Here is a 57255-nt window from a genome sequence, read left to right as displayed (position 1 = left end):
CACGGAAACAATGACCATGGCCACCACGATGTAGATGCCCACGGCCTCCGGCTTCAACAGCCCCATGAGCCGTTTGGCGGAGGGCCAGAAATGCTGGGCCTTCTTCGCGGGCATGCCGCCGAACATGTCGCCGTCGGCTTCCGACGGCTTGTACTCCTCCTCGATGAAGTCGTCGTCCTCCAGCTCCGCCGCGGCATCCGCGGCCGGCTGGGCCGGGACGGATGGATTGCCCAGGCGTGCGCCCTTCTTGTCGGCGGTCATGCCACTTCCTCCACGCTCAGCTGGGACTCAACAATTTCCTGGTAGGTTGGCGACGTTTCCAGCAGTTCATCGTGCGTGCCACGGTCCACGATCCTGCCGTTGTCCAGGACCAGGATCTGGTCCGCCTCAATGATGGTGGAGATCCGCTGCGCCACGATGATCACGGTGGCGTCGGCGGTGGTGCGCTTGAGGGCCGCGCGCAGCCGGGCGTCGGTTGCGACGTCCAGAGCCGAGAATGAATCGTCAAAGAGGTAGACCTTGGGCTTGGTCACCAAAGCCCGGGCGATGCACAGTCGCTGGCGCTGGCCGCCGGAAACGTTGGTGCCGCCCTGGGCGATGCGGGACGCGAGGCCGTTTTTCTTGTCCCGGACGAATCCGTCGCCCTGGGCCACGTGGAGGGCATCCCAGAGTTCGTCATCGGTTGCCTCGGTTTTGCCGAAGCGCAGGTTGTGTTCGATGGTTCCGGAGAACAGGTAGGGGCGCTGCGGCACGAGGGCCACGCGCCTGGTGATCTCGGCACGGTCCAGCTTGCTGACGGAAACGCCGTCGAGCAGCACCTCGCCTTCGGCGACGTCGTACAGACGGGGCAGCAGCGACAGCAGGGAGGATTTTCCTGCGCCGGTGGAGCCGATGATCGCCACGGTCTCCCCCGGGCGGGCGGTGAAGCTGATGTTGCTCAGCACGGGAGCTTCCGCCCCGGGGTAGGCGAACGTGACGTTCCGGTACTCGACGACCCCTTCCAGTGCCGCAGGCACTTCCGGGTGGGCGGGGTCATGGATGGAGGGTTCGACGTCGAGCACCTCGCCGATGCGGTCCGCGCACACTGACGCGCGGGGAATCATCATGGCCATGAACGTGCCCATCATGACGGCCATGAGGATCTGGAGCAGGTATTGCAGGAAGGCGGTCAGGGCGCCGACCTGCATGTCGCCGGAGTCCACCCGCTGGCCGCCGAACCAGAGGACGGCTGCCGTGGAGAGGTGGAGGATCATGCCGATGGCCGGGAACATGAGGACGAACAGGGCGCCAATCTTCAGGGACACGTCCGTCAGTTCCTTGTTGGCCTCGCCGAAACGCTCGGTCTCGTAGGGCTCGCGGACGAAGGCCCGGACGACGCGGATGCCGATGATCTGTTCGCGCAGAACCGCGTTGATGCGGTCGATCTTCTTTTGCATGGACCGGAACAGCGGCATCAGGCGGACCACGAGGTAGCCGACCACCACGATGAGCACCGGTACCGAGACCCAGACCAGCCAGGACAGGTTGATGTCCTCCCGAAGGGCCATGATGATGCCCCCGATGCACATGATCGGGGTGGCGACCATGAAGTTCAGGCCCATGAGGACCAGCATCTGCACCTGCTGGACGTCATTGGTGCCGCGGGTGATCAGCGTGGGTGCACCGAACGTGTTGACATCCTTGGCGGAGAAGCTGGTTACCTTGCGGAATACGCCGCGGCGGAGGTCGCGCCCCACAGCCATGGCCGTCTTGGAACCGAAGTACACGCCTGCGATGGCGGTGCCCACCTGGATGAACGCCACCACGAGCATGATGCCGCCCGTCCGCCAGATGAAGTCGGTATCGCCGCGAGCCACGCCTTCGTCGATGATCTGGGCATTAAGGCTGGGCAGGTAGAGGGCCGCGATGGTGGACGCCAATTGAAACGCAATAACGGCCAAAATGTACGGCATATACGGTTTGGAGTAGCGCCGTATGAGGGTGACGAGCATGCTCACGGATCCTTTGGGAGAGAGCGCGAATTGGTAAGAGAAGTAGTAGCAGCCAGGTCTGACATCCTAAGCCTTCCCACTCTACGAAATCCGTTGCCCGTGCGAAACATCGGCGGGCGAAGATCATCCCCACGGAGTACGACCCATACTCCCGGGAAAGCGCGAACGAACACTTCAGGGCCCCGAGCAGCGCGAACGAACAGTTAAGCCCCCGGGCGCCAGGGCCTCAAGTGTTCGTTCGCACTAAGTGGGGCGGCGAGGCGGGCACCAGCGAGGCGGGCAGCGGCGCTGGGGCGGCGAGGCGGGCAGCGGGCTGCCGGTCAGTTACCCGCGGAGGTGAGTTCCGCCGTCGGGCTTTCCTGCCTTGCTCCATGCGACTGTTCCCTAACCCGCGCTGCGTCACCGGATCCGGCCGGACCCTGCGTGGCATCAGACGGGCGGGCAGCAGGCTGGATGTCCACCGTCCGGCGCAGCGGGCGTTCCGTGATGAGGAGGACGGCGATAAGCGCCACCACGGCAGTGGCGCCCGCGATCAGGAAGATCTCTGCAGTTGCGTCGCCGTAGGCTGCCCGCATGATGTCCCGCACGGGGGCAGGCATGTCGGCGAGGTCGAGGGTCGCCCCTGTGGAACCGCCGCCGGCCGGGATGCCCGCCGCCGCGAAGCCCTGGGCCGCGAGTTCCTTGACCCGGTTTCCGAGGATTGCGCCGAGGACCGAGACGCCGATCGCGCCGCCCACCGACCGGAAGAAGGCCACGGACGCGCTCGCCGTGCCGATGTCGCGGGCGCTGACAGTGTTCTGGACGGCCAAAACGAGGTTCTGCATCAGCATGCCCAGCCCCAGGCCGAGGATCGCCGTGAAGATGCCGGCCTGCCACAGTTCCGTGGTGTGATCCATGGTGCCGCCGAGGCCCAGTCCGCCGATGAGCAGAATGGAGCCCGCAACGAGGTAGCGCTTCCATTTGCCCGTACGGCTGACGAGGAGCCCTGAGACCACCGAACCGATCAGGTTTCCGGCGATCATGGGCAGCGTCAGCAGGCCGGCTTCTGTTGGCGTGGCGCCGCGGGCTACCTGGAAATACTGGCCGAGGAAGGTGGAGGAGCCGAACATGGCCACTCCCACAGCCACGGACGCGATGATGGCCAGCGCGGTGGTGCGCTCGGTGATGATCTTCAGCGGAATGATGGGCTGAGCCACCTTGGACTCCACTAACACCAGCAGCGCCAGCAGAAGCACACCGCCGCCGACCATCAGGCCGGACTGCCAGGACCACCAGTCGTAGTAGTCGGGGTTGCCGGCAAAGGAGACCCAGATCAGCAGGAGGCTGACACCGGACGTGAGCAGAATGGAGCCGAGCCAGTCGATCTTCGCGGGACGCCTGATGTGCGGGATTTTCAGGGTGATCTGCAGCAGGATCAGAGCGACGACGGCGAGCGGCACGCAGACGAAGAACGTCCAACGCCAGCCGAGCGGGCTGTCGACGATGAACCCGCCGAGCAGCGGGCCTCCGGCCGTGCCGACGGCCATGACGGCGCCCATGTAGCCGGAATACTTGCCGCGGTCGCGCGGGGGAATCATGGACCCGATGATTGCCTGCGCCAGCGCGGTCAGTCCGCCCATGGCCACGCCCTGGATGACGCGGGCGGTCAGCAGCAGGGGGATGGTGGCGGACAGCCCGGCCATGACCGAGCCGGCCACGAAAATCACGATGCTCAGCTGGACCAGGATCTTCTTGCTGAAGAGGTCGGCGAGCTTGCCCCAGATGGGAGTGGTGGCCGCGTTGGCCAGCAGCGCCGCGGTGATGACCCAGGCGAAGTCGGTCTGCGTGCCCTTGAGCTCGGACATGATGGTCGGCAGCGCGTTGGCCACGATGGTGCTGCTGAGGATGGCGGTGAAAAACGCTGCCAGGAGGCCGGTGAGGGCTTCCATGATCTGGCGATGGGTCATCGCCGCGGGCGGCGCGGATGTCTGGATCGACACTGAATCTCCTAAGAATCGGGGTTCATGGTGGTGAGTCCGGCCGCCTTTGCCCGGGCGGAATCCCGGAGGGATCCCGCGAGATTGCGGAGAACTTTCGCCGCCTCCTCGGCGTCCCGCTGGCTCCATTCCTGCAGATATCCCTGCAGGGTGGCCGTGCGGTGCTCCTCGATTTCGACGAGCCTGGCCCGCCCCGCGTCGGTGAGGGCAACGAGCTGGGCCCGTCCGTCTTCGGGGTCAGGCCGGCGGTGGACAAGGCCCAGTTCCTCGAGTTCGGCGATGTGCCGGCTGAGAACAGGTGCGCTGACGCCCAGCCGCGCGGCCAGATGCGTGGCGCGGGACTCCTTCTCCCCCACGAACCGAAGAACGCCTTGCAGCGCCACCCCGGTGTCCATGCCTCGCGCATTGGCGACCGCAACGCACCGGACCGCCCGCTGGAGGTCGAAAATCTGGTGCACGAGTTCTGCCGCGGTGCTTGGCTCGACTGCCATGCTCGATTGCTCCTAATCGCTTGCCTTAGGCAACTATATCCCTAAATGGTTGCTGTAGGAAACTAACCAGGCGGCCTGAGGTTAAACGCCAAGCGCGAACTGGCAGCTAATGCCCTCAAATTCGTACTGAGGTGGCATTACCTGCCAGTTCGCGCTTGGCGGTTTCCAACCATCGTCGCAACAGGCTTGATTCGAAGGTAAGAGTATCTCTGCTCCGGTCTCCAACATGCGAATGTCGAGGGCCGCGTTCTTGGTTCCGGAGCACCGAACGCGCCTCTTCGGGTTCACGGTTCACGACAGACGCCCGGAATTTTTCACGGAAATACCGGTTCGGTTACAAAGTGTTCGAACGCACAGAAATGCTTTCTACATTCGATGGAAAAAGGGTAGCCTCCGTGGAAACACATCCAGTGTTTCTACGAGCAATATTGGGGAAGGCTCAGCATCCACGTGAACAAGACCATTCGTACCAGAGCAGGGCTGGCAGCCACCGTTGCCGCCCTGTGCGCCTCCACCTTCAGCGCACCTGCCCAGGCAGCAGACTTGCCGCATACCAGCTGGAACTTCTCCATTGACTCAACAGCCAATGTGGTTGCCTACGATCAGAGCGGCACCCTCTGGTCCTATGCCTGGATGACTCCGGGCGTGACGCCGCAACGGCGCGCTATTGGGCCGGCTGGAGCCCCGATCCCGAAGGCCTTTTTCGTGACCAACTGGAACTCTGACGCGGACGGTGTTCCGGACCTGGTTGTGCAGAACCAGGACGGCACCCTGACATATCGTGAAGGAATCGCCACCGGCGGATTCAAGGACCACATCATCGGCGTTGGCTGGCGGAACTATGAGATCACCGTGGGCACGTGGAAGAAAACGGATAAGTACCCGTCCATCATCGCTAGGAATAACGCCACCGGTGAGCTCTTCCACTACGGCAACCCGTCCGGCAAGGGCCTGTCAGCACGGGTGAAGATCGGCACCGGCTGGAACGGGATATCCTTCAACCTGCTGGACTGGGACAAGGACGGCAACACCGACGTCGTTGCCAAGAACTCCTCCGGCTACCTGAAGCTGTACCGCACCAACGGCGCTGGCTCATTCATTGCAGAGAAGCGCGCAACCATCGGCAACGGATGGAACACCATGAGCTCCATTCGCGCTGTCTCCGGGCTCCACGGCAGCGGCACAGTCGGCCTGAGAGCACGCGACTCGGCCGGCGTCCTTCACTACTACCAAGCGAACAAGAGCGCCTGGGCTACCCGGGAGACATACACCGGCGGGTGGAATACCTACACCATCGCCGGGAACTGACACCTGCACCAGGTCTGCACGATTACAGCTGACCGGGTGTCTGTCCTCTCTTCAATACTGAATCGGTGGCCGGATCAGAGTCTGCTCCGGCCACCACCATGATCCGCCCCTGCAAATTGACACTCATCCGAGGCCAATAGTGTCTGCCGAGAACAGCCTTTCGCACCGCATAAAGGGTCGATGTCGCGAACCTGTCTAAGGAGCGCACACCTGCGATTTACCGCTGACAGAACAACGCCAAGTACCGCTGCGATTCACAGGATCTGGAACTACGCGGCCGGCGGGGCAGGTGGTTTGGAGGGGCTAGCCAGGAAGGCACCAAGTCGCCTACCGACATCCTCGGTCATCCAGAATGAAACCCGTTGCTGACCGTCCGCGGCCTCAATGTTCAATTCCACCGCGAAGCCGAGCTCGTCCCCTATAGTCGGGCTGACACCGAAGCCAATCAGCCGGTTGCGGTCCGGGAGATCCGCTCCCGTGAGAAGGCTGATTCCTGTGGACTCTCGGGCACCGTTTTCAGGTGGCAAGCCCGTGCCACCATGGACCATCCAATGAGCACCGCCCTCCAAGACCGCCTTGTGTCCGGTACAGACAGGCACTTCCAGGTTGGAGCCGGGCATGAGCTTGAAGACACTGGTTGGGGTCTCGGGGCAGCGCAGCACAGAGCATGTGGTCATGTTGGCGATGCTACCGAAGGGAGGGGCTATCTGATGTCAGGATCTCCTCCCTGGAGGAGGCAATTCGGCAAAGTGGACACCAGGTTGCTGGGTTGCCCCGTGCAGGGTTCCGCAACAGGAAGCTCCAGCCTGTCTTCCGCTGTCCACGGTTGGGGTCAATTCGGGTTATCCACGGCTGGAATTGGGAGCCGTTGGGGTAGCTCCCTGGTCGCCGTAGCGGTGGATAACCCTATTGAATTGTCCCCGGCGGTGGGCAGCAGAGCCGCGTTTTCAGTGCCATCGGATACCGCCTTGGTGTGAAGTGCAGCAATGGTTTGGAGGGAAGCAAACCGTGCCGTTGCACTCTCCCAGTCGAGGACGGCTCGGGGCCGTCCGTTGATCACATCAGCGGCGAAGCGGACTTCAGCCTGTTCTACGGTGCTGAGGTCCGCACCCTTTCGAAAGTACTGGCGGAGCAGGCCGTTGGCATTCTCGTTCGATGCACGTTGCCAGGGGCTGGCCGGATCACAGAAGTAGACGAGCGTTCCCAGCGCCGCGGTGACTTCGGCGTGCTTGGCCATCTCGGAGCCACGGTCCCACGTCAAGGTTCTCCGCAGCGTGGCAGGCATGACGCCGAGCGCGTCAATGAGTTGGTCACGCATGTTATCGGACCTGTTGCCTGGGCGGAGGGCGAAGGCGACGAGGAGCCGGGAAGAGCGTTCTACCAGCGTCACGATCGCTGATTTGTTCCCCTTCCCCACGATGAGGTCACCTTCCCAATGGCCCGCTTCTTCCCGGGTGGCGATGTGGTCTGGGCGGTCACCGATCTTCAGAGCATCAGCCATGTAGTGGCGTGGCTTCACCTTGGTCCTGGACCGCGGCCGCCTGCTGAACTTACCCGAACGCAGCAGCCGGGCAGACCCCGTTGGAACGGGGCGGATGCTCAGATGGTAAAGCGCGCGGTAGACCCTTTCATGCGCCAAATGCCGATGCTTTTCTCCCGGAAACCGTTCCTTCAAGGCCCGGCAGACCTGCTGAGGGCTCCGCCGTTTCGAAAGGCATTCCACAACGTAATGCCGCAACTCGTCATCCCCGGCAAGCTTGGCCAGCCTTGGCCGCGGCCTTCTCCTCTGCGCCATTTTCTGGGCGCGGAACGGATGATACCGACGCTTGTCGGGGCGGTTGCGAGCTAACTCCCTGCTGATTGTGGACGGCGACCGCCCCAGATCACGAGCGATGGATTGCAGACTCGCCCCAACCAGCAACCGGTCGGCAATGAAGATCCGTTCGTCCTCTGACAAATAGCGGCTGGACCCACCTGTCGCAGGAATCGCCTTACGAGGCCTCGGATCCAAGCCTTGCTGCACCAAACCTTCCACCCCGTTGCGTCCATGCAACCAACGAAGGCCGGTGTTGGGGTTGATTCCAAGAATCCTGCATTCTGCCCGGTTGGAGTGCCCTTCTTTCATGAGCTGAACATACAAGGGCTTCTTCTCAACCAAGCCCGGAGGCCCCATTTTCCTCGATCGGCGCGTCGAACTGCGCATGGAACAACACCACTTTCCGTCGGTGTTGCGACGTTTGTGAGAAACCGCCCTTTTGTGCGGGGGCTTAAGTGTTCGCTCGCGCTGGGTTGTTGGGGGGGTGGTTACGGGGCCAGGTGCGTGGGGGCGAACATCTTGAGCAGAGTCTCGACGACGACGACGTTCGGGCCGTCGGCGGCGAAGCCCGCCTTCAGCGCGTCCCCCACATCCTCCGGGGCAACCCGTGTGGCCGGCACGCCGAACGCCTCGGCGAGCTTGACGAAGTCGGGGCGGGCGAGTTCGGTGGCGGTGGCCTGGCCGAATGCTCCCACCATGTATTCACGCAGGATGCCGTAGCCGCCGTCGTCCACAATCAGCCAGGTGACTGGCACGTTGTGCTGCTTGGCAGTGGCCAGTTCCGAGATGGAGTACATGGCCGAGCCGTCGCCGGACACGGCCAGCACCCGGGCCGAAGTGCCGGACTTGCCCACCGTCTCCAGCCCCACGGCGCCGCCGATGGCCGCCGGGAAGCCATAGCCCAGCCCGCCGGCACCCTGGGCCGAGTGGAACTGCCCTTCGCGGGCGTCCCAGCAGCTCCAGCCCCAGTAGGCAGAGATGGTCATGTCCCAGAACGTCTGCATCTCCGGGGGCACGGCTTCGCGGATATCGGCCATGAACTTCAGTTCCTTGCCGAGGTCCTGTGATTCGAGCCGTTCCCTGACCTTGGCCACTGATTCCCGGACCAGGTCCTCAGGCGACGTGCCATGCCAACTGGCGCGTTCCGCGTGCGGTTCAATCAGTGCCTCGTCCAGGGCCGCGAGGGCCTGGCCGGCATCGGCACGGATGCCAAGGCCCGGCCGGTTGGATTCCAGCACGCGCGGTTCGGCATCGATCTGGATGATCCGGCCCCGCGGTTCGAACGTGAAGTAGTTCGACGTGACCTCACCAAGGGAGGAGCCGATCACGATCAGGACGTCGGCATCCTCGAGCAGGTCCGTCATGTGCCGGTCCTCGATCCAGGACTGCAGTGACAGCTCGTGGTTCCACGGGAAAGCGCCGTTCCCGCCGGGCGTGCAGATGACCGGGGCGCGCAGCTTCTCCGCGATGGAGAGCAGCGACTTTTCTGCCCGGCCGCGGCGCGTTCCGCCGCCGGCGATGATGGCCGGACGTTCCGCCGTCGACAGCCATTTCACCGCTTCGCGGACCAGCTCGACGCGCGGCGGGTTGTCCGCTGCCTCGGCGAGCGCGTCCTCGACGGGCGGCACCATAATGGGGTCCAGCAGCACGTTCTGCGGGATTTCGAGCCAGACGGGGCCCTGCGGCGACGAGATGGCCTCGGTCCACGCGTCTTGGATGGCCGAGGGAATGCCGGAGGCGTGCTGGATCAGCCGCTGGCTCTTGGTGACGTTCGCGGCCGACGCCTTCTGGTCATCGAGCTGGTGCAGCATGCCCTTGCGGCGGGCGCCGAGGCCCTCAAGCGGGATCTGGCTGGCAATGACCACCATGGGCACCCCGGTTGCATAGGCCTCCTGCAGTCCGGCGAGCGAGGTCAGCGCGCCCGGGCCTGTGGACAGGAACAGCACGCCCACTTCGCCCGTGGCACGGGAGTAGCCGTCCGCCGCGAACGCACTGTTGTTCTCCACACGGGAGGACACGAAATGAAGGTTTCCCCGCCCCATGGCGTCAAAAAGGCCAAGGGCGTGCTGGCCGGGAATGCCAAAGACGGTCTTCGCGCCCAGCGCTTCCAGGGTCTCGACGACGAGATCCCCGCCGTTGCGGGCGTCCGTTCCCTTGGTGGGGGCTGCCGTGCCCGGATCGAAGTCGATCACTTGACGGCCCCCGCGGTCTCGGAAATTTCGATGCGTTCGGCAGCGCGGTTCGTGGCCTCGGGAGCCGCGAACCCGGCCGGGCGCCGGGCTTCCTGGCCAAGGGACTGCGCGGCATAGCCGGTGTCGGAACCAAAGCGGTCGCCTTCGACGGCGTTGTCCGCCATCAGGGTGACCAGTTCGTAGGCCACATGGCTGGCGGCGACGCCCGTGATTTCTGCGTGGTCGTACGCAGGAGCGACCTCGACGACGTCGGCACCCACCAGGTTCATGCCGCGGAAGCCGCGGATGATCTCAAGCAGTTCCCGGCTGGTGATGCCGCCGGCCTCGGGCGTGCCGGTGCCCGGAGCGTGGGCGGGGTCGAGGACGTCGATGTCCACCGAGATGTACAGCGGGCGGTTGCCGATCCGGTCCCGGACCTTGGCCACGGTCTCGAGGACGCCCTGGTAGTAGACGTCCGCCGAGGTGACGATGCCGAAGCCGAAGCGGTGGTCGTCGTCGAGATCCTTCTTTCCGTACAGCGGGCCGCGGGTGCCGATGTGGCTGATGGCCTCGGTGTCGAGGATGCCTTCTTCCACCGCGCGCCGGAACGGCGTGCCGTGGGTGTACTCGGCGCCGAAGTAGGTGTCCCAGGTGTCCAGGTGGGCGTCGAAGTGCAGCATGGCGATTGGCCCGCCGGCGCGTTCCGCGGCGGCGCGAAGCAGCGGCAGGGCGATGGTGTGGTCTCCGCCAAGTGTCATGAGCTTGCTGCCGGACGCGGTCAGGTCCAGGGCGTTCTGCTGGACCGTTTCGATGGCCTCGTTGATGTTGAACGGGTTGACGGCCATGTCACCGGCATCGGCCACCTGGCAGTTCTCGAACGGGCTGACGTCCCAGGCGGGGTTGTACGGGCGGAGCAGCCGGCTGGCTTCGCGGACGTGGTTGGCGCCGAAGCGCGCACCGGGGCGGTATGAAACCCCGGAGTCGAAGGGGACGCCGACCACCGTGATGTCCGCCTTGGACACCTGGTCCAGACGGGGCAGGCGGGCATATGTTGCCGCCCCTGCATAGCGGGGAATACGGGATGAATCGATGGGGCCAAGGTTGCCGTTGGCTTCGATGCGCAGCTCTTCCAAAGGAACGCCTCTCCTTCGAGGATGAAAGGTTGGGTGTGACAGCCATCATACACTCGAAGTTGCCTAATGCGCATCATCTGTTTACAAATTCATGCGGCAAGGGGACATGGGGGCGCAGCGAAACATCCGAGCGCCGCAATGCGGGCCCGGGCTCGGTCTCGTCGTAACAGGGGGCTAGCGGCTCGCCGCGGGAACAAGGACCCACAGCACCTCAACCGATTCGTCCGTCGGGTTCACCCAGGTGTGGGGTTCGCGGCCGGGGAAGGTGACGGTGTCGCCGGTATGGAGCTCGTACTCCTCATTGGTGAGGATCAGCTTAATGGTGCCCTTGATGACGTGCAGCACGTCGACGTCGCAGTCAACGGCATAGAGCTCCGCCTCGCCGCGGCCCATCGGAGCAATGACGGCCTGGATGATCTGGACCCTCCGCTCCGAGCGCGCCGTCAGCAGCCGCTCCACGATTCCTTCACCGCCCAGCGAGATGCGCGGACCGGCATCCCGTTTCGTCAGGTGGGTTTCAGGGGCGGCGAACAGGTCGCCGATGGAGATGGACAGAACCTGGCACAGCGTCACCAGCGAGGCGACCGACGGCGACGTCAGATCGCGCTCGACGCGGCTGAGGAAGCCCTTGGTCAGTCCGGTGGCGTCCGCCACCTGCTCGATGGTGAGCCGCTGCGACTGGCGTGCGGCACGGATTCTTGAACCGATGGCAACCGGAACATTGCTCGGTTCAACTGGTAGTGCCTTCATTTACGAACCTTTCACGGCCGGCCGCTCGGCCCCATCTTTGGAGCCATACTAGCGGCCCGCCCCCGATCTCACGCGGCTGGAGCCGCGTCACAGAAGATTGCGTCTTGACTGTTACTCCGATCACAGCCTACGCTTTTGTGCAACAAGTGTTGCTTATCAAGCAACCGAAGGTTAGTCCTTCACCCTTCCACTCCCAGAGCAGCGGAATCCGTGCACCACCAACTGCACTCCCCCGGATTCCTGAACAAGCTGCCAAAGCTCCAAGGAGCCCCAAAATCATGGACGCAAACTTCGTCAATATCGCCATAGTGGTGACCTATTTGGTCGCCATGCTGGCCTTCGGCTGGTGGGGCAAGTCCCGCACCAAGAACAACAGCGACTTCCTCGTCGCAGGCCGCCGCCTTGGTCCGTTGCTCTACACCGGAACCATGGCCGCGGTGGTCCTCGGCGGTGCCTCCACTGTGGGCGGCGTTGGCCTTGGCTACAGGTTCGGCATTTCCGGCATGTGGCTAGTGGTGGCCATCGGCGCGGGCGTGCTCCTGCTGAGCCTGCTGTTCGCCGGCACCATCCAGCGGCTGAAGATCTACACGGTCTCCCAGATGCTGAGCCTGCGCTATGGCCAGCGGGCCACCCAGACGTCAGGCATCGTCATGCTCGCCTACACCCTGATGCTCTGCGCAACCTCCACGGGCGCCTACGCCACCATCTTTGTGGTCCTGTTCGACTGGGAGCGCTGGCTCGCCATCGCCGTCGGCGGCGCCATCGTGTTGGTCTATTCCACCATCGGCGGCATGTGGTCCATCACCCTCGCCGACCAGGTGCAGTTCATCATCAAGACGGTCGGCATCTTCGCCCTGATGCTTCCCTTTACGCTCAACGCCGCCGGCGGCCTCGACGGGATCCGTGCCCGCGTTGACGCGAGCTTCTTCCAGATCGACGGCATCGGCGTCCAGACCATCATCACGTATTTTGTGGTCTACACCCTTGGCCTGCTGATCGGCCAGGACATCTGGCAGCGCGTCTTCACCGCCAAGACCCCAACGGTGGCCCGCTGGGGCGGCGCCACCGCTGGCGTCTACTGCATCCTGTACGGCGTCGCCGGCGCCTTGATCGGCCTGGCCGCCCGTGTGGCCCTGCCCGACATCGACGTCGCCAATCTGGGCAAGGACGTTGTCTACGCCGAGGTTGCGACCCAACTCCTGCCAATCGGCATTGGCGGCCTGGTCATGGCCGCAGCCGTCGCCGCCATGATGTCCACCGCCTCCGGCGCCCTCATCGCTGCTGCAACGGTGGCCCGCGCGGACGTTGTCCCGTTCGTAGCCAGCTGGTTCGGCAAGACGATCAACACCGACGATTCGGAGAACCCCGAGCACGACGTCAAGGCCAACCGCTACTGGGTCCTCGGCCTGGGCATTGTGGCCGTGCTGATCTCCATGGCAGCGCAGGACGTCGTGGTGGCCCTGACCATCGCCTACGACATCCTGGTGGGCGGCCTGCTGGTTGCCATCCTCGGCGGCCTGGTCTGGAAGCGTGGAACGGGCATCGCCGCGGCCTGGTCGATGGCCGTCGGTTCGGTCCTGACCTTGGCTTTGCTGATCGCCTACGCAACAGGGATTATCCCCAGCGAAGACGGCGTCTACGCCAACGATCCCATTTACTGGGGCCTGGGAGCGTCGCTGCTCGTCTACATCGTGATCTCCTACCTCACGCCTCCCACGGAGCCCGAGGTCCGCGAGGCCTGGGACCGTCGCGTTGCCGGAGCGGTTTCCGAAGAACTCCCGCTGGAGGCCCACCCGGTGGCCAGCCACACGGCTCACTGAGCTTCACGGAACTAAGTACGACGGCGGTGCCTTCCCTTCGCGGGGAAGGCACCGCCGTCGTCGTTCACATCCGGGTGGTGGATCTCATTCGTTTTCCTCGGACTCCAGGAATTCGTCACCGTCCAGCGGCGATGGCGCTACTGGCTGGTCCTCGCCGCGGAAGTCGTCCACGTCCAGCGGAACCACCCGCTCGGCTTCGTCGAACAGCTCCTCCTCCTCGGTCTCGTCATCAGTAACGGGGGCGTCCTCGGCGTAGTCGTAGGCGGGATCGGACTCGAGGGAATTCCGGACGGGCGGGAAGGGGAGTGAGCCGTTAGTGTTCATGGTGAAACCTCCGTGCGCTAGGGCTGACGTCAGCCGATCCGAACTCTGCCTGCAGCAGGGCCCGAACCCGAATCGGCCGGAGGCGGGCCTGCCGGCGAACCCGCCCTGGATTTCATTCGAACACCGCTGGCCCGGAGGGTCAAGGGCACCCCGGAAGGCCACACAAAACCCCGCCCGGGACCGAAAATTTACGGGCTCCCTAAACTTCTGCCTGAGGAGTACCAGCCGAAAAACCGCGGAAACGCGGGGTAAGCTGGGCATGCAATGGGGCCGAACCATCCCCCATCTAGCCCAGGAGCTCACGTGTCTCAGCACGCAAAATCTGACCGCCATCCCGACGCCGGCAAGGCGATCGCGGACCTCGGGCCGGCATCGAACACGCCAGCTCCGAACGGAGCAGTCCACAACGGAGCAGTCCCGAATGCGGCACCAAATGCCGTTCCCACCGCAGCGGACATCAAGCGCTGGCGCCAGTACCTGGCCGACGAACGCGCCGAGGCCGCTGTCTACCGGGACCTCGCCCAGAACCGGTCCGGCGAGGAACGCGCCATCCTCCTGGCCCTCGCCGAGGCAGAAGGCCGCCACGAAGCCCACTGGCTGAAGCTGCTCGGCGACCAAGCCGGCAAACCCCGCCACGCCTCCCTCCGCAGCCGGCTGCTCGGTTTCCTGGCCCGCCACTTCGGGTCCGTGTTCGTGCTGGCACTGGCGCAGCGCGCCGAAGGACGCTCCCCCTACACCAAAGAACCGTCCGCCACGCCCGCCATGGCGGCCGACGAACAGATCCACGAGGAAGTGGTGCGTGGCCTGGCCACGCGCGGCCGCAACCGGCTGGCGGGCACGTTCCGGGCAGCAGTCTTTGGCGCGAACGATGGCCTGGTTAGCAACCTGTCCCTCGTGATGGGCATGGCCGCCACCGGGGTGGGCAGCACCGTGGTCCTGCTGAGCGGCATTGCCGGGCTGCTCGCGGGCGCCTTCTCCATGGGCGCCGGCGAGTTCGTGTCCGTGCGCTCGCAGCGGGAACTCCTGGCCGCCACCCTCCCCACCCAGGTGACGCTGGCCGCGGCTCCCCAGCTGGACATCGAGCACAACGAGCTCCTGCTGGTGTACCTCGCCCGCGGCATGTCACGTGAGTCCGCCGAGCACAGGGTTGCGGAGCGCATGGGCCTCTTCACCTGCGACTGCGATCCGAGCCTTTCGCTCCGGCCCGAGCTCCCGAAAACCGAGGATGAGCACGAGGCTGTCGGCACGGCGTGGGGCGCGGCGCTCTCCAGCTTCTGCTTCTTCGCCTCGGGCGCCATCGTCCCCATCATTCCTTTCATTTTCGGCATGACCGGACTCGGCGCGCTCGTGGTGGCCGCAGTCCTGGTGGGCATCGCGCTGCTGGCGACCGGCGGCGTCGTCGGCCTGTTGTCCGGCACTTCTCCGCTGACCCGCGGCCTCCGGCAGCTGGCCATCGGCCTGGGCGCGGCCGGCGTCACCTACCTGCTGGGGATGGCGTTCGGCGCCGTGATCGCGTAGTGGGGTCGGCAGTCGGCCGGAACACCTCGGGGGCACAGTAGTGGAAAATCCGCGCCAATTGGGGGAAGGTGCCCAACACCCTGATGCCCAACACCCTGATGCCGAACGCCGGCGCAGGAAACACCCGCGTCATTCGGCGCCGGCCGGGGCGGTGGCCAGGTTTGTCCGCAACCTTGTGCTGATCGCCGTCATCGGGTGTGTGGCTTTTCTCGCGGCCGGGCTCGCCTACGGGGACCCGCGCCTCGTTGGACTGCTGGAATTCCGCATCGGCGGCGGCGATCCCGAGGGCCCAGCGGCCGGGTCCGGAGAGACCGGGCAGGCGGAGAACACCGGCAAGGCCGCGCAGCCAGGCGTTCAGCCGGGCACGGCGGACCGTGCCGCGGACTCCCCGCCGCCGGGCTTAGAAGAGTCGGACTCGCCTCTGGGGACGCCGGAGCCTCCGGCGGAGCGCAGCGACTCGTACAAATTCCTGGCCGTGAACGCCGACGGCACCCCCGTTGGCTACTCGCCGTGCCGCCCGCTCCACTATGTGGTGAACGCGGACCTGGCTCCGGAGGGAGCGGCGGGGCTGGTCCACGAGGCGATCAAGACCGTCTCCCGGGCCACGGGCATCCGGTTCATCAATGACGGCGCCACCGACGAACAGCCGGTTGAAAAGCGAGCCCCTTACCAGCCCGCGGCTTACGGCGATAGGTGGGCGCCGCTGCTCATCGCCTGGACCAGCCCGGACGTGGCGCCGAAACTCAGGGGCCAAATCATCGGCACGGGCGGCAGTACGCACTACAGCTACGGCAACGGACCCAAGACCTTTGTCACGGGCAGCCTCGAACTGGACGCCCCGCAGATTGCGGCGGAGCTGGACCGCCCGGACGGCGCCTCCTATGCCACCGCCGTCATCCTGCACGAGCTGAGCCATGTCATGGGGCTCGAGCACGTTGATGACCCCGTCCAGCTGATGTACCCGGAGATCGGCGCTCCGGACGGACTGGCGTCCGGGGACCTCAACGGCCTGCAGGAGCTGGGCAAGGCGCAGTGCCGCAAGGACCTGTAGGTCTCCTCTGGCTCTCTGGCCGCGGGGCCCGGTGGCGCGGTGACGCCGCGGTGCCATAGGGCGGGCGTCGCTCAGCCGCCCAGGACCGCGAGCGCCTCCTCGACGCTGTCGACCAAGAAGATCCGCCGCTCCATCGACCTGCCCTTGGCGAGGCTCTGGAGCATGGGCCATGCGGGAAACCGGCGCTGCCAGTGGTCCCGCCCCACGAGCACCATGGGGGTCACGGTTTCCGGGGCGCCATAGTAGTTTTCGCACGCATCCTGGAAGATTTCCTGGACGGTCCCGGCAGCACCGGGAAGGAACACTATGCCGCCGTTGCAGAGCTCCAGAAGCACGGCTTCGCGGACCGAATTCGCGAAGTACTTGGCAATGTGGGTGGCGAAATAGTTGGGCGGTTCGTGTCCGTAGAACCAGGTCGGAATACCCAGGGATGCCGTGCCGCCCGGAAAGCGTTCGACGACGGCCCCGGCGGTCCGCGCCCACGCGGACACGGAGGGGCGGAACCCCGGGACGGCTGACAGTTCGCCGAGGACACCGTGAAACTCCCCGTCAGGCGTGGCACTCAGATAGGCGCCCAGGTTAGCGGCCTCCATGGCTCCCGGTCCGCCGCCGGTGGCGACCATGCGGCCGCCGAGGGCAAGGAGCCGGCCAAGCACAGCGGCATCGGCGTAGTCCTTGGTCCCCCGTTGTGACGCGTGACCGCCCATGACCCCGACGATGCTGCGCCCTCCGCTCCGGGCCGAGAGGGCGAAATCTTCGAGGGCATCGCCGATGGCGTGGTCGTGCAAGGCGGCGGCCAGGGTGGAATCCAGTCGACGGCGCTGCCCCGGCCGAATGCTCCACTGGTAGACGAGCGCGTCCGGGGTCGCCTCATACGGCGCACCGCGGATGCCGACGTACAGTTCCTGCGGTGTGTAAAGCTCCCCGCGGTAGGGGTCGAACGGCACGCCGCCCAGCCGCGGAAAGATCAGGGCACCACGCCGGCGCAGTGAGTCTTCCACACCGGGATCGAACGTGCAGCCCAGGAAAATGGCGCCTTCCGCGTCCAGGGCGGCCAGCGTTGCCGCCCTCCCGCGGAGGTCAAGCGACTGCGCATGCCAGCCGTGCATGGCCTTGGCGCCGGCGCGAACAAGCTGGTCGAAACCGGCCACGGTGTCCACGTCAAGAGTCCGTGGACTGGGAGACAGGCTGCCGGAGGGGTTCATGGTGCCAGCCTAGCGAGTGCCGCCGAGGGCGGGTGCGGCGGCGAGGTTGCGTCGGAGCGGAACGGGGAGGCGCGGGCGCGCCGGCGGGAAAACGGAAATGCCCCGCAGCGTGGGCTGCGGGGCACTTCCATGGCACATCGCCGGAATCTGATCAGGAGACCTGGAGACCGCCGTTGATGTCGTACGTGGCGGCCGTGATGAAGCCAGAATCCTCGCCCAACAGGAAGGAGATCAGTGCGGCAACTTCCTCGCGGGTGCCGACGCGGCCCATCATGATGCCTTCCGACATCTGCGCCTTACGCTCGTCGGACAGCGTGCCGCCCATGATGTCGGTGTCGATGGGGCCCGGTGCAATGGAGTTGACGGTGACGCCGAACTCGCCCACTTCGCGGGCCAGTGCACGGGTGAACCCGATGATGCCGGCCTTGGATGCGCTGTAGGCCACCTTGGAGTAGGTGCCGCCGCCACGCTGGGCGGAGATGGAGGAGATGCTCACGATGCGCCCAAGCTTGCGCTCAATCATGCCCTTGAGGACACGCTGGGAGACGACGAAGGTTCCGCGCATGTTGATCGCGAAGACCTTGTCCCACTCCTCCACGGTGGTCTCCATAAAGGTGGTGGGAGAGCTGATGCCCGCAAGGTTGGCCAGGGCCACGATCGGCGGGAGCGACGCTTCGACCTCGGTGATCGCCAGGTCCACGGACGCTGCATCGGAGACGTCGGCGCCCACGCCGATTGCCTTTACCGCGCGGTTGGAGCCGATCTCGGCGGCTGCGGCCTTCGCGTCCTCGGCGTTGATGTCCAGGATGGCGATGGACCAGCCTTCGCTGGCCATGCGGTCAGCCGCTGCGCGGCCGATGCCGCGGGCGGAGGCCGCACCGGTCAGCACGACCGTGCGTTCGGCGGGGAAAGGAGTGGTTGAGCTCATTGCGGGTATTCCTTCAGGTGGTTCTTGGGCGGTTCTTAGCGGGTAACGGTGACTTCAGCTGCAGCCTTGACGGCGGGATCCAGCGCTGCGTCGCCCTCTGGGCGCCTGCGTGCATAGAGGTAGGTGGCTACAGCCGTGACGCAGAGGCAGAAGGACAGGAACAGCAGGCCGCTCTGGTTGTTGCCCGTGGCATCGTTCAGCAGACCCACTGCGTACGGGGCCACGAAGCCGCCGAGGTTGCCGAGGGAGTTGACGAGGGCCAGGCCTGAGGCGGCTGCGGCGCCGGTCAGCGCCGCTGACGGCATGGACAGGAACGGGGCGATGGCTCCGTAGATGCCCATGGCCGCGGCGGTCAGGGCGATCAGGGCGAGGACGGGGTTGACCGGCAGCAGGTAGCCCGCTGCCAGCAGGCCCATGCCGGCCAGAACCATGCTGGCCGAGCTGTGCCAGGCACGCTTTCCGGTCTTGTCGGCACGCTTGCTCCAGAAGAACACGAAGACTGCGGCGATGGAGTACGGAATGAGGACGATGAACCCGACCTGGGCGGTGGAGAACTTGCCGAGGGCTGCAACGATGGTGGGCATCCAGAGACCCAGGCCGTAGATACCGCAGACCAGGCCGAAGTACAGGGCCGAGTAGACCAGGGTGCGCTTGTCCTTGAGGCCGGCCAGGAAGTTGTGGCTGCCGCCCTTGGACTTGGCTGCCAGTTCGGCGTCCATGGTGGTGGCAAGCCATTCGCGCTCGTCGGCGTTGAGCCACTTGGCGTCCCGCGGACGGTCCGTCATGAGGATGGGGGTCAGCAGGCCGAGGAGGATGGCGGGGATGCCCTCGATGATGTAGAGCCACTGCCAGCCGTGCAGGCCGAGGATGCCGTCCATCTGGAGCAGGAGACCGGAGACCGGGGCGCCCAGGGCGTTGGAGATGGGCTGGGCCAGGATGAAGATACCCAGCACGGTGACGCGCTGCGCGGCGGGGAACCACAGGGTCAGGTAGAAGAGGATGGCCGGGAAGAATCCGGCCTCAGCGGCGCCGAGCAGGAACCGAATGATGTAATAGGTGGTTTCGCCGTTCACCAGGGCCATCGCCGTTGCGAAGATGCCCCAGGTGATGAGGATGCGGGCCAGCCACTTACGTGCGCCGAAGCGGTACATGCCGGCGTTGCTCGGAACCTCGAGGAGGGCGTAGCCGAGGAAGAAGATGCCGGCGCCGAGACCGTAGGCCGCCGCCGTCAGTCCGATGTCCTCGCTCATGGTGAGCTTCGCGAAGCCCACATTGTTGCGGTCGAGGTAGGCAATGAAGTAGAGCAGGACGATCAGGGGCATGACGCGACGGCGGACCTTGCGGAGCGTGCGGTCGCCCAGCTCGCCGAGTCCGGTGGACTTATTGGTTAATGAAGTCATCATCGACCTTCTATCTGTCGGTTCCGGACCGGCGGCTTCGCGCGGAGGAAATCCGATGCTTTTTATGAGGGGGTTCTTCCCGCTTCACGAGGCTGACTCCGGATCGCTTTGATCTGATGTCAGACATCTGACGGAAGAACATGAGCAAAAGCATAGAAGGGTGATGCGCATTACGTCAAGGGCGGCCGGGCAGGCTTAGGACTTGCGCCCGTAGACGTAGCGTTCGTAGTCCTCGAATGTCTGGTCCATGTGCTCGTCCATGGCCCGGCGCGCCAGCTCGGGATCGCCGGTCAGGATGCTGTCCAGCACGCGCTGGTGGAAGGCGATAGCGTGCCGCTGGATTTCCTTGATGGCGGATGTTTCGCGCCGTGCCAGGTAGAGCGACTGTCCCAGCTGGGCCAAGAGGGCACGGACAAAGGGATTGCCGGAGGCCTTCAGGACTGTGTCGTGGAAGGCGATGTCCGCCAGCACGAAACCATCCAGGTCACCTGACTCGTGATGCACTTTCATGTCCGCGATGAACTTGCGCATCTCCACGGCGTGCTCGGGAGTGTGGCGTTTGGCGGCGAGGGCGGCGGCTCCGGTCTCCACCATGCGCCGGACCTCTATCAGGCCCCGCGAAACCTGGTCCGCGGCATTGCCGTGCGATGCCGCCTTGATGATCGCGTCAAGGCCGGTCCAGTTGTCCGTGGGGTTGACGAACGTTCCCCGCCCGGCTTTGACGTACAGGATGTTCTGCGCCCGCAGCACTTTCAGTGCCTCGCGAACGGTCAACCTGCTGACTTCATAGGTCTTGGCAATATCGGCTTCCGGCGGCAAGGAATCGTGGGGTTTCAGCCTGCCGTCAAGGATGTCGTCCAGCAGGCCGTCAACCAGGTCGTCAACGAGCGTCCTGCGACCCATGGAACGTCCTACTTTCGCCTTGCAAATTTCCCCTCGATGCGCCTAACACTACAGAAACGCGGGCAGACTCAGGAAAACGCCGGGCGCGGGTCAGCCGGCGGCGCGGGAACCCGTAACATAGGCGTCCAGCCTCGCGAGGGTTCTTTCGATGTTCGCCGGGTGGCGCCGGAGGTACCCGGCCAGCCGGAGGAGGACCTTGCCACGGACCTGCCGCGCGTCCCACTGTTCCGTTACCAGCGTCCCCGAGACGCCGGCACCGTCCGTGGCCGGTTCCAGCAGGTATCGCCAAACATGGCCGTAAAAGTGCCACCAGCCGATCCTGCGGCCTTCTTCGAACTCGGTCACCGTGTTGAGGATCTTGTAATCCATTTTGACGTTCATCTCCATGCCGAACCTGGCCCCCGGCCCCAGCCACCCGGGTCCGCTGGGCTGGGCGCCCTTCACGGTGTCTGAGCCGTCGATCGCACTGTGCAGCGCCGGAGTGGCCAGGACCTCGAAGATCTCGTCCGGTGTGGCGGCAATGAAACGGTCCCTGGACACGAGATAGCGGTTGTTCATTCCGCCAGCCTAGCCGCTCCAAAGTGTTGCAGAATTGAGCATGCAGACTTCCTCGCCCGCCGGTGGCCGGCGTCCGCGCATCGGCATTCCAGTCCGGCTCAGCAGCTCGGCCGATCCCGACCCCCGGGTGGCTGAGGCCAACGGCCTCTTTGATTACATCGTTGATCTGGTGCGCGACGGCGGCGGGGAACCGGTGCTGCTGACTCCCGAACTGTTGTCTCCCGGACTCTTTAAGGGCGGACCGCACGACGGCGGACCCGGTGCCGTCGCGCCCGAGGCGCTTGACGGCGTCGTGCTTCCCGGCGGCGGCGACCTCGATCCCCGGCTGTACGGCGAAGAGCCGGGCGGCGCCTGCTACGACGTCAACGTGGAACAGGACCGGCTGGACATCGCCGTGGCACAGCAGGCAATCGGGGCAGGACTCCCCCTGTTGGGGATCTGCCGCGGACACCAGCTCCTCAATGTGCTGTACGGCGGCACGCTCATCCAGGACATGGCACCGGGAACTGTGCCGCACCGCGACAGCCCCACTGACGGCGGCGGGTTGTGGGCATGGCATGACGTGACCATTTCGCCGGGATCCAAGGTGGCGCGGCTCTACGGCGCGGTGGCTGATCCGGGATCCGGAAGTTCCGGGGCCAGCAGCGTGAAGATCGCGTCCGGCCACCACCAGGCCGTGGCGCACGTGGCGCCCGGCCTGGTGGTGACGGCAGTCGCGGACGACGGAACGGTGGAGGCCCTGGAGGATCCTGACCGGTGGGTGGCCTCGGTCCAGTGGCACCCCGAGGCAGTCGAGCTGCCGGAGGCCCAGCGGCTGGCACCGTTCCGGGCCTTCGTGGAGGTCTGCCGGGAGTAACGGCACCCAGGTGTGACGGCGTCCGGCTTCTGACGGGGTGCGGCTGCTTGAGTGCGCCTAGAGTGTGGCCGCGGCAGCCAGGCGCACCGGAAGCCCCGTTTCGAGCGACTCCTGCGCGGCGTCCGCCACGCGGGAGGCCGCCACGGCGTCCTCCGGGGTGCAGGGGTTTTGCCGCCTGCCCAGCACGAGCTCCACGAAGGCCGCCATCTCGGAGCGGTAGGCCTGACCGAAACGCTCCGCGAATGTCTTGTGGGACTCTCCTGACGGGAACGCGACGCCGGCCTCGGCGGACGTCACCGCGGACTTCTCGTCGAGGCCCACCATGAGGGAGCCGGCTGAGCCCTGGATTTCCAGCCGGACGTCGTGCCCGGCCCCGTTGTAGCGCGAGGCGCCCACGGAACCGAGCGTGCCGTCGTCGAACGTCACGAACGCCAGCGCGGTGTCCACGTCCCCCGCCGCACCGATGGCGGGGTCGCCGTTGTTGGAGCCCTTGGCGTAGACCTCGACGATTTCGCGGCCGGTCAGCCAGCGCAGGATGTCGAAGTCGTGCACCGAGCAGTCTCGGAACAGCCCTCCGGAGGTCGCCAGGAACTCCACGGGTGGCGGGGTCATGTCACAGGTGACGGCGCGCAGCGAGTGGATCCAGCCGAGCTCGCCTGCCTCAAAGGCGCGCTTTGCCTCGAGGTAGCCGGCATCGAACCGCCGCTGGTGGCCGATCTGGACGGTGCCGCCGTTGGCCCTGATGTAGTCCAGGACCGGAAGCGAATCCGCCACGTTCATGGCCACCGGCTTCTCGCAGAACACCGGAATGCCGGCATCCACGCCCGCCCTGATCAGGTCCGGATGCGTGCCGGTGCCGGTGGCGATGACCAGGCCATCGATCCCGGATCCGATCAGCTCCCCCACGGTCGGCAGGAACTCCGCGCCCACGCCTTTGGCCACGGTGCGGGCGTGATCCGCGGCGACATCCGTCAGCCTGAGCCGCACGTTGATCCCCTGCGGGTGGAGCACGCCGTTCAGCGAGGCGATGTTGCGGGCGTGCATCACCCCGATGCGGCCCACGCCAACCAGTCCGAGGGTTATGTCCTTCATACGGTTCCTTAGCGGTTAGAGGAATGCGGTCGGGGAGACGGCCGGAGGTACGGGCTCAGGTTCAGGCGCGCTGGGTCGGAGTCCCGGCGCTTGCCGTTCCGGCGACTTCGGCCTGGACTTCCTTGACGATGTCGCCGTGGCCGCCGAGCTGTTCGAGCTCGTGGGCGAGTTCGGCCAGTTCGGCGCCGCCGGCCATCTGGGCGGTGAGCTCGTCGAGGGTGATGTCCTTCTTGTCGTAGTAGCCGATCGACTTGCCGCGCTTGAGCAGCAGGAACCGGTCGCCCACGGGGAAGGCGTGGTGGGGGTTGTGGGTGATGAAGATGACGCCCAGGCCGCGGTCGCGGGCCTGCAGGATGTAGCGCAGAACCACGCCGGACTGCTTGACGCCGAGGGCCGCCGTCGGCTCGTCCAGGATCAGGACCTTGGCCCCGAAATAGACAGCGCGCGCGATCGCCACGCACTGGCGCTCACCGCCGGAGAGCTGGCCGATGGGCTGCTCCACGTCGCGGAGGTCGATGCCCATGTCGGCGAGTTCCTTCTTGGTGATGTCCTTCATCTGCTGGACATCCAGGCTCTTGAACGGGCCGAAGCCGCTGGTCAGTTCCGAGCCGAGGAAGAAGTTGCGCCAGATCGGCATGAGCGGGACGACGGCGAGGTCCTGGTAGACCGTTGCGATGCCCACATCGAGGGCGTCGCGGGGCGAGGTGAACTTCCGCTCTTCGCCCATGATGTGCAGGACGCCTTCGTCGTGCTGGTGAAGGCCGGCGATGATCTTGATCAGGGTGGACTTGCCGGCGCCGTTGTCACCGAGGACGCAGGTGACGCGGCCGTTGTCCACGGCCATGGTGACGTCGGTGAGGGCCACGATGTTGCCATAGTGCTTGCCGACGTTCTCCAGCGAGAGGAGATGCACCGGGGTGTGGGTCAGCGGATCCTTTTCATCCTTAAGGAGCTGCTGCTGGTCAATCTGTTTGGCGTTCATGGTGTTAGCCCTTACTTGAGTCTGCGCGACGCTTGACGATCAGGTTCACGATGGTGGCCAGGAGCAGCATCAGGCCCAGGAAGAACTTGAACCAGTCCGGGTTCCACTCCGCGTACACGATGCCCTTGTTGGCCATGCCGAAGATGAAGGCGCCGATCGCGCCGCCCACGGCCGAACCGTAACCGCCCGTGAGGAGGCAGCCGCCGATGACCGCGGCGATGATGTAGAGGAATTCGTTGCCGACGCCCTCGCCGGACTGTACTGCGTCGAAGGCGAAGAGGTTGTGCATACCGAGGATCCAGCCACAGAACCCGACCGCCATGAAGAGGCCGATCTTCGTTGCCTTGACCGGGACGCCCACTGCGCGGGCAGCGTTCGCGTCGCCGCCGACGGCAAAGATCCAGTTGCCCACTTTCGTCCGCAGCAGCACCCAGGACGCCACGGCAACCAGGGCGATCCAGATGAAGACGGTGTTGTTTACGTCGACGCCGGCGATGCTCACGGACGAGGAGAAGATCGCCCGCGCCGAAGCGTAGCCGTCCATGTCGGAAATCGACGGGGAGGACACACCGCCGCCGATCATGCGCGTCAGGCCCAGGTTCAGGCCGGTCAGCATCAGGAACGTTGCGAGCGTGACGATGAAGCTGGGCAGTTTGGTCTTCATCAGGATCCAGCCATTGATGTATCCGATGCCGACCGAGACCACGAGGGCCAGGATCACGCCGACCCAGACGTTCATGCTGAAGTACCAGCTGAACATCGATGCGGTGAGGGCGGAACTGATGACTGCGACGCCGGTGGAAAGGTCGAACTCGCCGCCGATCATCAGCAGGGACACGCCCACCGCCATGATGCCGATGGTGGAACTGCCGTACAGCACTGTGGCGAAAGCATTCGGCTGGATGAACGTCTGCGACACCGAGGCGAAGAAAACGAAGAGGACGATCGCGCCGACGAGAGCGCCAACTTCCGGGCGTCCGAGCAGCTTCTGCAGAGGGTTGCGTTTTGCAACGCGCTCATCTGCCACAGCTGGTTTTGTCATTGTTGGGGTCATGGTCATGATGATTCTCCTTGCTTCCGGGCCCGGCGCTGGCCGGGCCCGGCTAGCGGCTGTTAGCGGATACCCTGCTCGGCGAATTTGAGGACATCCGCGGCGTTGGACTCATCGATGATGGCCGGGCCGGTCAGGACAGCCTGGCCGCCACCGATCTTGAAACCGCCGCGCTTGCTTTGCCACAGCGCGTCGATGGCACTGTAACCCTGCAGCCACGGCTGCTGGTCCACGGTGAACATCACGCTGCCGTCGACTATCTTCTGCGCGAGTTCACGGTTCAGGTCGAAGCTGGCAACCTTGGCCGAGCTGCCTGCGGTCGATACAGCCTTCAGAAGAGTCAGTGTGATCGGTGCGCCCAGTCCGATGATGACGTCGGCATCCTTAGAGGCCTGCAGCTTTGCCGTCGCTGTCGACTGGACCGCCGTCATGTCAGCGCCGTTCACGTACAGAATCTCGGTGCCGGGCACCTTGGCCTTCACACCGGCGCACCGGGCTTCCAGACCCACGTGTCCCTGCGCCTGGATCACGCAGATCGGATGCTTGGCCCCCTGCGCGGCCAGCTTTTCCCCCACGGCCTGGCCTGCAAGCTGCTCGTTGGACCCGAAGTGGGTGAAAGCGCCCAGCTGCGTGGAAACGGATTCACCGGCATTGAGGCTGACGACAGGAATGCCGGCAGCAGTAGCCTTCTTCAGCGAATCCTTCAAGGCATCCGGCGTGGCCAGGGTGACGGCGATTCCGTCCACCTTCTGGTCAATGGCCTGCTGGATCAGCTGGGACTGGCGGCCCGCTTCCGGGTCATTGGTGTAAAGCAGCTCCACGTTGTCTTTGTCGGCTGCTTCCTGGGCGCCCTTACGGACAGTGTCCCAGAACGTGTCACCCGCTGGAGCATGCGTGATCAGCGCGACTTTCATCCGGGGAGTGTTGACCACCTGGCCGCCGCCTCCGGCGTTGCCTGCATCAGCCGGTTTTCCACCGGTGCTGGAGCACGCGCTGAGTGCCAGCATCGGCACAACAGCGGCCATCAGGGCCGTCTTCCGCCACGAAAACTTAGTCACGATAAATCTCCTTTGATTTGGGGCTGGGACCGCCGCCAGATGCGGGGTCAGCAAGCCTGCTACAACCGATCATGGTGATTCAGACCACAGATGTCAATAGTTTGTCCTGACATTAGGATGTTTTTACTAGCATCAGACGAAGGACCCTGAGCGGAGCCCGCCTTATCACTCCATCAGGCGCCGATAAGAAAGCCCGATGTCACGCTTGACCGCCCGAGGGTCACTGCTATTATCAGAAAGGCAGTATGTCCTATCAAGCGAACATGCACCGGACATACCGATTCCTGGACGCAGGACAGCCCGCAGCACTAAGGGAGCACTCAATGGCGAACCAACTTCACCTAAGCATCGACAGGTCATCGCCGGTGCCCCTGTACCACCAGGTGGTCCAGGGCATCGAGGCTGCCATCCACACCGGGCTCCTGGAGCCGGGCAGCCGGCTGGAGAACGAAATCGACCTCGCCGCCCAGCTGAACCTTTCCCGGCCCACCATGCGCAAGGCCATGGATGAGCTGGTCCGCTCCGGGCTGCTGGTCCGCAAGCGCGGCGTGGGCACCCAGGTGGTTTCGAGCCAGGTCCGCCGCCCCCTGGAACTGTCCAGCCTCTACGACGACCTCACCAACAACGGCAGCAAGCCCACCACCGAGGTCCTGACGTTCGCGCACATCGACGCCGACGACGCCACACGGCAAGCGCTGCACCTCCCGGCTGGCGCAAAGGTTTACCACTTCACCCGTCTGCGCAAGGTGGGCGGCAAGCCGCTGGCCCTCATGGAGAACTGGGTCCGCGATGACATCACGCGTATCGACGAGGAGCTGCTCGGTTCACAGGGGCTCTACGGGATCCTGCGGAGCGGCGGGGTCAACTTCCGGCTGGCCACGCAGCGGATCGGAGCGATGGTGGCCAACGAATACCAGGCCCCGCTCCTGGAAACCGAGCCCGGCTCTGCGCTCGTCACCATGGAGCGCACCGCCGTGGACGACACGGGCAGGAACGTGGAGACGGGCCACCATGTCTACCGCGCCGACTCGTACAGCTTTGAAATGACCCTTGTACAGCGCTAACCAGCGCTAGGTACATGCGGCGCTCGGCAGAGCCAGCGCCGGACACGTCCGTCGCCGGGCACCTCGACGCCCGGCGCGCCACCCGACTCGATCCGAAAGAGGACACATTCATGGCCGACTGGGTATATCCGCTGGGCAGCGCAGCCGAAGGCTGCTGGGACGTTTCGCTGGGCACAGCCGACTCCACACTCCGCGTGGACGGCTGGGCCCATACGGGGCTGAAGGTGGCAACACTGGCGCCGGGTGCCGCCGTCGAACTCCCCGCTGCAGGCGAGGAACGGATCGTGATTCCGCTCAGCGGAGCCTTCACGGTGAGCGTGGACGGTGAGAAGTACCAGCTGGCCGGCCGCACCGGCGTCTTCAGCGGCCCCACCGACGTGCTGTATTCCGGAACGGAGAAGGCAGTCACAGTCAGTTCGTCCGACGGCGGCCGGGTCGCCGTCGCCACTGCGCTCGCCAAGGTCCAGTACCCCACCCGCCTGATCACGGCGGCGGAGACCCCGGTGGAGCTGCGCGGCGCCGGGAACTGTTCGCGCCAGGTCCACAACTTCGGCACCCCCGCGGCGCTGGAGGCGGACCGCTTCATTGTGTGCGAGGTAATCACCCCCGCCGGGAACTGGTCCTCCTACCCTCCACACAAACACGATGAGGAGAAGGAGGGCGAGACGCGCCTCGAGGAGATCTACTACTTCGAGACGCGGGTGGCCAGCGTTCCCGGCATTGCCGGCCCCGGGGAAGCCGCGGATGCCATCGGCTACCAGCGGGTCTATGCCTCGGACGAGCGCCCCATCGATGTCGCCGCCGAGGTCCGCACCGGCGACGTGGTCCTGGTCCCCTACGGCTGGCACGGTCCGGCGATGGCCGCGCCCGGCTACGACATGTACTACCTCAATGTCATGGCCGGACCCGGCCGCGTCCGCGACTGGCTTATCAGCGACGATCCGCACCACGGGTGGGTCCGCCAGAGCTGGGAGGGCCAGGACGTGGATCCCCGGCTGCCGTTCCGTGGCTAGGGTCCGGCTTAGCCGTTGAACTCGGCCGGGTGCGGGCCGGTCCGGCCGTCGCGCTCGAGGGCATCGATCGCGGCCAGCTCCGTGTCGGCCAGCTCGAAGCCGAACACGTCCAGGTTCTCGCGGATCCGCGACGGCGTGACCGACTTCGGAATGATGATGCGGCCCTGCTGCAGGTGCCAGCGGAGGATCACCTGGGCGGGCGTGACACCGTGGTCCGCAGCGATGGCGGTGACGGCCTGCTCCCCCAGCACGGCACCCTGCGCCAGCGGGCTCCACGCCTCGGTGGCGACGCCATGGGCCGCGTTGGACCCGGCGACGTCGCGCTGCTGGAGCGCCGGATGCAGCTCCACTTGGTTGACCGCCGGGACGGTTCCGCCCAGGCCGATCACTTTCTCCAGGTGCTCCGGCAGGAAGTTGGAAACGCCGATCGCCCTCACACGGCCGTCCTGAAGCAGCTTTTCCAAGGCACGCCATGACTCGAGGTAGCCGTCCGTGGCCGGGGCTGGCCAGTGGATGAGGTAGAGGTCCAGGTAATCGAGGCCCAGCTTTTCCAGGCTCGATTCGTAGGCGGCGAGGGTGGCGTCGTAGCCTAAGTCGGCTACCCACACCTTGGACGTGACGAACAGTTCCTCGCGGGCTATCCCGGACTCTGCCAGGGCACGGCCGGTTCCGGCTTCGTTCCCGTAGATGGCGGCCGTATCGATGCTCCGGTAACCGGCGGCAAGAGCCGCGCTGACCGCGGCGGTGGTGTCGTCGTCGGACACCTGGAAGACGCCGAAGCCGAGCTGCGGCATGCGGACGCCGTTGTTGAGCGTGACGGTAGGGATCGTGGTGGTGGGGATCGGGGTGGTGGCATGGCTGGTGTTCATCGTGGTTCCTCCTGTTGATGGGGTTGGCTGGATCAGCGGACGGCGGGCAGTGCAGGAGCGTTGGCGCCCGACCCGACAGAATCCGCCAGAGCGTCGGCGTCCGATCCGACAGAATCTGCGAGAGCGTCGGCGTCCGATCCGACAGAATCCGCGAGAGCGTTGGCATCCGACCCGACAGAATCTGCGAGAGCGTTGGGTGCCTTGGCCGCGGCGAAGGCCATGACGGCCAGGCCCAGCAAGGTGATGCCGGCGCCGGCCCAGATGGGCGACGTGTAGCCCAGCCCGGCGGTGATGGTCACGCCGCCCAGCCAGGCGCCCAGGGCGTTGCCCACGTTGAACGCGCCGATGTTGGCGCCGGACGCGAGGGTGGGGGCGCCGTCGGCGTATTTCATGACCCGCATCTGCAGGCCTGGCACGGTGGCGAAGCCGAAGCCGCCCATGAGCACCATGGAAGCAATGGTCAGTGTCTGGTTGCCGGCCGTCAGTGCGAAGGCCACGAGAACCAGCACGAGGACCGACAGGACGACGAGAAGCGTGCGGTCAACGTTCCGGTCGGCGGCCTTGCCCCCGAGCGTGTTGCCGATGAACAAGCCTACGCCGAACACGATCAGCAGCCAGGGGACGGTGGAGGCGGAGAATCCGGAGACCTCGGTGAGGGTGAAGGCGATGTACGTGAAGGCACCGAACATGCCGCCGTAGCCAAGGATGGTCACCAGGATGGACAGCCAGACCTGCCCTGAGCGGAACGCGCGCAGTTCGCTCCGCAGCCCGCCCGGGGCGGTATCTCCATGGCCGGCCTTTGGCACGAGGGCCAGGATGCCGGCGAGGGCCAGGACGCCGATGCCGCTGATGGCCCAAAAGGTTGAGCGCCAGCCGGCCGCCTGGCCCAGCATGGTGCCGAAGGGAACGCCCAGCACGTTGGCGGCGGTCAGGCCGGTGAACATGATGGCGATGGCTCCGGCTTTCTTGGTGGGCGCCACCATACCGGCGGCAACAACCGCGCCAATTCCGAAGAACGCTCCGTGGGCCAGAGCGGCCACAATGCGGCCGATCATCATGGTCCAGTAGTCGGGGGCCACTGCGGAGATGAGGTTGCCGGCGATGAACAGGACGAGCAGGACGGCCAGCACGGGTTTCCGCTCGAAGCGGGTCACCGCGGCGGTCAGCCCCAGTGCTCCGACCACGACGGCGAGCGCGTAGCCGGAGATCAGCCAGCCTGCCGAGGCCTCGCTGACCCGGAAGTCCGCGGCCACTTCGGGCAGCAGGCCCATGATGACGAACTCGGTGAGTCCGATGCCGAACCCGCCGAGGGCGAGGGCAATCAGGCCAATAGGCATGCAAGTGCTCCTTTGGATACTGTACGGAAGGGAGTGGGGCGCGTACGCTAGTAGTTGCAGACGCGTTATTTATTGTTGCACAAGCAGATACCCCGCGCAAGCAACTATTTATTTGGGCTGCCCCGCTTCCAGTGACGGGCATGCTGAAGGAGGAAAAACGATGGGCATCAAGGACGACGCCGTGGAAGTGCGCGCGCAGGGCTGGCGGACCCTGGCGGCGCTGCACGGACTGATCGAAGCGGAACTCGAACGCTCGCTGCAGGGCCAGGCGCAGCTGTCCGTCGTGGAGTACACCGTGCTGGACGCGCTCAGCCGGCAGGACGGCTGGCATATGCGCATGCAGCAGCTGGCACGGGCCACCGCGCTGAGCGCGAGTGCCACCACGCGCCTGGTGAACCGGCTGGAGGACCGCGGGCTGCTGACGCGCATCCTGTGTGCCGACGACCGCCGCGGCATTTACACCGAACTCACGGACAGCGGGATCAAGCTGTTGGAGGAGGCGCGCCCGGTCCACGACGCAACGCTGGAGCGGACCCTGGCCGAGGCACAGGACGTCCCCGAGCTGGCCCCCCTGGTGGACGCCCTCCCCCGGCTGCACGCCCGGCTCTGACCGCTGTGAGGTAGCAGCCTGGACACACAAAAACGGACGAACAAAAGCCCTGCCCCGCATCTGATGCGGGGCGGGGCTTTGTTGCGGGCGGACTTATTTCGCGGCGAGCTGGTTGAAGTAGTGCTTCAAGTCCTCGAGGCTCTTGCCCCGGGTTTCCGGCACCACGCGCTTCACCCAGGCTGAGCCTACGAGAGTGTCTTCCGGTTGCCTCATACGCTGACCTTCTGGACGTACTGCTTCATGGTCTCCAGCTGATACCGCGACACGTCCTGGGCGTTGTCGTCTTCGGCGAAGACGCTGGACACCATCACGGTGTCGTCGCGGTCCAGGAAGTCGATTTCCTTCAGGCCGCCGAAGAACTCGTCCCAGTTGACGTCGCCGTCGCCAATTTTCAGGTGCTGGTGCACCCGGACCGGGTTGCCGGGCGGGTTGGTGATGTAGCGCAGCCCGTGCGAGGCGTGGTGATCCATGGTGTCGGCGACATGGACCAGGCGCAGCTTGTCCCCCGCCGCGCGCATGATGTCCAGCGGCGCGTTCTGCATGTGGAAGCTGTGGGACGCAACGTAGACGAGGCCCACGTTCTTGGAGTTCAGGCCGCGGATCACCCGGATCGCGGCAAGGCCTTCTTCCACGAAATCGTCCGGGTGCGGATCGATGAGGAGGTCGATGCCTTCGCGCTCGATGATCGGCAGCAGTTCCTCCATGGAGCGGTAGAAGGCGCGCTCGGATTCTTCTGCCTTCTCGGGGCGGCCGCTGAATTCCGTGTTCATGGTGCCCACGCCCAGGTCAACCGTGATTTGGATGGCGCGCTTCCAGTAGCGGACGGCGGCCTCGCGGGCGTCCTCGTCCGGCCCGGACCAGCGCAGCACCGGCAGGACGGAAGCAATTTCGATCCCGGCGTCCCGGCAGGACTTCTTCAGCTGACCCACGAGTTCGTCGTCAGCCTTGGGGTGGTTGAAGAACGGGATGAAGTCCGGGTGCGGGGTCATCTGCATGTACTTGTAGCCGAGGTCCGCCACTACCTTGGGGAATTCCAGCAGGCTGTGGCTGTGGTGGAACGGCGTGGGATCGAGGGCAATTTTCACGGGGCACTCCATTGTGGATCAGTCAGTTTGTGCAAAGGACCGGAACGAGGGGAAGGGACCGGCCAGTGCCGGCCCTTCCCCTGTTCTCAGCTGTAGAGGGCTGGCTTGGAATTCAGCTTCACGGCGACCTTTTCGCCGTTCTTCTGCGCCTCAACGCCGGCCTCGCAGCACGCGGCGGTGGCGTAGCCGTCCCAGGCGCTGGGGCCGCCGATTTCGCCGCGGACCGCAGCGTCCACCCAGGCCTGGATTTCGACGTCGTACGCCGCACCGAAGCGCTCTTCGAAGCCGGGGGTCACGTTGCCGCCCCAGCGGCCGGCGCTGCGGGTGTAGGGACCTTGGTCGCCGCCGATGTTCACGATGCCGTCTTCGAAGGAGGCCTGGGTGGCCACTTCGTAGCCGAACTTGGCGTTGACGTAGATTTCGACGTCGGCCAGGACTCCGGACTCGGTCTCGATGAGGACGTGCTGCGGATCGTGCTGGCCGGCCGGTGCGTTCCTCGTGGCCTTGCCCAGGCGGACCTGGACGCTGGTGATTTCCTCGCCGGTGAAGAAGCGGATGGCGTCGAACTCGTGCACCACCGAGTCGTTGATCAGCATCTCGTTGGTGAAGCCCGCGGGGGTGGTGGGATTGCGATGCTGGTGGTGCAGCATCAGCAGCTCGCCGAGGTCGCCGTCGCGGATGATGGAGCCGAGGGCGGCGTACTCGGCATCGAAGCGGCGCATGAATCCCACCTGGATGCGCTTGCGGCCCAGTTTCTCCTCGGCCTGGACGATCTTCCAAGCTGATTCGGCGTCGGGCGTGAGCGGCTTTTCGCAGAGGATGGGGATGTCCTTCGCGATTGCCCTGAGCAGGATGTCCTCGTGCAGGAAGCCGGGCGTGGCGATCAGGACGGCGTTGACGTCACCGTTGTTGAGGGCCTCCTCGGCATCGGCCAGGGCCACCGCGCCGGGGATGCCCTCGATGGCGGCCTGCGCACGGGCGAGGTCGACGTCCACGACGGCGGCCACTTCTGCGCCGTGGATGCGCGTGTTGAGCCGCTGGATGTGGTCCGCGCCCATGCGGCCGGCGCCGATGACAGCGACGCGAAGGGTTTCAGTCATTGTTTTTTCCTTACGTTTCAGGTGCCTGGGCGGCGGTTAGTTGACGACCGTGCGGGAGCCGCAGGACAAAAGGTAGTTGCGGGTGCGCTTGGCGATCGGCATGGGAACGTCGAAGGCCACCGGGTACATGTCCTGTTCCACGATGCCGAAGATGGGGCGGTTCAGGGCCTCCACGGCTTCGATCACGGCGCGGAGGTCGGGCAGCCCGTTCGGCGGCTCGGTCATGACGCCGGCGAGGTTAGCCGCGGCCCAGGTCATGTTTTCCTCGTTGACCTTCTTCAGGATGTCCGGGTTGATCTGCTTCAGGTGCAGGTAGCCGATGCGGTCCGGGTAGTTCTTGATCAGCTCCAGGCTGGAGGCGCCGCAGTATTCGGCATGACCGGTGTCCAGGCACAGGTTCAGGTACTTCGGGTCCGTGGCCCCCAAAAGGGTTTCGATGTCCGCCTGCGCCCCAACGTGGGAATCGGCGTGCGAGTGGAACTGCTGCTTCAGGCCGAAGTCCTCCAGCAGCGTCTTGCCCAGGCGGTTGTGGCCGGCGAACAGGTCGCCCCAGGCCTTTTCGGTGAGCTCCCCGCTTTCCACCGCTTCGCCGGTGACGTCATCGCGCCACATGGCCGGGATGACCACGATGTGCTCGCCGCCCATGGCCGCCGTGAGCTCCGCGACCTTGCGGGCCGGCTCCCAGGCCTTTTCCCACTGGTCCAGGCCGCGGTGGAACGCGGTGAACACCGTTCCCGCGGTGACCTTCAGGTCGCGCTGCTTGAGTTCTTCGGCCAGCCGGGTGGGGTCGTTAGGAAGGTAGCCGTAGGGGCCCAGTTCGATCCACTTGTAGCCGGATTCGGCTACTTCGTCGAGGAAGCGCTCCCACGGGGTCTGCTGGGGGTCATCCGCGAACCAGACGCCCCAGGAGTCCGGCGCGGTGCCAATGATGAGCTTGTTCTCTTTGTCTGTCATGACAGCGTTGTCTTTCTGTTGTCGGGGTGGGCGGGCCGGGGTGGCATGATCCGGCATCGGTGGAAGGGGCGTCAGTCCCGGCGCGCCCGTCCTTCGCTGTCATCGTCAGCCCGTCCGGGAACGGCGTCCTCGCCGCCGTGCAGCTCGTCGGGAAGTCCTTCCGCAATGCCGTCGTGGCGCACGTGGTGGCTGTCGTCGGCGTGGGAGGGGAAGTTGTAGGAGGCGCCGGAGGCGTGGGTGGGTTCGGGCCAGCGGGAGGTGACTACTTTGCCGCGAGTGTAGAAGGAGACGCCTTCGGGGCCGTAGATGTGCTTGTCACCGAACAGTGAGGCCTTCCAGCCGCCGAAGGAGTGGTAGGCAACGGGGACGGGAAGGGGCACGTTGATGCCGATCATGCCCACGGTTACGGAGCGCTGGAATTTGCGGGCGTTCGCGCCGGAGGAGGTGAAGATGGCGGTGCCGTTGCCGTACGGGTTGGAGTTGATCAGGGCGATGCCGTCTTCCAAGCTGTCGACGCGGACCACGACGAGGACGGGGCCGAAGATTTCCTCCGTGTAGGCGGTCATTTCGGTCTTGACGTGGTCCAGGACGGTGGGGCCGACCCAGAAGCCTTCCTCGTGGCCGGAGACCACGAGGTCGCGGCCGTCCACCACCATGGCGGCGCCGGCGGTTTCGGCTTCGGTGACGATCTTCACGATCCGGTCCTTGGACGCCGGGGTGATGACCGGGCCCATTTCTGCGCCGGGCGCGGTCCCGTTGTCGACCTTCACGGCCAAGGCACGCTCCTCGACCTTTTTGACCAGCAGCTCTGCGGCGTCGCCCACGGCGACGGCGACGGAGATGGCCATGCAGCGTTCCCCGGCGGAGCCGAAGGCCGCGGCGGCGAGGTGGTCGGCGGCGTTGTCGAGGTCGGCGTCGGGCATGATGATGGCGTGGTTCTTCGCCCCGCCCAGGGCCTGGACGCGTTTGCCGTGCTTGGTGGCGGTTTCGTGGACGTACTGGGCGATCGGGGTGGAACCCACGAAGGAGATGCCGTCCACGTCCGGGTGGGTCAGGAGCCCGTCCACGGTTTCCTTGTCGCCGTGCAGGACCTGGAAGACGCCGTCGGGCAGGCCGGCCTGCTTCCAGAGCTTCGCCAGCAGCATCGAGGCGGAAGGATCGCGCTCGGAGGGCTTGAGGATAAAGGCGTTGCCGGTGGCGATGGCCATCGGTGCCATCCACAGCGGCACCATGACGGGGAAGTTGAACGGGGTGATGCCGGCGACGACGCCGAGCGGCTCCCGGAAGGAGAAGACGTCGATGCCGGTGGAGACCTGGTCCGAGTAGTCGCCCTTGAGCAGGGACGGGATGCCGCAGGCGAACTCGATGACCTCCAGGCCGCGGCCGATCTCGCCCTTGGCGTCGGAGAGGACCTTGCCGTGCTCGGCGGTGATGAGCTCGGCGAGCTCGTCAATGTGGGCGGCGACGAGTTCGCGGAACTTAAACAGCACCGCGGTGCGCCTGGCCAGGGAGATGTCGCCCCAGGAGTCCGCAGCGGTGCGGGCCGCGGCGACGGTGGTGTCCAGGTCGGCACGGTTGGCCAGCCGGAGTTCGCCGCTCACGGCGCCCGTGGCGGGGTTGTAGACAGGCTGGGTGCGGGTGCCTTCGCCGGCGGTCTCGGCGCCGTTGATGAAGTGGTTGATGGTGGTAGTGGTGCTCTGGCCGGTAATGGCAGTCATGGGGACTCTTCCTTGAGTGGTCGAAGGGTGATTTGTTCGCGAGGGGGTCAGCCCAGCAGCTTGCGCTGGCGGCTCTTGTGGTCGCTGTACGTTTTGAAGGCCTGCTGCGTGGAGTCGAGGTCGGAGACCTGGGAGACGGGAACGTCCCACCAGGATTCGGAGCTCGGGGCGTCCAGCAGCGGGTCGGATTCGACGTGGATCAGGATGGGGCCGCCGCGTTCCGGGGCTGCCTTGGCGTCGCGGATGGCCTGCTCGAGTTCGGCGATAACCTTCTCCCCCGGTTCGATCCGGATGACCTTCACGCCGAGGGACTCGGCGTTCAGGGCCAGGTCCACCGGAAGGGTTTCGCCCGCGTCGAAGCTGTGCTGTTCCTCGTTCAGGGCCCGGTACTGCGTGCCGAAGCGCTGCGATCCCAACGATTCGGAGAGCGAGCCGATAGACGCGTAGCCGTGGTTCTGGATCAGGACCACGATCAGCTTGATGCGTTCGGCGACGGCGGTGACCAGTTCCGTGTGCATCATCAGGTAGGAGCCGTCCCCGACCATCACGACGACGTCGCGCTGGTCGCCGCCCGCTGCCGCTTCCGCCAGGGCCGCGCGCTTGACGCCCAGACCGCCGGGGATTTCGTAGCCCATGCAGGAGTAGGCGTATTCGACGTGGTAGCCGAACGGGTCCCGGACGCGCCACATCTTGTGCAGGTCGCCCGGAAGCGAGCCCGCGGCACAGATGACGACGTCCGCCGCATCCATGGCCCGGCTGGTGGCGCCGATGATCTCGTTCTGGGCCGGAAGCGGGGTGAACCGGGTGTCGAACGCCTCGTCCACCGTGGCGTCCCAGCGCTGCTTTTCCGCCGCGACCTGCTGTTCCAGGTCCGCGCCCACGCGGTAGCCGCCCAGGGCCTGGTTCAGCTTGAGAAGGGCCTTGCGCGCATCGGCCACGATCGGCAGGGTGGTGCCGTGCTTGTAGGCGTCGATGGCGGCGACGTTGATGTTGATGAACTTCACGTCCGGGTTCTGGAACGCGGTCCGCGAGGCGGTGGTGAAGTCCTCATAGCGGGTGCCGATCCCGATGATCAGGTCCGCCTCCGCGGCGATGGCGTTGGCCGCCGTCGTGCCCGTGGAGCCGATCGCGCCGAGGGAGAACTTGGAGTCCCAGGGAAGGACGCCGACGCCGGCCTGGGTGTTGCCGACCGGGATGCCAGTCAGTTCCACGAACCTGGCGAGTTCATCGTTGGCGTAGGCGTAGAGGACGCCGCCGCCTGCGATGATGAGCGGGCGCTTCGCGGCGCGGATGGCTTCGGCGGCGCGGCGGATGTCCTCATCGTCGGCGTCGGGGCGGCGGATCCGCCACTCGCGTTCTGCCAGGAATTCCTCGGGCACGTCGAACGCCTCGGCCTGGACGTCCTGCGGCAGCGAGATGGTCACCGCACCGGTCTCGGCCGGATCCGTCAGGACCCGCAGGCCATGGTGGAACGCGGAGAACAGCTGCTCGGGCCGGGAGACCCGGTCAAAGAACTTGGACAACGGACGGAAGGCGTCGTTGACCGTGATGTCGTACGCGTAGGGCTGCTCGAGCTGCTGCAGGACAGGGTCGGCGGCGCGGGTGGCAAAGGTGTCACTCGGCAGCAGCAGCACCGGCAGCCGGTTGGTGGTGGCCAGTGCCGCGCCGGTCAGCAGGTTCGAGGATCCCGGCCCGATCGACGTGCTGATGGCGAACGTCTGGCGGCGGCGGGTGTGGCGGGCATAGCCCACGGCCTGGTGCGCCTGTGCCTGTTCGTTGCGGCCCTGGTAGTAGGGCATGATCGCCGGATCCTGCTGCTGGTACTGCTTCAGTGCCTGGCCCACGCCGGCCACGTTGCCGTGGCCGAAGATCCCGAACGTGCCCGGGATCAGGCGTTCCCGGTAGTCTTCGCTGCCGATGCGGTCAACGGTGTACTGCTTGGAGAGGTACTCCACCACGGCCTGGGCCACGGTCATTCGGCGGGTGCCTGTTGCAGTTCTCATTCCCATGGGAGGTTACTCCGATACTTCTGTGGTGTGCTTGAGGAGGGAGGCGGCCGCGGCGACTGCGCCGGCAACATCGCCGTCCTGCGGGTACAGCAGGGTCCGTCCGACGGTGAGTCCCTGCACGCCGGGAAGCGCGAGGGCGGCTTCCCAGGTGGCGAAGACTTCGTCCTGCGTTCCCTCGGGGTCCCCGCCCAACAGCACTGTGGGCATGGTGGTGGCGGCCATGACCCGTTCCATCTCTGCCACGACGGGCAGCTTCATCCAGGTGTAGGCGCTCGTGGAGCCGAGGCCTTCGGCGATGGCGATGGACTTGATCACGGCGTCGGTGGAGAGGTCGTTGCGGACCTTTCCGTTCTCGCGGACCGACAGGAACGGCTCCACCATGGCGATCAGCTTGCGCTCTGCAAGGGAATCGATGGCCTTGGCCGTCGCCTCCAGCATGGACACGGTGTCCGGATCGCCCAGGCAGATCCGGGTCAGCATCTTGCCGCCATCGGCGCCCAGCGCTTCCAGGGCTGCGGCCGTGTGGCCGGTAAACCGGTCATCGAATTCGTTCACCAGTCCGGTGAGTCCGCCGCGGTTCATCGAGCCGAACAGCAGCTTGCCGTCCAGCGCGCCGAGCAGCAGCAGGTCATCCATGATGTCCGGCGAGGCCAGCACGCCGTCCACGTCCGGATTGGCCAGGGCGATCCGCAGCCGGTCCAGGAGCTGGCGGCGGTCTGCCATGGCCACCGGATCACTGCCGACGGCGAGGGCGCCGCGGGCCGGGTGGTCGGCGGCGACGATGAAGTTCTGCCTGCCGGATTTGGGGCCGGGGTGGCGGCGGCGTGCCTTCGCTGCCCGGGCAATTGCGTCCGGATCTTCCAGGCGGATGGTGCTCAGATGCGCGTAACGGCGGGGGTCGTCATCCACCGCGAGGGTGGCGGTACCGGGGTTGAGGCTCACAGGGCCGCTCCTTCGGGGGCGAGTTGGCTGGCATCCTGGCCGGGGACCAGGCGTCCGCGTTCGGCCAGCAGCGAGGTGACCTCGTCCGGCGTCGGCATGGCATCGGCGCAGGACAGGCGGGAGGCGACGAGCGCGCCGGCGGCGTTGGCGTAGTCGAGCACCTGGGCGAGCGGCCAGCCGGACAGCAGTCCGTGGCAGAAGGCCCCGCCGAAGGAGTCCCCTGCTCCGAGGCCGTTGACGGTTTCCACGGGTACCGGGGCGGAGACCACGCGCTCGGTGCGGGTCTTGGCCATCACGCCTTCCGGGCCAAGCTTGACGACGGCGATTTCCACGCCGGCGGCCAGTAGCCGGTCCGCCTGCTCGTCCGGGGTGCCTTGCCCGACGGCGACGGCGCACTCCTGGTCGTTGCCGATGGCTACCGTGACGTGCGGCAGGACCTTGGCGACCTCGGCACGGGCTTCCTCCTCGGAGGCCCAGAACATGGGGCGGTAATCGAGATCAAGGATGGTGTACTGGCCCTCGCGGAGCTCGGCGCGGGGCCGTGCCTCGTGGGCCTTGATGTGTGCCTCGCGGCTGGGCTCCTGGCACAGGCCGGTCACGGTTGACCAGAAGATCCCGGCACCTTTGATAGCTGCGAGGTCCAGCTCGTCGGCCCTGATCTGCAGGTCCGGCGCGGTGGGGAAGCGGCCGTAGAAATACAGCGGGAAATCGTGGGGCGGCTTGATCGCACAGAAGGTTACGGCGGTGGGGTATTCCGCCACCGGCGTGACAAATGAGTCGTCCACGTTGAACTTGCGCAGTTCGCGGTGCAGGTAGTTTCCGAAGGCGTCAGCGCCGGTGCGGGTGATGACAGCCGTGCGGCGGCCGTGGCGGGCAGCTGCCACAGCAACATTGGACGGGGAGCCACCGAGGTACTTGCCGAAGGACGACACGTCCTCCAGGTCCACCCCAATGTCGTTCGGGTAGATATCAACGCTGATGCGCCCGATCGTAAGCAGTTCGTGGGTCACGGTGATCGTGGACCTTTCTGTTTGAACTCTGTACCTCTAAGCAGCCGAACGGCCAGGGCTACGTTGCCTCGCGGCCCCCGTGAGCGGGACCACAACCACTACTTTGCCCTAGAATTCATGTCCTGTCAAAGGTTTGTACTGACATATTTACAACTTGCATTTTGAGGGGAGGCCGGTTAAAAACGGGACCATTTTCGGCGGGAACAGGCCCGCCCGCGGACTACTTTCTGGGCACCGCAAGTTCGCCCGTGACGTACTGCGCCCGGCCAAACCCGAACGACCAGTCGCCGGCCGTATTTTCCACATAGCCGATGAAGACGTTCTCGCCAGCGATGCCGAGTTGTCCAAGCCGGTCCGCCACGGCAGCGAAAAGTGATTGCTTGGCTTCCTGGCTGCGTCCGCCCTGGGTAAAAATCTGGATCATGACCACGTCGGCCGTGCGGTCAAAGCCGAGGCCTGCATCCTGGGCGACGATCTGGCCGGCGGGGTGCTCCGTCAGGATGTGGAAGTAGTCTCGTTCGGGAATGCCGTATTCGGCCAGGATGGCATCGTGAATGCCCCGGCTCAGATCGCCCAGCTCTTCCGAGCGGCGGCCTGCATTGACGTCAATTCGAACCAGTGGCATAGCTGCAGTCCTTTAATAGTTTGTCCTGACATACTATCAAACTACAGATGCGGCGTACAGGGCCGGCGGGCCCGTCTGATGGAGCCGTTCTCAACGGCGCACGACGGCGGGCGGCCCCTTCGCTGAGAAGGTGACCGCCCGCCGTCGTACTTTTAAAGTTATTGCCTTTGGAAATACCGCCCTTGGAGCTATCGCCGGCGAGCCGGGGTCACTTGGTGAGCAGCTCTTCGAGCCGTTCGTAGCCGTCGCTCATGCCGCCCTCCATGCCGGACTGGGCCATGCCGTCGCGGGCTTCCATGCTGGGATAGACGGAATGCCCCCTGATCTTGGAGCGGCCGCCGCCCAGGTCCTCAAAGTTCATGAATTCGATGCTGACGATGTCCGGGTAGCCGCTGAACTCGAAGGTCTGGATGGCAAAGTCGTTCTCGCGGACGGTGTGGAAGATGCCGCTGAACGCATAGGTCACGCCGTCCGAACCGGTGTGGTTGTAGAGGTAGGTGCCGCCGGAGCGGAAGTCGTAGTGGTCGATATCGATGTTCGTGTCCCGCGGGCCCAGCCACTGGGAGATCAGCTCCGGTTCCCTATGGGCGCGGAAAACGTCCGCCACCGGGAAATCGAACTCCCGCTCCCAATCGATGAACGGGACGCCGTCAGGGACGGTGAGTTTAAGCGCGTTGCTCATTGTCGGTCCTTTTGACTGCTGCCGCCGTGGGCGGCGTTGGAGTGGAGCACGGCATCAAGGCTGCGGTACTGCGCCTCGCGGACCAGCCGGTACTGGTCGATCCACGCGGTGAGCGCTTCGAGCCGTGCGGGATTCAGGTGGACGGGCCGGCGCTGGGCATCGCGGCTGCGCGTGACCAGTTGCGCCTGCTCGAGGACCTGGATGTGCTTCGAGACCGCCTGCTTGGAGATCGCGAAGGGTTCAGCCAGTTCATTGACGGTGGCGGGCCCCCGGCTGAGCCGGGAGATGAGGCGGCGCCGGATCGGATCGGAAAGCGCCAGGAAGGCCGCGTTCAGAAGGTCGTCGTCACTGCCGGTATCCACAGTCATTGCCCCGGATTCGTTACCTTAGTACTGCTGGTGCTGTCATCAACGGCCCTCAATCAACCGGCACGTTGATCAACCAATTGGTTGTTAACCACAATAGGCCCGTGCCGGATTCTGCGCAAGGGGTTAAACAAAGGAACGCGGGGCCGCTCTCTGCCCGATCCACCAGGTGGAAAAGACGAGGAGCGACCCCGCGTTGCTTTAAGGGAGCTTAGAGGGCTGCGTAAACTTCGCGCAGCAGCTTGGCGGTCTCGGACGGCGTCTTGCCGACCTTCACGCCTGCAGCCTCAAGGGCTTCCTTCTTGGCCTGTGCGGTACCGGCGGAACCGGAGACGATGGCACCGGCGTGGCCCATGGTCTTGCCTTCCGGCGCGGTGAAGCCTGCCACGTAGCCGACAACCGGCTTGGTGACGTTGGCCTTGATGAAGTCGGCAGCCCGCTCTTCGGCGTCGCCGCCGATTTCGCCGATCATCACGATCGCCTTGGTTTCCGGGTCGGCCTCGAACGCAGCCAGGGCGTCGATGTGCGTGGTGCCGATGACGGGGTCGCCGCCGATGCCGATGGCGGTGGAGAAGCCAAGGTCGCGCAGTTCGTACATCATCTGGTAGGTCAGGGTGCCGGACTTGGAGACCAGTCCGATCGGGCCCTTGCCCGTGATGTTGGCCGGGGTGATGCCTACGAGGGCCTCGCCCGGGGTGATGATGCCGGGGCAGTTCGGTCCGATGATGCGGGTGACCTGGTTGCCGTCAGCATCCACCTTGGACTGGGCCAGCGCCCAGAATTCGGCGGAATCCTGGACCGGGACGCCTTCGGTGATGACGACGACCAGGCCGATGCCTGCCTCGATGGCCTCAACGACGGCGTTCTTGGTGAAGGCCGGCGGCACGAAGACGATGGAGACGTCGGCGCCGGTCTCTGCCATGGCTTCCTTGACGGTGCCGAAGACGGTGATTTCGTTCTCGCCGTGCAGGACCGTGGTGCCGGCCTTGCGGGCGTTGACGCCGCCGACAACGTTGGTGCCGGCCTTGAGCATGAGGGCGGTGTGCTTGGTGCCTTCGCCGCCGGTGATGCCCTGGACGATGACCTTGGAGTCCTTGTTCAGATAAATAGACATGTGTCGGTCCCTTTACTTCGCTGCGTTGGCGAGCTCGGCGGCTTTGTCGGCGCCCTCGTCCATGGTGGCGGCCACGGTAACCAGCGGGTGGTTGGCCTCGGCCAGGATGCGGCGGCCTTCTTCAACGTTGTTGCCGTCGAGGCGGACAACCAGCGGTTTGTTGGCGGAGTGGCCCAGTTCGGCCAGTGCTCCCACAATGCCCTTGGCCACGGCGTCACAGGCGGTGATGCCGCCGAAGACGTTCACGAACACGGCCTTGACCTGCTCGTCGCCCAGGATAACGTCGAGGCCTGCAGCCATGACCTCGGCGGAAGCTCCACCGCCGATGTCCAGGAAGTTGGCGGGCTTGACGTTGCCGTGCTTCTCGCCGGCGTAGGCGACGACGTCCAGGGTGGACATAACCAAGCCTGCACCGTTGCCGATGATGCCAACTTCGCCGTCGAGCTTGACGTAGTTGAGGTCCTGCGCCTTGGCCTTGGCCTCGAGCGGGTCGGCAGCGTCCTTGTCCTCCAGGAGCGCGTGCTTGGCGTGACGGAAGTCAGCGTTTTCGTCCAGGGTCACCTTGCCGTCGAGGGCAACGATGTCGCCGGCGCCGGTCTTCACGAGCGGGTTGACCTCAACGAGGGTTGCGTCTTCCTTCTTGAAGACGTCCCAGAGCTTGAGGATGACGGCGGCGACTTTGCCGCGCAGCTCCTCAGGGAATCCGGCTTCGGCGACGATTTCGTCGGCCTTGGCCTGGTCGATGCCCACGGCGGGGTCGATGGCAATCTTCGCAAGCGCCTCGGGGCGTTCGACGGCGAGCTGTTCGATTTCCATGCCGCCCTCAACCGAGCACATGGCCAGGTAGTTGCGGTTGGCCCGGTCCAGCAGGACGGAGAAGTAGTATTCCTCGGCAATATCTGCACCCTGGGCAATCATCACCTTGTTAACGGTGTGGCCCTTGATGTCCATGCCCAGGATGTTGGTGGAGTGCTCCAGCGCCTCGTCGGCGGTCTTGGCGACCTTAACGCCGCCGGCCTTTCCGCGGCCACCGACCTTAACCTGTGCCTTGACGACAGTTACGCCGCCGATCTTCTCGGCAGCTGCCTTTGCTTCTTCAGGGGTATGCGCCACGATGCCAGCAAGCACGGGTACACCGTGCGCCTCGAACATATCGCGCGCCTGATATTCAAACAGGTCCACGGTTTAGTGTCCTTCTACGTCGAAGTAGTTTCTGTACAGCCGGAAAACACCACAGAAGTGGACCGGGCTGCGGAATAAACGCGCCCTGCGGCAGGTCCGGAAACGAGCCGCGCGGCGCAATGCTCCTTTGGGAACTCTAGTCCTTTATGGGGAGATGCCCGTTCCAGACTACCTGTTATGTGAGTAAGGACACTATTCTATGGAACGTAGAAAAACCGCATGATTACGGGGATTTTGGGGCCTTGGAGGGCGCGGTGGAGGGCTTCTTGCCCCCGCCGGAGATGAGCTCGTAATGATCCCGGCTGACGAAGAACGCGGTGCCTCCGGAGACGTTCCCGCAGGCCACCCCGGCGTCGTAGGCGGAGCACCTCAGGCCGTTGCGTTCCAGGTTTCCGCCCTCGGGAAGGACGGGCAGCCGCGAGATGGGACCGGTGTGTGACCCCTGGGGTCCGTATTCGGCTTCCATTTGTGTGACGCCGGACCGGCACTCGCCGTAGCCCGCCCGGTCAGGCGTGAGCAGGGCGGTTCCGCCCAGATAGCCCAGGCCGGTCCCCGAGCAGTCGTCCTTGATGTCCGCGGTTTGGGGCGCGGGGTAGACCGCCAGCTCGCAGTGCGCTGCGGGAACCGTGGCCAGTTTCCGGTTGGCGGCGTCACCGAAGTTGTTCTGCTCGTACGGCAGATTGACGTGGGGCCCGCGCGCTGAGGTCAGCGAGCAGACCACGTTCCGGTCCGCCGTGACAAAGGCCAGGACGTCCTCCCCCGCGGAAAATACACGGGCATCGGACAGCGGGGCCTGCTTCAGCTGCTCAAGGGCCGGCAGCGGCGGCGGGGTGGTGTACGTGGGATCCGGCACCCTGACGGTGCAGCCGGTGACCGCCAGCACGGCGACCGCCACCACCGCGGCCGCCCAACGAACCGCCCATCGAACCGCCACGGTCAGGCGTCGAGTTTGGTGAGCGGCGCGTAGCGCAGCAACAGCCGCTTCTCGCCGACGTCGAACTTCACCTTCGCCACGGTTTTGTCCCCTGCCCCTTCGACAGCCAACACCGTTCCGTTGCCGAAACTGGTGTGGTTGACCTTGTCCCCCACGCTGACCGCGACAACTTCCTTCTGCGGCTGGACACGGTTCTTCGCGACGGCGGCGGGAACGTCCGCGTTGAAGCCTGCCGAGGAATCGGCCGCGGCACCGCGCGACGTGCCGGCTCCCCAAAATGATCCGCCATACCGGTTGGAGCCGATCGGCGCCCCGCTCCCCCAGCCGCCGGACTGCCGGCTGCTGCCCTCGCGCTTCCATTCGACGAGTTCGGACGGGATTTCTTCGAGGAACTGGCTGGCAGGGTTGTACTGGCTCTGGCCCCACATGCTCCGGACTTCGGAGCGCGTCACGTACAGCCGCTTCCGGGCGCGGGTGAGGCCCACGTAGGCGAGGCGGCGTTCCTCGGCCAGCTCCTTCGGGTCCGTGGCGGAACGCTGGTGCGGGAAGAGCCCGTGCTCCATGCCGGTCAGGAACACCACGGGGAATTCGAGGCCCTTGGCAGTGTGCAGTGTCATGAGCGTGACCACGCCCAGCCGTTTGGCCTCGGCCACCGCGGCATCGATGTCGGCTCCGGGCGCGTCCGGAATCTGGTCGGCGTCCGCGACGAGCGAGACCTGCTCCAGGAACGCCCCGAGGGAGCCCTCCGGATTCTCCTGTTCGTACTCACGCACGACGGCGACTAGTTCCGCGAGGTTTTCCACCCGGGATTCGTCCTGGGGGTCGGTGCTTGACCGCAGCCCTGCCAGGTACCCGGTCTGTTCCAGGACGGCTTCAAGTGCCGCGGCCGCGCCGGATCCGGAGGCCACCTCGGCGAGGTCGTCCAGGAGCTTCACGAAGCCGAGAACGGCGTTGACGGAACGGGTGGCCATGCCGGGCGCCTGGTCGGCGCGGCGGGCAGCCGCCATGAACGAAGTCCGCTCCCGTTCGGCCAGGGCTGCGACGGCGCCCTCGGCGCGGTCGCCGATCCCGCGCTTGGGTTCGTTGAGGACCCGGCGGAGGTTGACGTCGTCGTCGGGGTTCACCAGGACCCGCAGGTACGCGAGGGCGTCCTTGATTTCCTTGCGCTCGTAGAACCTGGTGCCGCCCACCACCTTGTAGGGCAGGCCGACGCGCACCAGGACATCCTCGATGGACCGGGACTGGGCGTTGGTGCGGTAGAAGATGGCGACGTCCCCGGGGCGGAGGTTGTCCTCGTCCTGCAGCCGGTCGATCTCCTTGGCGATGAACTGGGCTTCATCGTGTTCGTTTTCGCCCACGTAGCCGATGATCTTGTGGCCCTCGCCCTCCGCCGTCCACAGCCGCTTCTCCGGCCGGTTCGGATTGCGGGAGATGACGGAGTTGGCGGCGCTCAGGATGTTCTGGGTGGAGCGGTAGTTCTGTTCGAGCTTGATGGTGCGGGCATCGGGGTAGTCCTTCTCGAACTCCACGATGTTGCGGATGTCGGCCCCGCGGAAGGCATAGATCGACTGATCGGAATCGCCCACGACGGTGAGCTCGGCCGCTCCCGGCCCCTCGCCCACGATTTCCCGGACCAGTGCGTACTGCGCGTGGTTGGTGTCCTGGTATTCGTCCACCAGCACGTGACGGAAGCGGCGCCGGTAGGAATCAGCCAGGGCCGGGAACGCCCTGAACATGTAGACGGTCTCGGCGATGAGGTCGTCGAAGTCCATGGCGTTGGCCTGGCGGAGCCGCTGGGTGTAGCCCTTGAAGACGTCCGCCACGGCCTGTTCAAAGGGATCGTTGTGGTTGACCGAGGAGGCGTAGGAATGGGCGTCAATCAGCTCGTTCTTGAGCGCTGAGATCTTGTGCTGGATGGCCTTGGGCGCGAACTTCTTGGGATCCAGGTCCAGCATCTTGGACACCTGTGTGACAAGCCGCAGGGAGTCCGCGGAGTCATAGATGGAGAAATTGGACTTGAGCCCAACGTTGGCGGCTTCCTGGCGGAGGATGCGCACACAGGACGAGTGGAAGGTGGAAATCCACATGATCTTGGCCCGGCCGCCCACGAGGGCCTCGATGCGCTCCCGCATTTCGGCGGCGGCCTTGTTGGTAAACGTGATGGCCAGGATCTCGCCGTGATGGGCGCGCCGCGTGGCAATCAGGTACGCGATCCGGTTACTGAGCACGCGGGTCTTGCCTGAACCGGCGCCCGCCACGATCAGCAGCGCGGTGCCGGCATGCTTGACGGCTTCTTCCTGCTGAGGATTCAGTCCCTCCAGCAAGGCGCCGGCATCCGGTAGTTGCGGCCGGGCAGCCCAGTCGCCGGCCTGGCCGCCACCTCCAGTGCCCCCGCCTGCGGAGCCCCTGCTTGCAGCGCCGCCACCGGCGGGGCCGGCACCGGCAGAGCCGCCACCTGCCGGACCACCTGACGGACCCGCCGGGTGGTCCCTCCGGCCCGGTCCTCCGCCGCCGAATTCGACGGCCGCCTGCCCCGATTCGGGGCGCGACTTGGTGAGGGCGGCGGCGCGGGAGCCTGCCTTGAACGGACCGTCAGCGTACGGGTCAAACAACATATCCATGGTGACTACAAGTCTAGGCGGTGGGGCTGACACTGCATTCCGCCCTGTGGATGACGCCTCGACGCTCCCCCGACAGACCGCGCAGCGAGCTAGTCCACCGAACCTGACTCAAGGGCCGCACGCAGCTGGTGCACCGCCGTCGCGCCTCCTGCAATGAACCACTCGAGCCCGTTCACGTAGACGCTTCCGGTGGCGCCGCCGGCGGCGAGGACAATCGCCTTCCCGGGCAGCCAGTCCCATTCCGGGCAGCTGTGCTGGAACCAGCAGCCAAGTTCGCCGTCCGCCACGCGCCCGAGATCGCAGGAGCCGGACCCGAACATGCGCAGCGTGGCAGCAGAGCTGGCGGCGGCATGCCAGGGCATGGCGCACATCGGATCCGCCAGCCATCGCGGGTGGATGTAGGTGGCGGCACCGATCTGGGAAAGCTCGTCGGCGCCGCGGTTAGCCCCGTCCGACGCGAACGTGGTGACGCGATCGCCGTTGAGCGTGGCGGAGCGGCCCGTGCCGCCCAGCCACAGCTTGTCTTCCTCGGGCTGGAAGATGGCTCCCAGCAGCACGTCGGATTCATCCTTGAGGGCAAGCGCGGAGCACCAGTAGGTGGAACCGTGGAGGAAGTTATAGGTTCCGTCCACCGGGTCAATGACCCAGGTCCGGCCGCTGCTTCCGTGGAAAGCGGCGCCTTCCTCGCCCAGGACGCCGTCGTCGGGCCGGCAGCGGCGCAGCTGCTCCAGCACGTACGCCTCGGCGGCATGGTCAGCGGCAGTGACGACGTCGGAGATGGACGTTTTGCGCTGGGCGTCGAGCCCGCCCTGCCGCATCATGAGCGCCAGCATTCCCGCCTCGCGGACCAGGGCGGAAGCCAGTTCGTAATCGTCGAGCTCGGCGCTCAGGTTAGCGGCGCTGTGTTTACCCAGTTTGTGTCTTCCCAGTTCGGTCACGGTCCCCAGCCTATAGCGCGGTCATCGGCACTGAACAGGCGCGGTGCCGGGCGAAGCCCGCCGATGATGCCCTCAGTGCGATGCCCGCCGGGCGATAATGGACGCATGGCCAAGACACCTGCACAGCGGATCAAGAAGCACGGCGCAAAGGCCGATGTTCCCCAGCACCATCTGCCTCCGGTGATCAACCCCACCACGGCCCGCTCCCCGGAAAAGGCGCAGAACAACGGCAGCCTGATTGTCATTGCCGGCGTCGTGGCCAGCCTGTTCCTGTTCTGGTACCTCCACCTGCTCACGCTGAACCAGATCACCCAGCTCTCCGGCGGCCTGCCCATGCCCGATTCCCTCATCGGCGGCTTCGACGCAGGCTACGCGGATCAGCTCCGCCGTGCCATGGACGGCGATGCCCGCGGCCAGCTCAACTACATCCACAAGACCGCCGGCACCCTGTTCCCGTTGATCTTTGGTTTCACCTGGTTGCTCCTGATCGGCACGAACGTGGCGAAGAAGGGTCTCCGCTGGGCGCTGTGGTGCGTGCCGCTGCTGTTCGTGGTGGTCCGGCTGTGGGGCAACGTGGCCGTTGACTCCATGGTGGCTGCCGTGAACCTCGACCCCGCGCAGGTGGCCCTGGCCTCCGGCCTCACAGTGGCCGGCTGGGTGCTGCTGGTGCTGAGCCTGGTGATCGGCGGCGCATCGGTGTTCCTGGGGCGCCGGGCGCGGAAGCAGCCGCAGGCCTAGGCAGGCCTAGGCAGCCCGGAGGCCCGCGCCGCCCGGAGGGCCTTGCGCACCACGCGCTCGTGCCGGACGCGCTGGGCGATCACCAGTCCGGCGGCGGCCAGCCCGATGGTGATGGGGTAGCCCATGAGGCGTTCCAAGGTGCCGGGTTCCGGGACATCCAATCCGGTGACGCCCGCCGTGACGAGCGCCGCGGTGGACACAACTCCGGCAACCAGGATGAACCATCCCAGCGGCGTCTGGCGCAGCCACAGGCAGCCCAGCAGCAGAAGCGCGAGGGCTCCTGCGATGAAGTACAGGACTGCTCCGGCGTAATGCCAGCCCGAGCCCACATCCTCCGGGACCAACCCCACGATGACAGTTCCGGCACCGGCCGCCCCGGTCAGGATCCGCGCGCCAAGCGCTGCCAGCCACGGCACCTCGCCGGCGTGCCTCACCGCGATCCGCACTCCAGGCCTTGCCGCGATCCGCAACAGCGCGGAGCTCAGCAGCAGCGCGCCCAGCAGCATGCCCATTCCCTGCACCACGAAGGACGTGTTCATGAGCACGTGTAAGGGCGAGCAGACGTTGCGTCCGTCAAAAGCACCGCAGTTGACGGCGCCCAGATCGCTGATGAGTCCGGTGCGCCGGCTGTACCGTTCAGGGCCAGCCCAGGCTCCGATCACTGCCGCCTCGGCCACGAAATACTGGACCACGCTGAGCACCGCCCAGGCACCGATGTACTGCCGGGTCGAGGCGGTGTCAGGCAGGAACGTGCCCCGGACGGAGGGTGCTTGAGCTGCGGCGGCCATGCCAAGAGCGTAGTACGCGCCGTCACCTTGTATGCTTGTAATCGTGTTCGAACGGGCCGGCTAAATACCGGCGGCGGCGGACGCCCGCCCTCGTAGCTCAGTGGATAGAGCACGGCTCTCCTAAAGCCGGTGTCGTTGGTTCGATTCCAATCGAGGGCACTTGAATGCGCAGCACAGCTCCGGTCTCCGCGGCTATCTGCTGGGACCTTCCCTTCCGGACGCCGCCCCTGAGGGCCGCTGGTCCGTGCAGCGGACCATGGCGGACCGGGCGGCCGGCACCCGCGGAACTTTTTCCGGCGTCGTGACCTTTTCTGGAACGGACGACGACGGCGCGCTGCGCTTCCACGAAGAAGGCACCGTGCGCTGGCCTGCTGCGGCGGGCGAAACCTTCACCGGCCCGGCCACCCGCGACTACGTGCTCAGGCCCACGGACTCCCCCGACGCCATGGACATGGAGTTTCATGACGGCCGGCCGTTCCACCGGATGAGCTTTTCCGCGGACGCCAGCCAGGACCGGCACTGGTGCAATCCCGACACCTACCGCGTCACATATTCGCTCACGGGCCCCGACCAGTTCAGCTATACCTGGGACGTCACCGGGCCCCGCAAGGACCTGCTGCTGGAATCCGTGCTGCGGCGCCTTCCCGCGGCGGCTGTGTCCCCGGAGCAGCTGGACACCGGGCAGCTAGGCTCCGGGCAGCTGGGCACCGACCCGCTAGGCTCGAACCCGTGAATCCGCGCATCATCGTCTCCGCCGTCTGCGTCTATGACCGGGCCGGCCGGCTCCTGACCGTCCGCAAACGCGGCACGGACAAGTTCATGCACCCCGGCGGCAAGCCGGAACCGGGCGAAACCGCGGTGCAGGCGGCGGCCCGGGAACTCGCGGAGGAAGTGGGGATCATTGTGGATCCGCGCGAACTGACGCTCATGGGCGTGTGGCTGGCCGAGGCCGCCAACGAAGCCGCCACGGAAATCGAGGCAACCGTCTTCACGGCACCGGGGACATGGGTGGCCCATCCCTCGGCCGAGATCGCAGAAATCCGCTGGCTGGACCTGGCCGCGGACCTGCCAGCCGACCTCGCCCCGCTGCTCACGGACCACATCCTCCCGGCCCTGGCCCGCCGCTGACACCGACGGGTGGAATCCCGGCACTTTGATCCCATCTAAGTGCCGGGACCTCACGCATCGATGACCGGCTAGAGCTCCGGAACGGCTTCCTCGGCCACGGCGGTTGCCTCGGCAAACTGCGTCCGGTACAACTCGGCATAGCGCCCGTCAGCGGCAAGAAGCTCGGTGTGCGTGCCGCGCTCCACGATGGAGCCGTCCTCCACCACCAGGATCACGTCCGCGGCGCGGATCGTGGACAGCCGGTGGGCAATCACGACGGCGGTGCGCCCCTCGAGCGCCGCGCCCAGCGCCGCCTGCACGGCGGCTTCGTTCGTGGAGTCCAGCGCCGCAGTGGCTTCGTCGAGGATGACCACCCGCGGCTGGGCGATCAGCAGCCGGGCGATGGTGAGGCGCTGTCGCTCCCCGCCGGAAAGCCGGTAGCCGCGCTCCCCCACCACCGTGTCCAGGCCGTCCGGCAGCGAGCGGATCATGTACTCAAGCCGCGCCTGGCGCAGCACGTCCCACATGTCCTCTTCGGTGGCGTCCGGGCGGGCCAGCCGCAGGTTGGAGGCGATGGATTCATGAAACAGGTGCCCGTCCTGGGTGACCATGCCGAGCGTCGCCCGCATGGAATCAAACGTCAGGTCGCGGACGTCCAGGCCCCGGCCGGAGGCCGGGCCGCCGAGGCGCACGGCGCCGGAGTCGACGTCGTACAGCCTCGACAGCAGCTGGGCGATGGTGGATTTGCCCGCACCGGAGGAGCCCACCAGGGCCACGGTCTGGCCCGGTTCCACCCGGAAACTGATGCCGTGCAGCACCTCTTCGCCGCCGCGGGTGTCCAGCGTGGACACCTCCTCCAGGGAGGCAAGGGAGACCTTGTCCGCGGACGGGTAGGCGAACCTGACGTCGTCGAACTCCACCGCGACAGGGCCCGGCGGGACCTCCACGGCGTCCGGCTTTTGGCGGATGAGCGGCTCGAGGTCGAGGATCTCAAACACGCGTTCGAAGCTGACCAGGGCGCTCATGATCTCCACCCGGGCGTTGGAGAGAGCCGTCAGCGGCGCGTAAAGGCGGGTGAGCAGCAGCGCCAGCACCACGACATCGCCGGGCGCGAGCTGGCCCGCGATGGCCAGCCAGCCGCCGAGGCCGTAGACGAGAGCCAGGGCGAGCGCCGATACCAGCGTCAGCGCGGTCACGAAGGTGAACTGCAGCATGGCCGTGCGGACGCCGATGTCCCTGACACGGCCGGCCCGGACGGCGAATTCGCGGGACTCTTCGTCGGGGCGGCCGAAGAGCTTCACCAGGGTGGCGCCCGGAGCGGAGAAGCGCTCGGTCATCTGGGTGCCCATGGCCGCGTTGTGCTCGGCGGCCTCGCGGCGCAGGTCGGCCAGCCGGGAGCCCATCCTCCGGGCGGGAATGAGGAAGATCGGCAGCAGGATCATGGCCAGCACGGTGACCAGCCACGACGTGTTGAGCATGACCACGAGGGTCAGGACCAGTGCCACCACGTTGCTGACCACGCCGGAGAGGGTGCCTGCGAAAGCGGACTGTGCGCCGATGACGTCATTGTTGAGCCGGCTGACCAGGGCGCCGGTGCGGGTCCGGGTGAAGAACGCGATCGGCATTTTCTGCACATGGTCGAAGACCCGGGTGCGGAGGTCAACGATGACGCCCTCGCCGATGGTGGAGGACAGCCAACGGCTCACCATGCCGAGCGCGGCCTCGGCCACGGCCACGCCGGCGATGAGCGCGGCGAGACGGATCACTTCGTCCCCGCCCGACCTGGCAACAATGGCGTTCACCACCTGGCCGGCCAGCACCGGTGTTGCAACGGCAAGGAAGGCCATGGCGATGGACACGGCAACGAAGGCGATCAGCCTGCCGCGGTGCGGCCTGGCAAAGCCAAGGACCCGCTTCAGCGTTTCCTTGGAGAACGGCTTGGACCCGCTCTTGGCCCGGGTGATGTTGTATAGCGAGCGCCAGGCCACGCCATCCATGCTCATTGCTTCTGCTCCATCTTGCCTGTCATCAGTTCGGTGACCGTGCCGTTGTCCACGTTCCAGCGGACGTCGAGTCGGACGTTTTCCAGCAGTCGGCGGTCGTGCGTCACCAGCAGCAGGGCGCCCTCATAGCTTTCCAGGGCGTCCTCCAGCTGTTCGATAGCCGGCAGGTCCAGGTGGTTGGTGGGCTCGTCCAGCACCAGGAGGTTCACGCCGCGGGCCTGCAGGAGGGCAAGGGCGGCACGCGTGCGCTCGCCCGGCGACAGCGAGTCCACGGTGCGGGCGGTGTGGTCCGCCTTGAGCCCGAATTTGGCCAGCAAGGTGCGGACCTCCGCTGGCGTCTGATCGGCCAGCACGGCCTCCACGGCATCCGCGAGTTTCAGGTGTCCGGCCAGCAGTCCCCGGGCCTGGTCGATCTCGCCGACGGCCACGGACGCTCCCTGGGACGCATCACCGGAGTCAGGCTCCTGCACTCCCAGCAGCAGCCGGAGCAGCGTCGATTTACCGGCCCCGTTGGGCCCGGTAATGCCGATCCGCTCACCGGCGTTGAGCTGAAGGTTCACCGGCCCGAGGGTGAAGCTCCCCTGCCGGACCACGGCGTCGCGGAGCGTGGCCACCACGGAGCTGGACCGCGGGGCTTGGCCGATGCTGAACTGCAGCTGCCACTCCTTGCGCGGCTCCTCCACGACGTCCAGGCGGGCGATGCGGGATTCCATCTGCCGCACTTTCTGCGCCTGCTTTTCCGAGGATTCGGAGCTGGCTGCGCGACGGATCTTGTCGTTGTCCGGGTTTTTCTTCATCGCGTTCCGGACGCCCTGGGAGCTCCATTCACGCTGGGTCCTTGCCCGGGACACGAGGTCGGCCTTGGTGGCGGCGAATTCGTCATAGCGTTCGCGGGCGTGCCGGCGGGCGACGGCGCGTTCCTCCAGGAAGGCCTCGTAGCCGCCGTCGTACACGGCCACGGAATTCTGGGCGAGGTCCAGCTCCACAATGGTGGTCACGCAGCGGGCCAGGAACTCGCGGTCGTGCGAGACGAGCACCGCGCCGCCGCGGAGACCCTGGACGAAGGCCTCCAGCCTGGCCAGCCCGTCAAGGTCAAGGTCATTGGTGGGCTCATCCAGCAGCACGATGTCGAAACGGCTCAGCAGCAGGGCCGCCAGCGCGACGCGCGCCGCCTGGCCGCCGGACAGCCCGGTCATTTCGGCCTCAGGCCCAACGTCCAGGCCCAGATCGGCCAGGACCGGCGGTATGCGTTCGTCCAGGTCCGCGGCGCCTGAGGCCATCCAGCGGTCGAATGCAAGGGAGTAGGCGTCGTCCGCGCCGGGCGCGCCCGCACCCAACGCCTCGGCCGTGGCTTCCATCTCCTCCGTTGCGTGGGCGGAGCCGGTGCGGCGGGCGATGTACCCGGCGATGGTCTCGCCTGCTATCCGCTCGTGTTCCTGCGGAAGCCAGCCCACGAAAGCATCGGCCGGGGCCAGGCTGACGCTGCCCTGCTGAGGCTGGTCCACGCCGGCCAACAGCCGGAGCAGCGTGGATTTGCCGGCACCGTTGGCGCCGACCACTCCAACGACGTCCCCGGGGGCAACCGTGAGGGAGAGCTTGGAGAAGAGCGTGCGGTGATCATGACCGCCCGAAAGTTCTTTGGCAACAAGGGTTGCAGTCATTAGTCCATCCTCTCACCGCCGCCCGTATTAGCCCGAAAATTCAGGCGGGCATGAAAGAACCCGCTGGTCCGGACTTGGGGGGTGTACGGACCAACGGGTTCGACCATCTAGCATAGTTGATGCTTCGGCCTGCGTAAAATCGATGTTGTCCACCGCCATCACAGTGTCACCCATTCGTTCAGCAGAGAGCGTTCCATGCCACTCCCCGCCAAGGCGTTCCAGCGATGGCTGCACGGCATTGCGCCGGACACCAGCATCGCGGATGTCTGCAGGTTGTCGGGGGTTAAACGCACCACGTTGGCGCAGCAGCTTGTCCGGGGCAAGGTGGCTGAGGCGACCGTCGTGAGCATCAGCCGCGCGTTCGGCGTCAACCCTGTCAGTTCCCTGGCCTACTTTGACACCTATCGCGACCTCGCCGGACCCCAAGTCCCGCCCACGCCCCAGGAGCTGGTGAGCCAGATCTCCACCGTCGACCTCCTGCGCGCGGTCATTGCCCGTTCCACACCCACCGCGGAAGCCGCTGCGGAATCCCCTGCCGGAGCCGCCACCGCCGCAGGCCGCAGTCCGGCCCCCGAGCAGCCGGCGCCCGCGCAACCGGCGCCGCCAGAGCAGCCGGTCCCGGCCCGCGAGCAGCAGGCGCTGAGCCCGGTGCCGCACGCCACGTCCGTGAAGAACTGGGTGGACGCCATTGACGACGGCGAACTCCGCCACCGCGTCTCCGCCGCCACCGGCATCGCCCCGCAGAACTACTCGGCACAGCTGACCGCAAACCGGATGGCCCCCGAGGTGGCCATCGCCACCTCGCGGGCTGCCGGCGTCGGACTCACCGGAGGCCTCGTGGCCACCGGCCTCGTCACAGAAGCCGAAGCCGGCTGGAACCCAGGCGCCCGCCAGTCCGCCCTCGATATGCTGTCCGAGGGCGACCTGACAGCTTTGGCAGGAGACCGCCTCCAGGCGCTCGGGAAAATCCTGCGGCGCCAGGAACACGACCACCAACAAACCGAAAAGATCTGGGAGAACCTGGGATGATCGAGATCCTGCAGTGGAGCACCCTCATCGTGTGCGGGGCCGCGGCGCTGTCCCGGATCCCGAATCTGGTGCGCAGGAAGAACAGGTCAATGTTCTACGTTCTTGCGCTGATGACCCTGGCCACCCTCCTGAGCATCAAAGGCCCCTATCTGGTCATTGACGGCCTGCTGGGAGGCACGAACCTGGCCAACCTGCTCCTCCGCTTCATCATCTTCGGGGCGATCTATTTCCTGGGCATCCGGATCGCCAACGGCTTCGGAGACGAGCGTGGCATGAGGCTCATTCGGGGTCATGCCGGATCGGTCTTCCTGGCGCTGATTTCGGCGGCCCTGCTGGTCCTCTTCGCCATGATGGACACCGAAGGATCGTCTGCAGGGATGGCGACCGTCAGTATCAAGGATGAACGGAACGGCATGCTTGTGGAGTACTACGGGGCCGCCGGCCGCGCCTACCCGGCCTATGTTTGCCTGGTACTTCTGCCGGCCATGCTGCGCGCGGTGCGCAGCACCCTGCCGGCGCTGCTCCGGATCAGCGCGCTCCTGCTGGCCATCGGCGGGCTAGCCGTTGCCCTCAGTGTTCTTTTCCCCGTCGTTCCCCCGGCTATCGGATTCGTGGAGTTCGTCATCAACTACACGGCCATCCTGTGCTTCGTCGTGGGCTTGGCGCTGATCTGGGTGGCAAAGGTCAGGGCGGGCCGGGGTGCCCGGGACCGCGTGGAGCGGCCGGCGGCCCGCCGCTAAGATCAACCCAATCGTCCGTTCCCCAGAGAGCGTCCCATGCCCCTCCCCGCCAAAGCCTTCCAACGCTGGCTGCACGGCGTTGCGCCGGACACCAGCACGGCCGATGTCTGCAGGCTGTCGGGGATCAAGCGCACCACCCTGGCCCAGCAGCTTGTCCGGGGCAAGGTGGGCGAGGCTACCGTTGTCAGCATCAGCCGGGCCTTCGGCGTCAACCCGGTGGCAGCGCTGGCCTATTTCGAGATCTACCACGGTCTCGCCGAGCAGGCGGCCTCGCCCACGCCGCAGGAGCTGGTGAGCCAGATCTCCACCGTCGACCTCCTGCGCGCGGTGATCGCCCGCTCCGCGGTTGAACCGGATCCGCACACCGCCGAGGCATCGCGGGCCGGACTGCCGGAACTCGGCCCGGCCGCGCACGCCACGTCCGTGAAGAACTGGGTGGACGCCATTGACGACGGCGAACTCCGCCACCGCGTCTCCGCCGCCACCGGCATCGCCCCGCAGAACTACTCGGCACAGCTGACCGCAAACCGGATGGCCCCCGAGGTGGCCATCGCCACCTCGCGGGCTGCCGGCGTCGGACTCACCGGAGGCCTCGTGGCCACCGGCCTCGTCACAGAAGCCGAAGCCGGCTGGAA

At 66.0% G+C, this 57255-nt stretch carries 51 protein-coding genes, 1 tRNA gene and 1 pseudogene (1 of these 53 cut by a window edge); 15 read left to right on the top strand and 38 right to left on the bottom strand.

Annotation, left to right across the window (positions count from 1 at the left end; all coding sequences use genetic code 11):
• The 4 genes from CXQ90_RS16815 to CXQ90_RS16800 form a co-directional block, all read right to left on the bottom strand.
• On the bottom strand, positions 1-261 hold the start of the coding sequence (locus CXQ90_RS16815) for an ABC transporter ATP-binding protein (RefSeq protein ID WP_104140514.1). Its footprint begins 1806 nt before the window's first position; the window shows 261 of its 2067 coding nt (coding positions 1-261); the start codon lies at positions 259-261; its stop codon lies beyond the left edge, outside the window.
• Entirely contained in the window at positions 258-1991 is a 1734-nt protein-coding gene (locus CXQ90_RS16810; protein ID WP_104140513.1) for an ABC transporter ATP-binding protein, read from the bottom strand. The genes CXQ90_RS16815 and CXQ90_RS16810 overlap by 4 nt, the downstream gene beginning before the upstream one ends.
• Before the next feature lie 320 nt (positions 1992-2311).
• The gene (locus CXQ90_RS16805) at positions 2312-3937 is read right to left on the bottom strand and encodes an MFS transporter (RefSeq protein ID WP_308470559.1); all 1626 of its coding nucleotides are present in this window, start codon (positions 3935-3937) and stop codon (positions 2312-2314) included.
• Positions 3938-3978: 41 nt separating this feature from the next.
• Positions 3979-4458: a MarR family winged helix-turn-helix transcriptional regulator gene (locus CXQ90_RS16800; RefSeq protein ID WP_104140512.1), complete on the bottom strand. Its 480-nt coding sequence runs from the start codon at positions 4456-4458 to the stop codon at positions 3979-3981.
• Positions 4459-4908: 450 nt separating this feature from the next.
• On the opposite strand from CXQ90_RS16800, the gene CXQ90_RS16795 reads away from it, so the two are divergent.
• Complete coding sequence (locus tag CXQ90_RS16795; RefSeq protein ID WP_104140511.1) at positions 4909-5766, top strand: VCBS repeat-containing protein; 858 nt, start codon at positions 4909-4911, stop codon at positions 5764-5766.
• Positions 5767-6598: 832 nt separating this feature from the next.
• Here the strand turns inward: CXQ90_RS16795 and CXQ90_RS16790 are convergent.
• From CXQ90_RS16790 to CXQ90_RS16775, 4 genes are all read right to left on the bottom strand, one after another.
• The gene (locus CXQ90_RS16790) at positions 6599-7924 is read right to left on the bottom strand and encodes an IS30 family transposase (protein ID WP_181038595.1); all 1326 of its coding nucleotides are present in this window, start codon (positions 7922-7924) and stop codon (positions 6599-6601) included.
• A gap of 146 nt (positions 7925-8070) precedes the next feature.
• A complete protein-coding gene (locus CXQ90_RS16785) occupies positions 8071-9774 on the bottom strand; it encodes a thiamine pyrophosphate-binding protein (RefSeq protein WP_104140509.1) in 1704 nt (567 codons plus the stop codon).
• Positions 9771-10886, bottom strand: a complete 1116-nt coding sequence (speB, locus tag CXQ90_RS16780; RefSeq protein ID WP_104140508.1) for an agmatinase — start codon at positions 10884-10886, stop codon at positions 9771-9773. Before speB ends, CXQ90_RS16785 begins: the two co-directional genes overlap by 4 nt.
• Before the next feature lie 174 nt (positions 10887-11060).
• Positions 11061-11636, bottom strand: a complete 576-nt coding sequence (locus CXQ90_RS16775; protein ID WP_104140507.1) for a helix-turn-helix domain-containing protein — start codon at positions 11634-11636, stop codon at positions 11061-11063.
• 278 nt (positions 11637-11914) lie between these two features.
• Here CXQ90_RS16775 and CXQ90_RS16770 point away from each other — a divergent pair, with 278 nt between their 5' ends.
• Positions 11915-13456 carry a sodium:solute symporter gene (locus CXQ90_RS16770; RefSeq protein WP_104140506.1) on the top strand — a complete coding sequence of 514 codons (1542 nt, stop codon included), beginning with the start codon at positions 11915-11917 and terminating at the stop codon, positions 13454-13456.
• Between the two features lie 84 nt (positions 13457-13540).
• On the opposite strand, the gene CXQ90_RS16765 is transcribed toward CXQ90_RS16770, so the two are convergent.
• Positions 13541-13780 (bottom strand): hypothetical protein, encoded by a 240-nt coding sequence (locus tag CXQ90_RS16765; protein ID WP_104140505.1) that lies wholly within the window; start codon positions 13778-13780, stop codon positions 13541-13543.
• Between the two features lie 303 nt (positions 13781-14083).
• On the opposite strand from CXQ90_RS16765, the gene CXQ90_RS16760 reads away from it, so the two are divergent.
• Both CXQ90_RS16760 and CXQ90_RS16755 read left to right on the top strand, forming a co-directional pair.
• Entirely contained in the window at positions 14084-15298 is a 1215-nt protein-coding gene (locus CXQ90_RS16760) for a VIT1/CCC1 transporter family protein (RefSeq protein WP_104140504.1), read from the top strand.
• Between the two features lie 151 nt (positions 15299-15449).
• Positions 15450-16349: a matrixin family metalloprotease gene (locus CXQ90_RS16755; RefSeq protein ID WP_104140503.1), complete on the top strand. Its 900-nt coding sequence runs from the start codon at positions 15450-15452 to the stop codon at positions 16347-16349.
• A 71-nt stretch (positions 16350-16420) separates the two neighbouring features.
• Here the strand turns inward: CXQ90_RS16755 and CXQ90_RS16750 are convergent, their stop codons facing one another.
• From CXQ90_RS16750 to CXQ90_RS16730, 5 genes are all read right to left on the bottom strand, one after another.
• Positions 16421-17554: an LOG family protein gene (locus tag CXQ90_RS16750; protein ID WP_104140502.1), complete on the bottom strand. Its 1134-nt coding sequence runs from the start codon at positions 17552-17554 to the stop codon at positions 16421-16423.
• 151 nt (positions 17555-17705) lie between these two features.
• Positions 17706-18482 (bottom strand): SDR family NAD(P)-dependent oxidoreductase, encoded by a 777-nt coding sequence (locus CXQ90_RS16745; RefSeq protein ID WP_104140501.1) that lies wholly within the window; start codon positions 18480-18482, stop codon positions 17706-17708.
• 35 nt (positions 18483-18517) lie between these two features.
• The gene (locus tag CXQ90_RS16740; protein ID WP_104140500.1) at positions 18518-19882 is read right to left on the bottom strand and encodes an MFS transporter; all 1365 of its coding nucleotides are present in this window, start codon (positions 19880-19882) and stop codon (positions 18518-18520) included.
• 195 nt (positions 19883-20077) lie between these two features.
• Positions 20078-20785 carry a FadR/GntR family transcriptional regulator gene (locus tag CXQ90_RS16735; RefSeq protein ID WP_104140499.1) on the bottom strand — a complete coding sequence of 236 codons (708 nt, stop codon included), beginning with the start codon at positions 20783-20785 and terminating at the stop codon, positions 20078-20080.
• Between the two features lie 90 nt (positions 20786-20875).
• The gene (locus CXQ90_RS16730; RefSeq protein ID WP_104140498.1) at positions 20876-21343 is read right to left on the bottom strand and encodes an SRPBCC family protein; all 468 of its coding nucleotides are present in this window, start codon (positions 21341-21343) and stop codon (positions 20876-20878) included.
• A gap of 40 nt (positions 21344-21383) precedes the next feature.
• Between CXQ90_RS16730 and CXQ90_RS16725 the strand changes: the two genes are divergently transcribed.
• Positions 21384-22199, top strand: a complete 816-nt coding sequence (locus CXQ90_RS16725; protein WP_104140497.1) for a gamma-glutamyl-gamma-aminobutyrate hydrolase family protein — start codon at positions 21384-21386, stop codon at positions 22197-22199.
• Positions 22200-22256: 57 nt separating this feature from the next.
• Here CXQ90_RS16725 and CXQ90_RS16720 read toward each other — a convergent pair whose 3' ends face one another.
• The 4 genes from CXQ90_RS16720 to CXQ90_RS16705 all read right to left on the bottom strand — a co-directional run bounded on the left by CXQ90_RS16720 (position 22257) and on the right by CXQ90_RS16705 (position 26382).
• On the bottom strand, positions 22257-23291 hold the full coding sequence (locus tag CXQ90_RS16720; protein WP_104140496.1) for a Gfo/Idh/MocA family oxidoreductase: 1035 nt from the start codon (positions 23289-23291) through the stop codon (positions 22257-22259).
• 61 nt (positions 23292-23352) lie between these two features.
• Positions 23353-24273 carry an ATP-binding cassette domain-containing protein gene (locus CXQ90_RS16715; RefSeq protein ID WP_104140495.1) on the bottom strand — a complete coding sequence of 307 codons (921 nt, stop codon included), beginning with the start codon at positions 24271-24273 and terminating at the stop codon, positions 23353-23355.
• Between the two features lie 4 nt (positions 24274-24277).
• Positions 24278-25333: an ABC transporter permease gene (locus CXQ90_RS16710; RefSeq protein WP_104140494.1), complete on the bottom strand. Its 1056-nt coding sequence runs from the start codon at positions 25331-25333 to the stop codon at positions 24278-24280.
• Positions 25334-25386: 53 nt separating this feature from the next.
• Positions 25387-26382 carry a substrate-binding domain-containing protein gene (locus tag CXQ90_RS16705; protein ID WP_219816701.1) on the bottom strand — a complete coding sequence of 332 codons (996 nt, stop codon included), beginning with the start codon at positions 26380-26382 and terminating at the stop codon, positions 25387-25389.
• Between the two features lie 323 nt (positions 26383-26705).
• Between CXQ90_RS16705 and CXQ90_RS16700 the strand changes: the two genes are divergently transcribed.
• Positions 26706-27446, top strand: a complete 741-nt coding sequence (locus CXQ90_RS16700) for a GntR family transcriptional regulator (protein ID WP_104140493.1) — start codon at positions 26706-26708, stop codon at positions 27444-27446.
• A 110-nt stretch (positions 27447-27556) separates the two neighbouring features.
• Positions 27557-28459 carry a 5-deoxy-glucuronate isomerase gene (iolB, locus tag CXQ90_RS16695; protein ID WP_104140541.1) on the top strand — a complete coding sequence of 301 codons (903 nt, stop codon included), beginning with the start codon at positions 27557-27559 and terminating at the stop codon, positions 28457-28459.
• Positions 28460-28467: 8 nt separating this feature from the next.
• On the opposite strand, the gene CXQ90_RS16690 is transcribed toward iolB, so the two are convergent.
• Both CXQ90_RS16690 and CXQ90_RS16685 read right to left on the bottom strand, forming a co-directional pair.
• Positions 28468-29328, bottom strand: coding sequence for an aldo/keto reductase (locus CXQ90_RS16690; RefSeq protein WP_104140492.1), 861 nt, complete (start codon positions 29326-29328; stop codon positions 28468-28470).
• Between the two features lie 32 nt (positions 29329-29360).
• Positions 29361-30665 carry an MFS transporter gene (locus CXQ90_RS16685; protein ID WP_258064565.1) on the bottom strand — a complete coding sequence of 435 codons (1305 nt, stop codon included), beginning with the start codon at positions 30663-30665 and terminating at the stop codon, positions 29361-29363.
• Positions 30666-30825: 160 nt separating this feature from the next.
• On the opposite strand from CXQ90_RS16685, the gene CXQ90_RS16680 reads away from it, so the two are divergent.
• Positions 30826-31275, top strand: coding sequence for a MarR family winged helix-turn-helix transcriptional regulator (locus CXQ90_RS16680; RefSeq protein ID WP_104140491.1), 450 nt, complete (start codon positions 30826-30828; stop codon positions 31273-31275).
• Positions 31276-31484: 209 nt separating this feature from the next.
• Here the strand turns inward: CXQ90_RS16680 and CXQ90_RS16675 are convergent, their stop codons facing one another.
• The 15 genes and pseudogenes from CXQ90_RS16675 to CXQ90_RS16605 form a co-directional block, all read right to left on the bottom strand.
• Positions 31485-32360 carry a sugar phosphate isomerase/epimerase family protein gene (locus CXQ90_RS16675; protein ID WP_104140490.1) on the bottom strand — a complete coding sequence of 292 codons (876 nt, stop codon included), beginning with the start codon at positions 32358-32360 and terminating at the stop codon, positions 31485-31487.
• An 86-nt stretch (positions 32361-32446) separates the two neighbouring features.
• On the bottom strand, positions 32447-33460 hold the full coding sequence (locus CXQ90_RS16670; RefSeq protein WP_104140489.1) for a Gfo/Idh/MocA family protein: 1014 nt from the start codon (positions 33458-33460) through the stop codon (positions 32447-32449).
• 36 nt (positions 33461-33496) lie between these two features.
• On the bottom strand, positions 33497-34414 hold the full coding sequence (locus CXQ90_RS16665; protein ID WP_104140488.1) for a sugar phosphate isomerase/epimerase: 918 nt from the start codon (positions 34412-34414) through the stop codon (positions 33497-33499).
• A 200-nt stretch (positions 34415-34614) separates the two neighbouring features.
• A pseudogene (locus CXQ90_RS16660) lies at positions 34615-36132 on the bottom strand (CoA-acylating methylmalonate-semialdehyde dehydrogenase); the annotation flags it as partial.
• Positions 36133-36179: 47 nt separating this feature from the next.
• Positions 36180-38108: a 3D-(3,5/4)-trihydroxycyclohexane-1,2-dione acylhydrolase (decyclizing) gene (gene iolD, locus CXQ90_RS16655; protein WP_104140487.1), complete on the bottom strand. Its 1929-nt coding sequence runs from the start codon at positions 38106-38108 to the stop codon at positions 36180-36182.
• A 39-nt stretch (positions 38109-38147) separates the two neighbouring features.
• Complete coding sequence (locus CXQ90_RS16650) at positions 38148-39083, bottom strand: deoxyribose-phosphate aldolase (protein WP_104140486.1); 936 nt, start codon at positions 39081-39083, stop codon at positions 38148-38150.
• Positions 39080-40093 carry a 5-dehydro-2-deoxygluconokinase gene (gene iolC / locus CXQ90_RS16645; protein WP_104140485.1) on the bottom strand — a complete coding sequence of 338 codons (1014 nt, stop codon included), beginning with the start codon at positions 40091-40093 and terminating at the stop codon, positions 39080-39082. Before iolC ends, CXQ90_RS16650 begins: the two co-directional genes overlap by 4 nt.
• Positions 40094-40313: 220 nt before the next feature.
• The gene (locus tag CXQ90_RS16640; protein WP_104140484.1) at positions 40314-40718 is read right to left on the bottom strand and encodes a tautomerase family protein; all 405 of its coding nucleotides are present in this window, start codon (positions 40716-40718) and stop codon (positions 40314-40316) included.
• Between the two features lie 208 nt (positions 40719-40926).
• Complete coding sequence (locus tag CXQ90_RS16635; protein ID WP_104140483.1) at positions 40927-41400, bottom strand: SRPBCC family protein; 474 nt, start codon at positions 41398-41400, stop codon at positions 40927-40929.
• Positions 41397-41768, bottom strand: a complete 372-nt coding sequence (locus CXQ90_RS16630) for a helix-turn-helix transcriptional regulator (protein ID WP_104140482.1) — start codon at positions 41766-41768, stop codon at positions 41397-41399. The genes CXQ90_RS16635 and CXQ90_RS16630 overlap by 4 nt, the downstream gene beginning before the upstream one ends.
• Positions 41769-41976: 208 nt before the next feature.
• Positions 41977-42879, bottom strand: coding sequence for a succinate--CoA ligase subunit alpha (sucD, locus tag CXQ90_RS16625; protein ID WP_104140481.1), 903 nt, complete (start codon positions 42877-42879; stop codon positions 41977-41979).
• 12 nt (positions 42880-42891) lie between these two features.
• Positions 42892-44061: an ADP-forming succinate--CoA ligase subunit beta gene (gene sucC / locus CXQ90_RS16620; protein WP_104140480.1), complete on the bottom strand. Its 1170-nt coding sequence runs from the start codon at positions 44059-44061 to the stop codon at positions 42892-42894.
• Between the two features lie 223 nt (positions 44062-44284).
• Positions 44285-44995 (bottom strand): hypothetical protein, encoded by a 711-nt coding sequence (locus tag CXQ90_RS16615; protein WP_258064564.1) that lies wholly within the window; start codon positions 44993-44995, stop codon positions 44285-44287.
• Between the two features lie 2 nt (positions 44996-44997).
• The gene (gene pcrA / locus CXQ90_RS16610; RefSeq protein WP_104140478.1) at positions 44998-47616 is read right to left on the bottom strand and encodes a DNA helicase PcrA; all 2619 of its coding nucleotides are present in this window, start codon (positions 47614-47616) and stop codon (positions 44998-45000) included.
• Positions 47617-47705: 89 nt separating this feature from the next.
• Complete coding sequence (locus tag CXQ90_RS16605; protein ID WP_104140477.1) at positions 47706-48554, bottom strand: inositol monophosphatase family protein; 849 nt, start codon at positions 48552-48554, stop codon at positions 47706-47708.
• Between the two features lie 105 nt (positions 48555-48659).
• On the opposite strand from CXQ90_RS16605, the gene CXQ90_RS16600 reads away from it, so the two are divergent.
• Positions 48660-49292, top strand: a complete 633-nt coding sequence (locus CXQ90_RS16600; RefSeq protein WP_104140476.1) for a hypothetical protein — start codon at positions 48660-48662, stop codon at positions 49290-49292.
• Here the strand turns inward: CXQ90_RS16600 and CXQ90_RS16595 are convergent.
• Positions 49289-50080 (bottom strand): DUF998 domain-containing protein, encoded by a 792-nt coding sequence (locus tag CXQ90_RS16595; RefSeq protein WP_104140475.1) that lies wholly within the window; start codon positions 50078-50080, stop codon positions 49289-49291. The two genes, CXQ90_RS16600 and CXQ90_RS16595, sit on opposite strands and share 4 nt — an antisense overlap.
• Positions 50081-50166: 86 nt before the next feature.
• Here CXQ90_RS16595 and CXQ90_RS16590 point away from each other — a divergent pair.
• The 3 genes from CXQ90_RS16590 (at position 50167) to CXQ90_RS16580 (ending at position 51208) form a co-directional block, all read left to right on the top strand.
• Positions 50167-50239, top strand: a tRNA-Arg gene (locus CXQ90_RS16590).
• A 37-nt stretch (positions 50240-50276) separates the two neighbouring features.
• Positions 50277-50813, top strand: a complete 537-nt coding sequence (locus CXQ90_RS16585; protein ID WP_258064570.1) for a DUF6314 family protein — start codon at positions 50277-50279, stop codon at positions 50811-50813.
• Positions 50810-51208 carry an NUDIX domain-containing protein gene (locus CXQ90_RS16580; RefSeq protein WP_104140474.1) on the top strand — a complete coding sequence of 133 codons (399 nt, stop codon included), beginning with the start codon at positions 50810-50812 and terminating at the stop codon, positions 51206-51208. The genes CXQ90_RS16585 and CXQ90_RS16580 overlap by 4 nt, the downstream gene beginning before the upstream one ends.
• 68 nt (positions 51209-51276) lie before the next feature.
• On the opposite strand, the gene CXQ90_RS16575 is transcribed toward CXQ90_RS16580, so the two are convergent.
• Both CXQ90_RS16575 and CXQ90_RS16570 read right to left on the bottom strand, forming a co-directional pair.
• Complete coding sequence (locus CXQ90_RS16575) at positions 51277-53190, bottom strand: ABC transporter ATP-binding protein (protein ID WP_104140473.1); 1914 nt, start codon at positions 53188-53190, stop codon at positions 51277-51279.
• A complete protein-coding gene (locus CXQ90_RS16570; protein ID WP_104140472.1) occupies positions 53187-54851 on the bottom strand; it encodes an ABC-F family ATP-binding cassette domain-containing protein in 1665 nt (554 codons plus the stop codon). Before CXQ90_RS16570 ends, CXQ90_RS16575 begins: the two co-directional genes overlap by 4 nt.
• Before the next feature lie 195 nt (positions 54852-55046).
• Here CXQ90_RS16570 and CXQ90_RS16565 point away from each other — a divergent pair, with 195 nt between their 5' ends.
• From CXQ90_RS16565 to CXQ90_RS16555, 3 genes are all read left to right on the top strand, one after another.
• Entirely contained in the window at positions 55047-55880 is an 834-nt protein-coding gene (locus CXQ90_RS16565; protein ID WP_104140471.1) for a hypothetical protein, read from the top strand.
• Positions 55877-56620: a hypothetical protein gene (locus CXQ90_RS16560; protein ID WP_104140470.1), complete on the top strand. Its 744-nt coding sequence runs from the start codon at positions 55877-55879 to the stop codon at positions 56618-56620. The genes CXQ90_RS16565 and CXQ90_RS16560 overlap by 4 nt, the downstream gene beginning before the upstream one ends.
• A 36-nt stretch (positions 56621-56656) precedes the next feature.
• Positions 56657-57255, top strand: a 599-nt coding sequence (locus CXQ90_RS16555; RefSeq protein ID WP_104140469.1) for a hypothetical protein, incomplete at its 3' end; no start/stop codon positions are given.

It is taken from the genome of Arthrobacter sp. ZGTC131, assembly GCF_002929275.1.
Classification (GTDB): domain Bacteria; phylum Actinomycetota; class Actinomycetes; order Actinomycetales; family Micrococcaceae; genus Arthrobacter.
This window is presented reverse-complemented; position numbering and strand designations above follow the sequence as displayed.

What these genes read in the sequence shown, in the direction of transcription:
- CXQ90_RS16765 (WP_104140505.1), bottom strand. Translation starts at nt 13,780, where the DNA reads ATGAACACTAACGGCTCACTCCCCTTCCCGCCCGTCCGGAATTCCCTC.
- CXQ90_RS16575 (WP_104140473.1), bottom strand. Translation starts at nt 53,190, where the DNA reads ATGAGCATGGATGGCGTGGCCTGGCGCTCGCTATACAACATCACCCGG.
- CXQ90_RS16735 (WP_104140499.1), bottom strand. Translation starts at nt 20,785, where the DNA reads ATGGGTCGCAGGACGCTCGTTGACGACCTGGTTGACGGCCTGCTGGAC.
- CXQ90_RS16635 (WP_104140483.1), bottom strand. Translation starts at nt 41,400, where the DNA reads ATGAGCAACGCGCTTAAACTCACCGTCCCTGACGGCGTCCCGTTCATC.
- CXQ90_RS16700 (WP_104140493.1), top strand. Translation starts at nt 26,706, where the DNA reads ATGGCGAACCAACTTCACCTAAGCATCGACAGGTCATCGCCGGTGCCC.
- CXQ90_RS16715 (WP_104140495.1), bottom strand. Translation starts at nt 24,273, where the DNA reads ATGAACGCCAAACAGATTGACCAGCAGCAGCTCCTTAAGGATGAAAAG.
- CXQ90_RS16775 (WP_104140507.1), bottom strand. Translation starts at nt 11,636, where the DNA reads ATGAAGGCACTACCAGTTGAACCGAGCAATGTTCCGGTTGCCATCGGT.
- CXQ90_RS16680 (WP_104140491.1), top strand. Translation starts at nt 30,826, where the DNA reads ATGGGCATCAAGGACGACGCCGTGGAAGTGCGCGCGCAGGGCTGGCGG.
- CXQ90_RS16670 (WP_104140489.1), bottom strand. Translation starts at nt 33,460, where the DNA reads ATGACTGAAACCCTTCGCGTCGCTGTCATCGGCGCCGGCCGCATGGGC.
- CXQ90_RS16630 (WP_104140482.1), bottom strand. Translation starts at nt 41,768, where the DNA reads ATGACTGTGGATACCGGCAGTGACGACGACCTTCTGAACGCGGCCTTC.
- CXQ90_RS16595 (WP_104140475.1), bottom strand. Translation starts at nt 50,080, where the DNA reads ATGGCCGCCGCAGCTCAAGCACCCTCCGTCCGGGGCACGTTCCTGCCT.
- CXQ90_RS16750 (WP_104140502.1), bottom strand. Translation starts at nt 17,554, where the DNA reads ATGAACCCCTCCGGCAGCCTGTCTCCCAGTCCACGGACTCTTGACGTG.
- sucD (WP_104140481.1), bottom strand. Translation starts at nt 42,879, where the DNA reads ATGTCTATTTATCTGAACAAGGACTCCAAGGTCATCGTCCAGGGCATC.
- CXQ90_RS16730 (WP_104140498.1), bottom strand. Translation starts at nt 21,343, where the DNA reads ATGAACAACCGCTATCTCGTGTCCAGGGACCGTTTCATTGCCGCCACA.
- CXQ90_RS16690 (WP_104140492.1), bottom strand. Translation starts at nt 29,328, where the DNA reads ATGAACACCAGCCATGCCACCACCCCGATCCCCACCACCACGATCCCT.
- CXQ90_RS16570 (WP_104140472.1), bottom strand. Translation starts at nt 54,851, where the DNA reads ATGACTGCAACCCTTGTTGCCAAAGAACTTTCGGGCGGTCATGATCAC.
- CXQ90_RS16565 (WP_104140471.1), top strand. Translation starts at nt 55,047, where the DNA reads ATGCCACTCCCCGCCAAGGCGTTCCAGCGATGGCTGCACGGCATTGCG.
- CXQ90_RS16805 (WP_308470559.1), bottom strand. Translation starts at nt 3,937, where the DNA reads ATGACCCATCGCCAGATCATGGAAGCCCTCACCGGCCTCCTGGCAGCG.
- CXQ90_RS16720 (WP_104140496.1), bottom strand. Translation starts at nt 23,291, where the DNA reads ATGAAGGACATAACCCTCGGACTGGTTGGCGTGGGCCGCATCGGGGTG.
- CXQ90_RS16685 (WP_258064565.1), bottom strand. Translation starts at nt 30,665, where the DNA reads ATGCCTATTGGCCTGATTGCCCTCGCCCTCGGCGGGTTCGGCATCGGA.
- CXQ90_RS16600 (WP_104140476.1), top strand. Translation starts at nt 48,660, where the DNA reads ATGGCCAAGACACCTGCACAGCGGATCAAGAAGCACGGCGCAAAGGCC.
- CXQ90_RS16725 (WP_104140497.1), top strand. Translation starts at nt 21,384, where the DNA reads ATGCAGACTTCCTCGCCCGCCGGTGGCCGGCGTCCGCGCATCGGCATT.
- CXQ90_RS16745 (WP_104140501.1), bottom strand. Translation starts at nt 18,482, where the DNA reads ATGAGCTCAACCACTCCTTTCCCCGCCGAACGCACGGTCGTGCTGACC.
- CXQ90_RS16770 (WP_104140506.1), top strand. Translation starts at nt 11,915, where the DNA reads ATGGACGCAAACTTCGTCAATATCGCCATAGTGGTGACCTATTTGGTC.
- CXQ90_RS16665 (WP_104140488.1), bottom strand. Translation starts at nt 34,414, where the DNA reads ATGACAGACAAAGAGAACAAGCTCATCATTGGCACCGCGCCGGACTCC.
- iolB (WP_104140541.1), top strand. Translation starts at nt 27,557, where the DNA reads ATGGCCGACTGGGTATATCCGCTGGGCAGCGCAGCCGAAGGCTGCTGG.
- CXQ90_RS16810 (WP_104140513.1), bottom strand. Translation starts at nt 1,991, where the DNA reads ATGCTCGTCACCCTCATACGGCGCTACTCCAAACCGTATATGCCGTAC.
- CXQ90_RS16640 (WP_104140484.1), bottom strand. Translation starts at nt 40,718, where the DNA reads ATGCCACTGGTTCGAATTGACGTCAATGCAGGCCGCCGCTCGGAAGAG.
- pcrA (WP_104140478.1), bottom strand. Translation starts at nt 47,616, where the DNA reads ATGGATATGTTGTTTGACCCGTACGCTGACGGTCCGTTCAAGGCAGGC.
- CXQ90_RS16740 (WP_104140500.1), bottom strand. Translation starts at nt 19,882, where the DNA reads ATGACTTCATTAACCAATAAGTCCACCGGACTCGGCGAGCTGGGCGAC.
- CXQ90_RS16560 (WP_104140470.1), top strand. Translation starts at nt 55,877, where the DNA reads ATGATCGAGATCCTGCAGTGGAGCACCCTCATCGTGTGCGGGGCCGCG.
- iolD (WP_104140487.1), bottom strand. Translation starts at nt 38,108, where the DNA reads ATGACCGTGGCCCAGGCCGTGGTGGAGTACCTCTCCAAGCAGTACACC.
- CXQ90_RS16710 (WP_104140494.1), bottom strand. Translation starts at nt 25,333, where the DNA reads ATGACCATGACCCCAACAATGACAAAACCAGCTGTGGCAGATGAGCGC.
- CXQ90_RS16800 (WP_104140512.1), bottom strand. Translation starts at nt 4,458, where the DNA reads ATGGCAGTCGAGCCAAGCACCGCGGCAGAACTCGTGCACCAGATTTTC.